This window comes from Halomonas sp. CSM-2 (assembly GCF_002119345.1).
GTDB lineage: Bacteria > Pseudomonadota > Gammaproteobacteria > Pseudomonadales > Halomonadaceae > Vreelandella > Vreelandella janggokensis.
This window is the reverse complement of sequence record NZ_NBYR01000008.1, coordinates 1-57,671: the sequence shown is the minus strand read 5'-3', so window position 1 is coordinate 57,671 and position 57,671 is coordinate 1. Positions and strand designations below refer to the sequence as shown.

Below are 57,671 nucleotides of genomic sequence, written 5' to 3'. Positions count from 1 at the left end.
TCTTTGTAAAACGGCAGTTATTGTGGATACCGATTGTGGGTCTTGCCTTTTGGGCGCTCGATTTCCCTATCATGCGTCGCATTACCCGAGAGCAAATCGCCCGGAATCCCGCCCTGGCAAAGCTGGACCGAGAGGCGACAGAACGCATGTGCGCTCGCGCCCGCCAGTCGCCCATTGCTATCTACAACTTTGTTGAAGGCACTCGCTTTACGCCGCATAAACATGCCTTGCAACAGAGCCCCTACCGCCATCTGCTTCGCCCCAAGGCGGGCGGGGTTGCTCAAGTCCTCAACTTGCTTGGCGACAAGCTCGACGGCATCCTTGACGTCACGTTGAGCTATACCAATCCAAATCCCACTTTTTGGGGCTTTCTCTGTGGACAGGAAGCACCGATCACCCTGAAGGCACGCATCCTTGAAGTGCCTGCATGGATGTTGACCGCTGACTATCACGCCGAATCGCAGCACAAGGAACATTTCCACACATGGATCAATGCACTTTGGCAGGAAAAAGACTGTCAACTGGATGGTCAGATCGATCATGCTTGAGCAAGTGGCTCGGGGCTATCATGGTCGCCAGCATAATGGTGGGCTGCGCCGGCACGCCCTCTACCCCGCAGCGAGTCGCTGCCCCGGCGATGACCCAGATCAGCGGTAGCTGGGTGGCAATCAAACGTGGTGATACGCTGGGCCAGTTAGCCAAACGCGCCAACGTGCCACTCGAAAGGCTACAGCGCTTCAATCCAGGCGTAAAAGCTCGCCACCTGGCCGTTGGCCAACGCGTGCTGATTCCTACGCAGCAGGAACGCGCGCCGGCAAGTGGACCATACCGCTACCAAATCCGCCCGGGCGATACTTTTTCCAGCCTTGCTCGCCATTTCGGCACCACCTCGTCGCGGCTACAAAGTGCCAACGCGGGCAGCTCGGCGACCGAATTGCGCGTTGGACAAATGATCAATATTCCCGTCGGTTCGAGCGCTAGCACCTCGACCGCCAGCTCGACACCGTCAAGCACCAGCAAACCGGCCGCGCAAACGTCCAGCGCAAGCAGTTCATCACTCCCAGCATCGGCCAAACGCTGGCCCTGGCCACTGGACGATTACCGGGTTGTTCGCCGCTATGGCCCTGATAGCCGTGGCACGCTTCAGCCCATGCTGCTGGCCACCCAGGCCAATGCCAGCGTAAAGGCAGTCGCCAAGGGCGAGGTCCGCTTTGCAGGCAGTATGCGACAGCTTGAGAAGGTGGTGATTGTTCACCATGCAGATAACCTGCAAAGCGTCTATGCCCTGTGTGAGCAGTTAACTGTCGAGGAAGGTCAGCAGGTAGCCGTAGGCGACCCGCTTTGCCAGGTAGGCAAAAGCCGGGCCACGGGTCGTCATGATTTGTTGTTTGATTTACGCCAGGGTGGAAAACCGATTGACCCTCGGCAAGTGCTGAAATAAAACCGGCCCCGCGGCTACAGCCAGGGCGGGGGGCGGTTTCACCACCACGCCTAACCACGATAATAGTTGGCAGTGACAAACGGTGTTTTTGTGACGGTCATGGGTAACCGTTTACCGCGCACTTCGGCATAAACGGTCGTGCCCGGTGCTTCAAGGTCGCGGGAAACGTAGCCCATTGCCACTGGCTTACCCACACTGGGCCCGAATCCGCCGGAGGTCACCATCCCCACCTCACTGCCATTCTCAGTTAACAGCGTGGCGCCTTCACGCACCGGCTGGCGCCCCTCGGCCACCAGCCCCACGCGTTTACGGGTATGGTCTTTGGTATCGACCTGGTGAAGGATCAAATCCGCACCGGGAAAGCCGCCAGGGCGATCGCCGCCGTGACGACGCGGCTTGCTGATCGCCCAGATCAAACCGGCTTCTACCGGTGTGGTCATGGTATCCATGTCGTGCCCGTAGAGGCACAGACCTGCCTCCAGACGCAAGGAGTCACGGGCACCGAGGCCGATGGCTTCGACTTCAGGCTCTGACAGCAATCGTTCAGCGAAAGCCTCGGTGGCGTCAGCCGCCACCGATATTTCGAAGCCATCTTCGCCGGTGTAGCCACTGCGGCTGATCCAGACCTCTTGATCGGCCACTTGAAAGCGACCGTGCTGCATAAACACCATCTCGCAGGCTGCCGGGCAAATCCGCTGCATGACCAGATGCGCACTGGGTCCCTGCAGGGCGAGCAACCCCCGGTCCAGCGGTTCTATGGTCAGGCGGTCACCTAAATGTGCCTGCAGATGGGCGATATCCTGTTCCTTGCAGGCAGCATTGACCACCAGATAAAAATGATCTCCCGCATTGACGACCATCAGGTCGTCAAGAATTCCGCCTTCGCTGCTGGTCAGCAGCCCATAGCGCTGGGCACCTTCGGCCAACCCAACCAGATCGGCAGGAATCAGGGTTTCCAATTCCTCGGCGACGTTATCGCCAGACACCACTACCTGCCCCATATGCGAGACATCAAACAAGCCGCACTTCCGGCGTGTATGCTCGTGCTCCTTTTTAACGCCCAACGGATATTGGACAGGCATCTCGTAACCGGCAAAAGGCACCATCTTTGCCCCCAGTCGGCAATGCAGCGCATGCAACGGGGTCTGTTTAAGCTCAGTCATCAATCACTCCTTTACAAACAAGAGCGGGAAGCCACATCAGTGCCTTCCCGACTCTTCATCAGCATTGCAAATGCGCACGAGCGCCTGGCAACGATTAGTTATCGTGGTCTAACGATTCCCCTGGCAAGACATCTTTGCCATCGAAATAGTCTTTGGTCAGTTTAAACACGACGGGCGACAGCAGGGCCAGTGCAATCAGGTTGGGGATCGCCATCATGGCGTTGAAGGTATCCGCCATCAGCCAGATGAACCCAAGCTGCGCCATGGCACCAAGCGGAATCGCTAGAACGAAGAGTACGCGATAAAGCATGATGGAGCGCGTCCCGAACAGGAACTGGAAGCATTTTTCGCCGTAGAACGACCAGCCAAGGATAGTGGTAAAGGCAAACACCGCTAGCGCAACGGCAACAATCTGATTGCCGAACCCGGGTAGCGCCGCATCGAAGGAGAGTGCCGTTAACGACGCCCCCTCCTCGCCATCAATCCATACGGTTGAGGTCAAGATAACCAACGCTGTGATGGTGCACACCACAATGGTATCGATAAAGGTTCCCAGCATGGCAATCAGACCCTGGCGGACCGGGTTCTTGGTTTGTGCCGCCGCGTGGGCAATAGGCGCACTACCCAAGCCTGCTTCGTTGGAGAAAATCCCCCGAGCCACACCAAAGCGAATCGCTGCCATGACCGCCGCGCCTGCAAAACCACCCGCAGCCGCAACCGGGTTGAAGGCATAGTAGAAAATCAAGCTGAAGGCTTCACCGATCTGACCGGCATTAATAATCAGCACGACAATACCCGCGACGATGTAGGCTATCCCCATGACGGGTACCAACTTGCCGGCGACCTTGGCAATCCGCTTGATGCCGCCGAGAATGACCGCACCGGCCAGCACCATGATCACCACCCCGGTTAACCATGTCGGCACGCCGAAGGTGGCATCCATGGCATCCGCGACCGAATTGGACTGCACCGTGTTACCAATACCGAAGGCAGCCACAGCACCGAAGAACGCAAACAACACACCAAGCCACATCCATTTCTTGCCGAGACCGTTCTTGATGTAGAACATCGGTCCGCCGACATGGTAGCCAGTGCTGTCGGTCTCACGAAAACGGACCGCCAGCAGGGCCTCGGCAAATTTTGTGGCCATCCCTACCAGCGCCGTGATCCACATCCAGAACACCGCGCCCGGCCCACCTAACGCAATCGCGGTGGCCACCCCGGCGATATTACCGGTACCAATAGTCGCCGACAGCGACGTCATCAGGGCATTAAAGGGGGAAATTTCGCCATCTTTTTCAGCGCTCTCTCCCTTGGCTTCCCGTCCCTGCCACATTAGCTTGAAGCCGATACCGAGCTTCCTGATGGGCATCAGTTTCAGGCCAAGCTGGAGGTAGATCCCCACACCTAACAACAAGATGAGCATCAACGGGCCCCATACCACCCCGTTAATGGCTCCGAAGAGACTGTTTAATGTTTCCACCTGCTACCTCCTTACCCTTTTCATGATTTGATTTATTCGATGTAGGCCAGATGTAACGCTTGACGACGCGTCGCTTAATTCTGGCCATCAAACGCTCTTGTGTCACGAGCCGATCGCTGGCGGCACCCAACGTAAGATCGCCATGTTTTACACCATAACTTTGGTCACTTGCCGTGGCATTGTCGAGTTAACGCAGTAAATTTCGCTAAATTGACAATTCATGACCACGTAATCGTCATCGACGTTTTAGATAGGTAGGGATGTCGCTATAAAGCAGCAGCATGGAAACTTGTTTCCTATTGGAAACACGTTACCATGCTTCGCTAAACGCTCGCCGTGAACAGCGCCCATCGCCAAGGTGACCAACAAGCGCTAACATGGCGGCTCCACATCCGTTTCGTATAGGGAATCACCATGAGCAATCTTCCTGCCAACCTTCGTTACGCTGAGAGCCACGAGTGGGTGCTTGACCATCAAGATGGCACGGTCACCATTGGCATTACCGACCATGCTCAAGCCGCGCTTGGCGATGTCGTGTTTGTCGAACTGCCCGATGTCGGCACCACGCTGACCAAAGGCGATGAGTTCGGTGTGATTGAATCGGTCAAAGCCGCTTCTGACCTTTATTCGCCCGTTGATGGCGAGGTTATCGACGTCAATGAAGCGCTGGAAGACGCCCCTGAAACGGTCAACGATGCCCCCTATGAAGGCGGCTGGATCATGAAGGTGCGGTTAAGCGATGACAACCTTGATGAGTTGATGGATGCAGACGCCTATCAAGCGACGTTAAGCGACGACTGATCAATAACGCCTGCCCAGCATTGGCAGGCGCAGCCCCAACCCCTGCCCGGTTTTCTCATCACGTTCGGAATTCTCTCCATGCCTTTTGAAACTCGCCGATTAGCCGAACTGGCTGACCACGATGCTTTTATCAAACGTCACAATGGCCCTGACGCCGACGACGTCTCCACCATGCTAAAAGCGCTCGACATGCAGCGCATGGAAGATCTGATCGAGCAAACTGTCCCCGGCGATATTCGCCTTGGCCGCGAACTGTCGCTCGACGACCCCAGAAGCGAAGCTGAAGCCCTCGATTACCTGAGCCAGTTGGCGCGTCAAAACCGGGTCGCCAAAAGCTATATTGGCCAGGGTTACTATGGGACACACATGCCTGCGGTGATTCAGCGCAATGTCCTGGAAAACCCGGGCTGGTACACGGCATATACGCCTTACCAGCCGGAAATCTCTCAGGGGCGCCTGGAGGGGCTGCTGAACTTCCAGCAGGTGGTCATGGATTTAACCGGCATGGAGCTTGCCAACGCCTCCCTGCTGGATGAGGCGACAGCGGCGGCTGAAGCCATGGCGCTGTGCAAGCGGGCCAACAAGAAAAACAAGTCCAATGCCTTTTTTGTCGCTGACGATGTGTTTGCCCAAACCCTGGACGTGGTGAAAACCCGCGCCGATTTTTTTGGGTTTGAACTCATCGTGGGACCGGCAGCGTCGGTTGCCGAGCATGACGTTTTTGGGGCCTTGTTCCAGTACCCCACGGCCAGCGGCGAAATCAGTGACCTGGCATCGTTGGTCAGCACCGCCGCTGAACGCTCGATCATGACCTGTGTCGCCACTGACCTGTTGAGCCTGGTTCTGCTTAAAGAGCCGGGCGCGCTGGGTGTCGATATTGTGGTGGGTAACTCTCAGCGCTTTGGGGTGCCCATGGGCTTCGGTGGGCCTCATGCCGCCTTTTTTGCCACATCAGACAAGCTCAAGCGATCCATTCCCGGACGGATTATTGGTGTGTCCAAAGACAGCCGCGGCCACACGGCGTTACGCATGGCGATGCAAACCCGTGAGCAGCACATTCGCCGTGAGAAAGCCACGTCGAACATCTGTACTGCCCAGGCGCTACTGGCCAATATTGCCGGTTTTTACGCTACTTACCACGGTGCCGACGGGCTACGCAAAATTGCCGGACGCGTGCATCGTTTGACGACCCTGCTCGCCCACGGCCTTCAGCAGACAGGTATCCGCCTCGCGCATGACACCTGGTTCGATACGCTGCGCCTGACCCAGGTGGATGCAGGCAAAATCCATGGCCGCGCGATGACCCAAGACATCAACCTGCATTATTTCGCCAACGGCGATGTGGGTATCAGCCTGGATGAAACCACCACGGCCCACGACGTGGCCATCCTGTTTGACGTACTGCTCGGTGATGAGCACGGACTCTCTGTCGCCGCTCTTGACGAGCAGATTGTCACTGACCGTGTTTCCGGCATTCCCAGTGCTTACCAGCGCGAAAGCGATTTTCTGACCCACCCCACCTTTAAGCGCTATCGCAGCGAAACCGAGATGCTGCGCTATCTGAAGCGGCTGGAAAATAAAGATTTATCGCTTGCCCATGCAATGATTCCCCTCGGCTCGTGCACCATGAAACTCAACGCCACCAGCGAGATGATCCCCGTTTCCTGGCCGGCGTTCGCCCATATCCACCCCTTCGCACCCCGCGAGCAGGCGGCTGGCTACCACCAGATGATCGACGAACTGGCCGATTTCCTGGTTGAGGTGACGGGTTATGAGCATATTTCCATGCAGCCCAACTCAGGTGCCCAAGGCGAATACGCCGGGCTGGCAGCCATCAGGCGTTACCAGAATGCCCAGGGCGAGGGCCACCGCAATGTCTGTCTGATCCCAAGCTCGGCCCACGGTACCAATCCGGCATCTGCAGCCATGGTGCAAATGAAAGTGGTGGTCGTCGAGTGCGACGCTAACGGCAACATTGACCTGGACGACCTGCGTACCAAGGCAGAACAGCACCGGGATCAGCTTTCCGCCATCATGCTCACTTATCCGTCGACCCACGGCGTATTTGAAACCAGCGTGCGCGAGGCTTGCCAGATCGTTCACGACAACGGTGGCCAAGTGTATATCGACGGCGCCAACATGAACGCTCAGGTGGGGTTAACCCGTCCCGGGGATTTTGGCGGCGACGTTTCACACCTGAATCTGCATAAAACGTTCTGCATCCCCCACGGCGGCGGCGGTCCAGGCATGGGGCCCATTGGTGTCAAAGCCCACTTGGCTCCCTACGTCTCCAACCACGTGGTCACGCCCATCAACGGCGTCAATCCAGAGTGTGGCGCGGTATCCGCCGCGGCGTTTGGCAGTGCCTCCATCCTGCCGATTTCCTGGGCGTACATTAAAATGATGGGTGCGCGGGGTCTACGTGAAGCAACTGAGCTGGCCATCCTCAATGCCAACTATATCGCCAAGCGGCTTGAAGCGGCTTTTCCGATTCTCTATCGCGGCCAGAACGGTACGGTGGCTCATGAATGCATCATCGACATTCGCCCACTCAAGACGGCCTCGGGCATCAGCGAAGAAGATATCGCCAAACGCCTGATGGATTACGGCTTCCACGCGCCTACCATGTCGTTCCCCGTGCCAGGCACACTGATGATCGAGCCAACCGAGTCGGAATCGCTGTATGAAATAGACCGCTTCTGCGATGCGATGATTGCCATTCGTGGGGAGATCACGCGAGTCGAGCAAGGCGAGTGGCCGCAGGACAACAACCCGCTGGTCAACGCGCCGCACACCCAGGAAGATATCATCGACGCTGAGTGGCAACGTCCTTACGATCGCGAACTGGGGGCCTTCCCTACCGCCGCCGTCAAGGCGTCGAAATATTGGCCGGCGGTGAATCGCGTGGATAACGTCTTTGGCGACCGTCAGCTGATTTGCTCCTGCCCGAGTATCGACGAATACCGCGACGCGTAACGGCCAGGTCGATCAGCCAAGCGCCTTGAGGACGACGCCGGCAAAGGCGGCCTCAAGGCGTTATTTCCTGCATCCGTTCCTGATGAAAGCCATTGAGCAGCTTTTCATAACGCTTGGGCAACACGGAATCTCGCCGACGCAGCAAATACAACACTTCATTGACCGTGTTGGGCAGGTTAAGTGCCTTTACCTGCCGCTGCCATGGGGACGTCTCCAGCACCAGACGCGACACCACGGTAAAACCCAGCCCCCGGGCGACGGCGTCAAGTACCATGCTGACTTCATTGGTAAAGCCCTGGTGGCGAAAATGCGTCATCGAACGGTAATCATCGGGATAGTTGGCCCGCAACAGGGCGTTGGCGTGGTTGATGCCATCATAGTAGTTGAGAAAGCCAATCCCCATCAGGTCCGAAAGCGTTCCTTCGACGAAGTCCGCTGGCACGACCAGACACAGGGGTTCCTGGTGCCATACGTAACATTCCAGATCGGGATGATTGACCGCTTCAGTGACGATCCCGATGTCGTACCGCCCTTCCAGTAAGTCATTGACGATTTCGTGATTGAACGCAAAGCTGTAGCTGACCGTTAGATTGGGATGCCGTTGCTGCTGTCCCAGAATGTAAGGATAAAACATCAGGCCAACACTGCCCGGAGAGGCAATACGACATTCACCGCTGTCCAGTAAATCGTCGTCCAGCGCATGACGAAACTGCTCATGCTCAGCAAACAGTTTTAACGCATAGTCGTAAGCGCGACGCCCCGACTCGGTCAATGTAAAACCCCGTCCGCGCCGTTCCAGCAAGGTCTTATTTAAATAACGCTCCAACTTGCGAATGTGCTGGCTCACCCCTGGCTGCGTCATATCCAGTCGCTGCGCGGTGCGCGTAAAGCTGCCGGTTTCCACTAAGGTGATGTAGGTTCGAAAATATTGCGCATTAAACATGTTGAGCATCATCGGGTTAGCAATGGCGTATATCATATCATACTGCTTACCAGGCACTTGCGGTGTACCCGCTCAGGTAGCGTGATAGTATGAGAAGAGACCTCACACCGTCAGGAACCGCACCACTAATGACCCAAAACGCTCAATCGCGCGACACCATTTCCAGCATTATCTCGCCGGAAGGCAGCCTTGAAGTCCTCTCGCAACACGAAGTCAATCGCCTTCATCGCACATCCAAGAGCGGCCTGCATGATTTACTAAGGCGCTGCGCGCTGGCCGTACTTAACTGCGGCAGTCCCACCGACGACAGCCTGGCGATTCTGGAAGCCTATAGAGACTTTGACATCGAGGTGCTTCAGCAGGATCGCGGCATTCGTTTGAAACTGACCCATGCGCCCGCCGAAGCCTTTGTGGATGGCCGCATGATTCGCGGTATTCGGGAACACCTCTCTTCGATCATCCGCGACATTGTGTACATCTACAATGAAATCCAGCGTCATGATCGCTTTGACCTGACCACCGCAGAAGGCACCACCAACGCGGTGTTTCATATCCTGCGAAAGGCAGGCACGCTCAAACCTGGCCGTGACCCCAGCCTGGTGGTGTGCTGGGGCGGTCACTCCATTTCACGGGAAGAGTACGAATATACCAAGGACGTCGGCTACCACCTGGGCCTACGCGATCTGGACATTTGCACAGGCTGTGGCCCTGGTGCCATGAAAGGCCCGATGAAAGGCGCCAACGTCGCCCACGCCAAGCAGCGTCGTCGTGATGGCCGCTATCTGGGGATTTCGGAACCAGGCATCATCGCCGCCGAAGCGCCCAACCCCATTGTCAATGAACTCGTTGTCATGCCCGATATCGAAAAGCGCCTTGAAGCGTTTGTCCGCCTGGGGCACGGCATCATTGTCTTCCCCGGCGGCGTGGGCACCGCAGAAGAAATCCTCTATCTGTTGGGGATTCTGTTGCATCCCTCAAATCAGGATATGCCATTTCCGCTGATATTGACCGGCCCAGCCGACTCGGCTGCCTACTTCGAGAAGATCGATGAATTTCTGGTCTATACCCTGGGCGAGGACATCCGGCGATTTTATACCATCATTACCGGTGACCCTGTCGCGGTAGCTCGGCTCATGCGCGAGAGTGTCGATGAGATTACTGAATTCAGGCGTACTCACCAGGATGCGTTCTACTATAACTGGCGCCTGACGGTTGCGCGTGACTTCCAGGCGCCTTTTGACCCCACTCACGATGCCATGCGGGCCCTGGCACTTCACCGCCAGCAGCCAACCCATGAGCTGGCCGCCAATCTTCGCCGGGCGTTCTCGGGTATCGTCGCCGGCAACGTCAAAGAGCAAGGCATTCGTGCGATTGAGGCCCACGGCCCCTATGTGCTCAATGCCGAGCCTGAGCTAATGCGGCGCCTGGATGAGCTGCTGAGCTCATTTGTGGCACAGGGCCGCATGAAACTCGATGGGCAGGCCTACGTCCCCTGTTATGTGCTGACGTGATCATGCGGGCAAAAAGGCACTGAACGACTACACTGGACGTGTTTAACGCGTCATCAAGGAGAGCAAACTACCATGGACATGATCAACCAGTTAAGTGACGGCAAAACCAAGGCGTTTGCCAAGCATTGTTTTGAACGACACTCCAGGGATGAGCTTGAGGATGCCGCCAAAGGCAGCCCTGACCAGGCGGAAATGAAGCATTGGGGGATTACCCCGGGCCAGTGGGAAGAAGCCGTGACCGCTGCCCTCGCCGATCACCAGGCACCCAGCTAATCCCTTTGGACCTAGACTGCCGACACATACAAAAACGCCGACTGGGAATAACGTCCCTCGGCGTTTTTGTCGTCAGATACTCTGAAAGGAGTTGTGTTGGATTAACGACTTAATCACTTCCAATGAAATAGGTCGTCTTGCATTGCCCCTGACAGATGTCATTGAGAGAATGGAAATACCCGTATGACATTCAAGCCAAACGCGACAGTGGGGTGGCCATATGAAGACTTTGTCCAACATGGGGTTTGCCTTCTTTGGCGCAGCCCTGGTGGCTATCAGCTACGGGCTTGCGCGCTTCGCGTTTGGCTTGTTCGTCCCTTCCATCAGCAATGAACTTGACCTGTCAGCGTATATTGTCGGCATCATCGGCGCATTACCCTTTGTCAGTTTCGTGCTAGCCACCATGGTGGCGCCACTTGCCGCCAACCGTCTCGGCGCGCGCAATCTGGCAGTGCTCTCAGGGTGTTTTGGCGTTGCGGGTCTGGCACTGATCAGCCGGTCTTCAGACGCTCTATCCCTAGGTATTGGTGTGTTTACCTGCGGCGTCTGTACGGGGTTGATGATGCCGGCGCTGACCTCCGCCATGCAGGTATTGGTCAGCCGTTCGATGCACGGCCGAGTCAGCTCCATCATGAACGCGGGTACCAGTATCGGTATCATCGTGGCGGTACCTACCGTCGTGTTCCTGGCAGATGCCTGGCGTTTTACTTATACATCATTTGCCGTACTGGCAGGTATCGGGGTTGTGGCAGCCTGGTTTTTTATCCCCTCGGTCTCACGGGTCATTCCCGCCAATGCAGCGCCTCCTCCCCCGGTGACTCGACAGCAGTGGTCGCGCCTTGTCCGGCTTTCGCTGTTTGCTTTCGCGATGGGTTTTGTATCTGCACCTTACTGGATCTTCGCTCCGGATCTGGTAGTCAGGCTTGGTGAACTCCCCCCGCCTTTACCGGCTGGCTATGGTTCGCCGCCGGGATTGCCGGCCTGGGAGGTGCCGTGGTGAGCGATGTAGCCGACCGCAATAACCCGCCCATTACCCAGGCGTTAATGCTGATGATGCTGGCGGCAAGCCTTGTACTGCTCGCCGCCAGCCCCGACCAGTTAGCCCTGACGATGTTTTCCGCATTGGTGTTTGGTCTCGCTTACATGAGCCTGACAGGTTTATACCTGATGACCGGCATCCGCCTGTTGCCGGGACGCCCATCGATGGGCCCGGTATTACCCTTTATGGCCTGCGCCTTGGGTCAGGCAGCTGGCTCCCCGATGGTCGGTATGCTGGTCGGCAAATTCGGCTATGCCGACGCTTTTTCCGTATTCTGCGTGATCGGCATTCTGGTGGCGGTACTCTCGCCCCTCTATCCGGGCCACATCGACTACCTGACTGACGATGACGAACAGCCCCAGGAAGTCGAACCAGAAGAGACTGGCCTCCAAGCGGCGTATGATCACCAATTTCTTGACGAGGATGGCAACCCCCTGGAACCGGTCGGGGACGATGAAGAAGCAGAAACAGAAGAAACGACGAAGTGACGCAGTCAGTGATCGCTATTGCAGTGCGCAATCCCGGGTTTCAAGCGCCCGGGGCATTTACGCTTGCGGCCTCTTCTCGAGATGGCAAGCGCCGGGCTTGCTCATAGCACGTACCAGGCGATCAATATGCCCCCAGACGGTAACCCTCGTCGGTCAACCGCCTGGCTAACTCCGCAATATGCGCAGGACCCACCTCACAGCAGCCACCGATCACCGTAGCGCCCAGCCTAACCCATTCGAGCGCATGTTCGGCATAGCCGGCAGGATCAAGATCACTACGCGACATTAGCGCGTCTACGGTCCCGCCGGGTTGGAGTGGTGCCACGGATGTAAAGCCGTTGGCATACCCTCCAAAGGGCACATCGAGGGTTGCAAGTTCATACATGGCGGTTGTAACGGCTTCAGGTACTGAACAATTGACCACTATTCTCTCCGCGCCAATGGACGCGACCTCATTGGCCGCCTCGGACAGCCGTTCGCCAGAGCGCAAGCGGGTGCCATCGCGATCGTCCACAGTGAATGCCACCCATACCGGGCGCTCAGCCTCCACCGCCGCGATTGTCGCTGCTCGCGCCTCACGTATCAGCGACATGGTTTCACAGAGAAATAGGTCGACCCCCTCTGTTTGCTGCTTCACCAGACGCCGGTAATCACGCTGGCAAACGCCATCGTCGGGTACGCTATCAGCGTGATAACTGGCCACCAATGGCGGCAGGCAACCTGCGACACGAACCTCACGCCCGCTCTCTTCTCGCGCCTGCCGGGCGGCATTTAGTGCCGCTGTATACAAAGGCTCGAACATGGCAGCGCTGCCATCGCGTTCCAGACGTATCGGGGTGGCACTGTAATTATTAAGCTTGATGACTTGCGCTCCAGCCGCGATAAAATCACGATGTGCATCAACGACCAAATGGGGTTCGTCAAGCATGACCTGAGCAGACCACAGCGGGGACGCTGGCTGGCTGCTGCGTTTCCTGAGTTCTTGCCCCATTCCACCGTCCAGCAGCACTATGTTTCTGCTTTCAGTATTCATCAGTTTTCCCTTAATAAAAAATCGATCACAGTCTTCGTATCCCGCCGCTATGTGACTCATACCAATATAAAAGTTCTCATGGCGCAAGACTTCGATGGGTAGAGGTATCAATGACTCAGTATGACTAGACGTCCCTGATACAGACGGAGTATGTTCTACACATCATTAGAATTAAGAGCCTCAGGCATGTTAGCTTTCATTCGACGGATACTCATAACGGTTGCTTTTACGGTCACCGCCTTTGCAGCACCCGCCCAAGCAGCCGAAGTGACACCAAGCGCTCTTTCACCATCAACAGATGACACACCGGTTATTACACTGCATAGCGATGAGGAACGCCGCTCAATCAGTCGTGCGCAGATTGAGCAATCATCTCTCCATGAAGTATCACTGCAACACTTTGAAGGACCAGAAGGGAGCTTTGCGGGCGTCTGGCTCGATGACTTCCTCAATGCTGAAGGCATCGATAATGCGGCGACATTACGTTTCATTGCTCATGATGATTACACGACCTTCCTTACGCCTGAAGACCGCGATGCCAAACGCTATCTCCTCGCCACAAGGCTGGACGGCAAGACACTGACCAGAGATGAGTTTGGCCCGACGATGTTGATCATTCCGGCGGACGCTGATGCCGTTGAGACAGGCACGGTGAGTATGACCTCATGGGTATGGTCAATTAAAGACATCTACGTGCAATAATGAATCTGCGCTTTAATCGGCCACTGGGCTGGCAACTCGGCCTTGGGTTTACGCTACTAGCGGGCATTTGCGCAATCGCCGCAGGGATTTATCTGTACCAGGTACGCCAGCAACTTGGATCGAACTACACAGCGCTCGTGGCCGATGTCATTCGCCCGCAGTTGCATACTGTCCTGCTACGCTCCACGTTGAACGAGTTTCGCGAGGATCCACAAGATAGCGAGCTGATAGAGCGCTTCGACAACCTTCTTTGGCGCATCCCGCAACATATTGAAGGTATAAGCTTCGGGCTCAGCAAAAACCGCTTCGCACCAGCCGAGTATAGATCCTCTTTAAACCGCTTACGCCGCGTAGAAGAGAAGATTCCCCACCTACGTCAGACGCTGGGTGAAATAGCCGCTGGCGCGCCTCCCGATGACTTGATTCAACAAGGCATCGCCATTGAAAACGATTTGGCTCAAGCCTATAGCAGGCTGAGTCACCTCTTACATTCTGAGGCCGCCAAGCAACGCATTGTGATGGACCGTCTGGCGATAGGCATTGCCGTGCTGATCCTTGTTATTCTTCTCCTCGTGGGCGGCCTCATGCTGCTCTTGATGCGCCTGCATCATCAGCACAAAAAAGTGCTCCGACTAAGCCTGATGGATGAGCTCACCGGACTAGGCAACCGCCGTTACGTGCTCAATTTCGCCGAACGCTTATTCGAACAGAGACAACGCAGTGGCCTCCCCCTGAGCATGGCTGTTCTTGATCTTGACCATTTCAAGCGCGTGAACGACGATTTTGGCCACCCCGCGGGCGATCAAGTCCTTAAAGTCTTTGCCGACTCGCTACTCGACGAGGTCCGCAAGGCAGATATTGTGGCGCGCCTGGGCGGGGAAGAGTTCTGTGTGCTTATGCCAGAAACCGACGCTGAAGGGGCGCTGGAGGTCGTCGAACGGATACGCCATCGAGTGGCAACCCTGTCCCATCAAGAACTTGGCGTACCCGTTGGCCTCACGGTTAGCCTGGGGCTAGCCACAGCCGTCAATCATGATGCATCTTTCGATCAGCTTTACTCCCGTGCTGACCGAGCCCTCTATCAAGCCAAGACCCTGGGACGCAATCGTGTTGTCGTCGACTGACGTCATGCGTCAGACTTGCCTGCTCGGTATAGCATGAACAAAGGTTCGTCCCAAGAGCTGCCACTCCATCATTGATACAACAAGATCGGCAGGCAACGCGATTACGGGTTTGAATAACGATGGATCTGAACCTAGATAGCCTAGCGAAAAGGGATAGCCAGGTTTTATCGCATTGCGACAACACCGTATGGAGGCTGTGTTTCAGCGTCACGCTCGTTTCAATTATCTGGATGTGGTGGACAGAGCGAGGCGTCAAGGTGCTCACCGCAGATCGCAGCAAACCGTAGATTAAATATTGCCCCCTGGCTATTCGATAGGCATCTTGAACCGCTTGCATCTATGCATTACGACTATTCATTTGCTTTAACACGGTGCATTTTGTAATCATTCGCGCTCATTTGGTGCATGCGGGCGTGGAATGAAGACTTATTTAAGCAAGATGCGCGGAGGGACTGTCCAGCGTTCTTTTGTGGGCTGGAAAGACGCTTTCTGGTCGTGGCTCGGTGCCTTCAGCGGTATGGCGTTGATTTGCTGGTTAAGCGCAGGATGGCTCTCAAAAGAACTACTCATTGTAGGGTCTTTTGGTGCCACCTCAGTACTCATCTATGCAGCACCTGAAAGCCCCTTTGCACAGCCAAGCCACGTACTCGTTGGCAGCATGCTGTCTGCGTTAGTGGGCGTTGTTTGTTACCAAGGGCTTGGCACGTCTCCTATTGCCATGGCACTGGCCGTGTCGCTATCGATTTTTGTCATGCAGCTTACCCATACGGTTCACCCACCGGGTGCCGCCGCGGCTTTAACAGCTGTTGCGGGTGGCGAAAACGTCCATCAGTTAGGCTGGTTATATCCGATTTTCCCTATTGGGGCTGGTTGCATCATTATGCTTTCAGTCGCCATTACGGTTAACAACCTTGCCCGCCACCGTCGCTATCCCCACTATTGGTAGACAGCCTTTTCTCAGGATCGGATTGCCAGCACCTGTTCGGCGATATCGTGACACTCAGCTGAGAAGCCCTGTTCGCTGCCATGCGAGAAACCGGCCATTGAAAAGCCCGGCGCCATATGGCGCCAGGCTCATTTGTCCGTCTTTTCCATACTCAGGGGATGATTTTTTCGGCGCGCAGGCGATCGAAGAGGTCAAAAAAGGCACCGCGTGTCTCGCGGAAGTGGTCAAAACCGAAGTCGCGGGCCTTGGTGGTGTCATTGACGCACTCCTGATCACGGCCCAGATCAGCGTCGGTGTGCCACCAAGACGCTAGTTTGTCGACGTCCGGCTCCACCAAGTCGTGCTTTTTGGCAATCTCGCGCCAGGTCGATTCCGCGTCAGCCATCTGCTCGTCTAACGGCTGGGGAGTCTCGGGGCAGTTCGCCACGTCAAGACCAAAGTACTCGCCGATCTCTCGCCACATGCGACGCCAGCGGAAGACGTCGCCATTAACTGTATTGAAGGCCTGATTCGCTGCACCTGGCGTGGTCACCGCCCACTCCATTTGGCGTGCCAGAACAAGGGCATCGGTCATGTCCGTTAGCGCGTTCCATTGGATCTGCGAGCCTGGGAACACGAACGGTCTGCCGGTCGCCTTACAGATTGAGGCGTAGACGGCAATCGTTGTCCCCATGTTCATTGCGTTGCCACGGGCATAACCAATCACCGTGTGCGGGCGGTGCACGTTCCAGGCGAAGCCGTGACGCTCGGCGGCCTCGAACAGTACATCTTCCAACGCGTAATAGAAATTGTCACCCGGTACTCGTGGCTCGGATTCGCGGAACGGGGTCTCGATTCGACCGCTACCATAGGCCTCGAATGAGCCTAGGTACTGTTTGGTGCCCGTCACCAGCGAGGCGTGTTGCAGGTTATCACTGTCGAGCGCCTCGAACAGGTTACGCATCATCGCACTGTTGGCCTCAACGTTGGCTTTTTCGTTGTCGCGACGAATCCAAGTGCAGTAGAAGACGTGAGTAATCGGTAGCCCAGCAAGCGCCTGCTCGGTGGCGGGTTCGTCCAACAGATCGGCGGCGATGGGAATCACACCGCTCTGCTGGGTGGCGCGACGCGACAGACCATACACGGTCCAACCACTGGCCACCAGGTAAGAAGCCAGATTACCACCGGTGATACCCGTGGCACCTACCACAAGCGCAGTACCTTTACGCATGATTGATGTCCTTCTTGAGAGTTATAAAAGTTCTGACACCAAGCCAGACTAGTGAAAGCAGTCTGTAAGACAGAGATAATTGCTACAATCGAAAATATCGCAAATCTTTATTGCAGGAAACGCAACTTGATGAACCTGAATGCGCTGGACCTAAACGCCTTGCGAGTGTTCGAACGCGTTGCCGCTACCGGCAGCTTCACCGCCGCCGCGAATCACTTCCACAGAGCAGTGTCGTCAGTCTCCCGGCAGATTCGGGGACTGGAAGAATCAGTGGGGCAACCTCTGCTCTACCGGCATACCCGTGCCGTCACACTGACAGAAGCAGGTCAACGCTATTATGCAGAAGTGCGTGACATTCTTGAGCGCCTCGACATGGCGACCGAAGCACTCAACCAGCCAGAAGCAGAACCCAGAGGCGTGCTTCGTATCAATGCACCGGTGGCCTTCGGCCAGCGCCAGATCGTGCCGTTGCTTCACCGCTTTCAAGACCGCTTTCCGGGCATCAAGGCGGAACTGCAGTTGGACGATCGTGTTGTCGATCCGGTACGCGAAGGGCATGACATCACGTTTCGAGTTGGTGATCTGTCCGACTCATCAATGGTCGCGCGGAAGGTGGCACCGATGAACTACGTCTTGGCTGCATCACCCGACTACCTGGCAACACAGGGAACGCCGGAAACACCCGAGGCACTCGCTGAATACGACTGCCTGCTCTATCAGGGCGAACTGGGTCGCCAGCGGTGGTATTTCCAGCAAAACAAGGCGGCGCCCGAAGTGGCCTACGAACTTGACGGTAGCCTCGCCAGCAATGATGCCGAGACGCTGGTAAGGGCGGCGCTAATGGGTCAAGGGCTCGTCATGTTTCCCACCTGGCTGATAGCCGAAGAGCTTGCCAAGGGGGCTCTGGTGCCACTGCTTGAGGGATGGCGCGGCGAGGTCATGCCCGGTCGCCGCGAACTTTACGTACTGACACCTGAGCGCCGAATCAAAACGCTCAAGGTGCGTACCTTTATGGATTACCTGTTCGAGGTGGTATCGCCACTTCCCCCTTGGGATCGTTGGCAGGAAGGGATTTACCGTTAAGTTTATTAAACGGCTGCATAAACTTCATAAGCGCCACCTCATCTTCCCCAAGAATCGGCTGCTTTGCCAGGTCAGGGCTGTCGCCAACTACCTGTTTAATTATCGCGAGTGTTGAGGAGCGAAAATTCACTCACTCAGCAGAAAAGGAAGGCACGGTAAACCAAAGAACAAGTGTTCTTTAGCTGGGCCACCATACCTTCAGGGCATGAAGCTCCCGCCCGAGAAGTGTTCGGCGTCGTGTATAACAAGTGGCAAGCCGTTGTCGCCTCTTACTTTCCTGGTACCAAAGACAAAAAAACGGCCACTCGCTGTATTAGCGAAGTGGCCGTTTTTGGTATTAACTTTTGGTCGGAGCGACAGGATTCGAACCTGCGACCTTTGCAACCCCATTGCAACGCGCTACCAAGCTGCGCCACGCTCCGATTCACCGAGGCGTTAATTTCTTGCCTCAAGACGGTGCGTATACTAGCGGTTTAGCCGGCAAATGAAAAGCTCTTTTTGCGCTTTCTTTTCAAGTGTTTGTCTACCATACGGATTCATCGTTTCAGCCTATGCGTCACTATCGGCATCGCGTAACAGTCTGGCCATCGCAGAGTGAACGGCGGGTGTCGTCACCAGCAAATGCTGGGAATATAAATCTACAGGTACGTCAGCTGGCACATCGTAAAGATGCCCCACACTGGCACCCGCCTCGCGCGCGACAACCCAGCCGGCGACGAAATCCCAGGGCGAGACGCTCTCGTAGTAAGCATCCAACCGCCCACAGGCAACATCGCAAATATCCAGAGCGGCGGCGCCGTTGCGTCGTATATCGCGGCAGTTACTCAATACGGCAGCCAGGCGAGGCAACAGAGCTTCCCGAGCCTCGCGCTGATAGGGAAACCCCGTTGCCACAAGACTGCGCGCCAGTTCGCTTGCGTCGCTTGGCTGGATGGGCTGGTCATTGCAGAAAGCCCCAGCTCCCTCGGCGGCGGTGAAGGTTTCTTCCAGAAACGGTGCGTGGACAACACCGATCTTTGCCACACCGTTCTCCATCCAACCGATCGAGACCGCCACATGGCGAAGCCCCTGGGCAAAATTGACGGTGCCGTCAATCGGGTCGACAACCCATAGTTGTGGGGCACTTTCGTTGAATGCCTGATCGGGAGAGAGTTCTTCGCTTAAACGGGTCTCGCCAGGAAAATGTGATGCCAGTTGATCACTAATAAAGCGATCAACCGCCACGTCGGCATCCGTCACCAGTTCATCACCGGCCTTGTAATGCCGACCAAAAGATTGCTCCTGGCGTGCCTGACGAATCATTTGCCCCGCCTGTTCGGCAATCGAGCGGGCAATGTCCAAACGCTCTTTGAGGGTATAGGCAGGCATAGCGACTCCGTTAATAGACAAGCCCCTAGCGTAGTGCATCCACCAGGATATCGACAACTACGCGCGTGGCCGCATCGATCAACACCACATCAGACCCCACACGCTGCCACTCATAACCGGGATAACGAGGCAGTTCGTTGGCGATCGGCCCGTCAAACCGCTTGGCGATGCCTGGCGGAAGCGGCTTTCCACGTGCCAGATTGCGCTCTATACCCGGTGGAAGCGGCTCCGCTCTGGGCGCGCCGTATTCACGCAGCAGGCGCTGCAACAACCGCTCCTCAATACGTGGCCAGTCACCACGATAATTCCGTTCGGTGCGATCATCGTAAGACCGATTCTCACGCTTTGGAGTCTGCCCCTGATGATGCTGCTTATCGCGAGCGCCGTGAGCCGGGGCATGGTCGGGCTGGGCTATGGCGGCACTGCTTAGCATAAGTGCTATGAGTGCGCTTGGAACCACGATTTTGAAAAGATTCACTGTAAGCTCCACATCTAGGTTTAGAGCTTACAGTGTAGTTAGCCAATGCGCAGATATTGAGTAAATAACAAGCATATTACAGACATTTAAAATGCTGAAAACGCCATTACAACTGATATCTCCCTTGGGGGCTAAAGTTCTTTCTGATCACGGCAGGAACCCGGCAAATATTTTTCGTCAAGCGCATTACCTGCGCCAGTAGTCGTTCGGCAAGACCACTGAATAGAACCACCTGTCGCTTCTGATTCCATCACCACCCATTTACCCGCAATGGCGCTATTGGCATTATCGCTCATTTCCATGACAACACGAGCCGCATAGTTCTCTTCGCCAGGCCAAATGCCGATGTAAGCCACATAGCTGTCGTCGCTGCTTTCTCCGCCATTACCGCTTCTATCCTCATCTTCAGGCAGACCAGCTTCCTCATTGCTATCAGGGAAGCGGCCTCTCACTGCATAAAACTCACTCATGGTCGTTTTATAGGCAGACGCCAGATTAAAAGCCTCGGACACCTGAGCGCGGGCGGTATAGTTCTGGTACTGCGGAATGGCGATGGAGGCCAATACCCCGATGATGGCGACCACGATCATCAGTTCGATCAGCGTAAAGCCTTGCTGGGTTCCCTTCATTTTTATCCCTCTAAGAACACTCGATCGTCACTATCTAGATGGGGGCCAAAAGGCCCCCATTAATTAACTTACTTAAAAATCAATCTGCACGACAGCCAGCGGGTAGCCAGTTTTCCTGAGTATCTCCACCATCACCTTGCCAAGAACATATCCAGCCATTACCGGGGTTAGCAGCTCCATCGTCACCATCATCAGCGATAGGTGTAATCTCCATCACCGCACCATCAAGAGCACTATCATTCTCAAACGTCACTTCTATGTCGGGGTTATTATAATCAACACTAGCGACATAGCGTCCTGAAATCTCTAAATCGTCATCGTCTTCATCGAGACTTAGTTCCGCTCTGTTAGGCATCTGGCCCCGCAGAGAATACTGCTCAGCTATATCAGCGCGCACCCCGGCCGTTACCGAAAGTCCCTCGCTGGCCTGAGCGCGGGCGGTGTAGTTTTGATACTGCGGCACGGCAATGGACGCCAGTACGCCGATAATGGCCACCACAATCATCAGCTCAATAAGCGTGAAACCACCCTGCTTCTTGTTACGAATTGCCGGTTGTGCAGAATGCTGCATGGAGACGTCTCCTTGGGGAATGCTACCCAGCGGCGCCGCAGGGTATCGCGATAGGGGAAATTTAAAATGACACTAACTGACAGTCTGTGCTTTATCAATATATCGCACCAACGCTTGAGTATGAGTTATATCGGCAGTGGGATGCCTGGCTTGAGCTTTTCGACTTAACGAGACGCTACTGCCTTGTGGTGCCAAGTATGGTAAAAGTAACCCGCAGCGCACTTCACCAACGAGTCACGCATGAGCGAACCCTATTTCGAGTCCACTTTAAGCCATGCCGCCGCCCGGGGCGGACTGCGTGGTATCGCCCAACGCCTGGTCAAGCACGGGTTGCTGACCGAGGCTCAGGCGGCTACCGCTGAAGCGACAGCGTTCGACTTGGATATCTCACTGCTCCAGCATGTCGTTGACAGCGGCCTGGTTGATCCCAGGCAATCAGCCATTGCCGCTGGCTGGGAGTATGGGTTGCCGGTGATTGATCTCAACGCCGTACGGTTATCGTCACTGCCACCAGCGGCTGAGTACCCTGTTAAAGTCCTTCAGAACTTGACGGTGCTGCCATTGGCACGCCACGGTCACCGGCTCACTGTTGCCGTCCCTTTCCCGGCGACGCTTACCCAACTGGATGAGTTGCAATTTGCCACCGGGCTGAGCGTTGAAGGCGTACTCGCGCCTGTTGATCAGTTGAGCACGGCGTTAAACCAGTATCTCACCCAGAATGAGCGCAGCATGCTGGAGGAGCTTGACGACATCGACGATGCCGTCAGTTCCTTGAATGTCGTCCAGGGAGCCGCCGGTGAAGACGCTCCCCTTGAGGAAGCACCGCAGAATAGCGACGACGCACCGATCGTCAAATTCGTCAATAAACTGTTGCTGGATGCGGTTCGCCGGGGCGCCTCGGATATCCATTTTGAGCCCTATGAAACCCAGTACCGGGTTCGCTTCCGGATTGATGGCATGCTGATCGAGGTGGCACGGCCGCCTTTCGCCATGCGTAACCGAATCGCCGCGCGCTTGAAGATCATGGCCCGGCTGGATATCTCCGAGCGCCGCCTACCCCAGGACGGTGCGATCAAACTCAAGCTTTCACGCACTCGCTCCCTCGACTTCAGGGTCAATTCACTGCCGACTGTGTATGGCGAGAAGCTCGTACTGAGGATCCTTGACCCCACCGCCACGCAATTGGGCATCGAGCAGTTAGGCTTCACCGATGACCAGCGCGGTTACTACGAGCGGGCGCTGGCGCAGCCGCAAGGCATGATTCTGGTGACCGGCCCCACGGGCAGCGGTAAAACCGTATCGCTGTATACCGGGATCAATATCCTTAACCAGATAGAGCGTAATATCTGCACTGCCGAAGACCCAGTGGAAATCAAGGTTCCCGGCGTTAACCAGGTCAACGTACTGCCAAAAATCGGCCTGGATTTCGCCAGCGCGTTAAGGGCATTCCTGCGCCAGGATCCTGACGTGGTCATGGTCGGCGAAATTCGCGACCTGGAAACCGCCGAGATCTCCATCAAGGCGGCCCAGACCGGCCACCTTGTGCTGTCAACGGTACATACCAACTCGGCGGCCGAAACCCTCACTCGCCTGTCCAATATGGGGGTGTCTTCCTTCAATATTGCCAGCGCGGTCAGTTTGATCATTGCTCAGCGCCTGGCGCGCAAGCTTTGCCCTCACTGCAAGGAACCGGCTGACATTCCCCACGAAACACTGAGACGCGAAGGGTTCAGCCAACAGGAGATTCAGCAAGCTACCCTATTTCGCCCGGTCGGCTGCAAGCAGTGTACCCATGGCTACAAGGGGCGTGTGGGTGTCTACGAAGTCGTGCCGATAACCGATGCGATGCGCCAGTTGGTCATGCGCGATGCCAACTCACTGGATATTGACCAGTTGGCCCGCCGTGAGGGGTATCCGAGTCTGCATCAAAGTGGTCTTTTAAAGGTGATGCAAGGGATCACGAGCCTTGAGGAAGTTAACCGTATCAGCAAGGAGTAAACCATGGCCAAGTCGCCTCGGGCTCGTCGTCAGCCGGGTATTCAGCTTTACCGCTGGAAGTGGGAAGGCACTGGGCCCCAGAACCGCACGCTTAGCGGTGAAATAATTGGTCGCAGCAAGGCAGACGTCGCCAGCGAGCTCGCCAATCAGCAAATCAACGTAAAGCGGTTACGCAAGAAAGGCGGCCTCAGCGGTCGTGGTCGTATCAGTCCGCACGATATTATGGTGTTTGCCCGCCAGATGGCGACCATGATTCGGGCAGGCATTCCGCTACTTCAGGCGTTTCAGGTGGTCGCCGAGAGCCTCAAAAAACCGGCAATGGTAGCGCTGGTCCAGCAAATGATGAGCGATGTATCCGCTGGTTCCAGCTTCTCCGATGCACTGCGCCGCCACCCCAGGCATTTTGACCGCCTGTTCGTGAACCTTGTTGAAGCAGGCGAGCAGTCCGGGGCACTTGACCAGATGCTTGACCGCATTGCCACTTACAAGGAGAAAGTCGAGTCGCTTAAAAGCCGCGTCAAGAAGGCCATGTGGTACCCCTCCGCGGTCCTCCTGATCGGTGTCGGCGTCACCCTTCTTCTGCTGATCAAGGTGGTGCCCGAATTTGACAGCATGTTTGACAGCTTTGGCGCAGAACTCCCCGCCTTGACGCAGATGACGGTCAACCTATCGAGCCTGGCCCAGCGTTACTGGCTATATGCATTGGGGGGCGTCGTCGCGGGGATCTTGCTGCTCAAACAGGCGATTAACCGCTCTCCCCGCGTTGCTTACCGCGCGCACAGTGTCCTGTTACGCCTGCCCGTCGTCGGTGACATCCTGCATAAATCGGCAGTGGCACGATTTGCCCGGACCCTGGCGACCACCTTTGCGTCTGGCGTGCCGTTGGTTGAAGGATTGGACACGGCGTCCGGGGCCACCGGCAATAGAGTCTATGAACGCGCCGTCACCCGGACGCGCCATGACGTGGCCACCGGTCAGCAGTTACACTTCGCCATGCGCATGACCAATCAGTTTCCGCCCCTGGCAGTGCAGATGGTCAGCATCGGTGAAGAAGCAGGCTCGCTGGATGCCATGCTCAACCGCGTCGCGGACTACTACGAAGAAGAAGTCGACAATAAGGTAGATGCCTTAACCTCGCTGATGGAACCGCTCATTATCGTGGTCTTGGGCCTGCTGGTCGGCGGTGTTGTGGTGTCGATGTACTTACCCATCTTTAACTTAGGCTCGGCCCTGTAAGGCGCCGTGCAAAGGTATTTCATGCAGTACTTGTCGATCACTTTCTGGCCACTGGTCTTTTTATTGGGGTTATGCCTGGGCAGCTTTCTCAATGTGGTCATTACCCGTCTGCCCGTTATGCTGATGCGGCATTGGCGTCAGGAAGCACGTGCCCAGCTCGCGCTTGATGAAGAACCATCGCCGCGCTTCAACCTTGCCCAACCACGCTCTATGTGCCCGCGCTGCGAGTCTTCTATCGCCTGGCACGATAACCTGCCGCTGATCGGCTGGTTCAAGCGGCGCGGGCGATGCGCGCACTGCAATGCCCGGATCAGCGTGCAATACCCGCTCATAGAGCTTGCGGGTGGCATCCTGGCTATCAGTGTTACCCTACTTTATGGCATCAGTTGGCAGGCGCTATGGCTTTATGGGGCCTGCTTGACGCTGCTTGCTCTGGCCGTCATTGACTGGCGTGTACAGCTACTGCCCGATATCTTGACACTGCCGTTGCTGTGGGCCGGTTTGATCTATCAATGGCTTTTTCAACCCGCTTTCCTCGCCGATGCCGTTATCGGTGCGGTGGTGGGGTATATGAGCCTATGGAGTTTTTACTGGCTATTCAAGCTGACTACCGGCAAGGAAGGGATGGGCTTTGGTGACTTCAAGCTACTCGCTGCATTGGGTGCCTGGCTGGGTTGGCTATCGCTTCCACTGGTCGTGCTGTTCTCTGCGGGTTTAGGCGCCATTCTCGGCCTGGCCTATCAAGCATCATCACCCCAGGCGCGGGGCACCCCCATGCCGTTCGGGCCTTTTTTAGCACTTGCCGGATGGATAATGCTGCTCGCTGGCAACGACATATTAGTAATGTACCTCAATATCGTCAGTTAACCCTGACAGTCTGAATGACATACCATAGGTAGACACACCATGATTATTGGCCTTACGGGAGGCATCGGCTCAGGCAAGTCAACGGTCGCCCGCACCTTTGGCGGACGCGGTATCGGGTGGGTCGACGCCGATGACGTGGCGCGGGAAGTCGTGGCCCCCGGCGAGCCCGCACTTGATGCTATCCGTCAGCATTTTGGGCCCAGGGTGATAAATCAGGATGGGGCACTCGACCGAGCTGCTCTGCGCGAGATTATTTTTGAAGCCCCTGAACAACGTCGCTGGCTTGAGCAGCTCACCCATCCGCTCATCCGCGAGCGGATTATTGCCCAGTTGGACAACATCCAGTCGGGGCCTTCCCCCTATGCGCTGTTGGTATCGCCTTTACTGTTCGAATCGGGCCAAGCGGCGTTGGTCAATCGCACCCTGGTGATCGATATTCCCACCGACATGCAGCTATCCCGAACGCTTGAGCGCGACGGTGTCAGTGAAGCAAATGTGCGTGCTATTCTGGACGCACAGATGTCGCGCGAGGAACGTTGTGCCCGTGCCGATGACATCATCGACAACAGTCGTGATATGGCGCACATGCAGCGCCAGGTCGCCCGACTTGATCAATACTATCGCGAGCAATTATCGTCGTGACCCGTTGACGGCCCTTGAGGCGGTCTCTTTCACTGATCACGTTTTACACCTGCGGATATTTTATGTCTCAACCTGCTAACGACAGCCCATTTGAAGTCGCTTGCCCTCAATGTTCAAGAACCGTTGCATGGAGTAGCGAAAGCCCTTTCCGGCCATTTTGCAGCAAACGCTGCCAACAGCTCGACCTGGGGGCCTGGGCGGAAGAATCCCACCGAATAGCCGGTGAAAACGCCATGGACGAAGCCGATATCGACGCTATGCTAGCGCAGGCTGATCGCGATGCACCGCTTTCCTAAATGACCGTATCCGACTACCCTGCCTACCATCTTATGCAGCACCTTGAACGGTGCTTTGATGATCTGATGGCAGCATTGGACGTACTTGCAACGCAATACGCAACTCAGTGCCCGCCTACCTGGATGCTGTCTCCCATGGCCGATTCCTCACCAGACGGGTTCAGAACGGGACTCTTTGATGTCTGGCATCAGACGGGGCAGGATGGTCGGGAAACACGCAATTACCTGGGTATCGTTGTCGCCAACGAGGCGCTTATCGACGCTGCTCGCAATGTAAATGCAGCGAAAGACGCATTCCATGCCGGTTTGCAAAAGATTAAAAGCACCACCCCTAAAGCGTTAAGTGACACTAAAGCACAACTGACCACTCGCCACCCGGATGTTAATCAGGTCTTGCGTAAAGAGGGGTTAGCGCGGCTACATTTAAAACAATGCTGGCGTCAATTGCCTATCGCCGATGCGGAAGTCGCAAAAGTGCGCTTTGCCTGGTATCAAAGCGGACGCTCGATTAAACGCATCACCGTAAGAGACGCCGAACAAAAGCTACTTCGACTGGATACTGACGCGCCGCATATAAAAATACAATTGCGTCGTCTTGCAGGCTTACCCAGCGAAGAACCACTTGCCCAGGTTCAAACCCAGGCACCGCTGATGCGGGCCAATCTCTTTTTTAGCCACCCATTAGCGGATGGCCACACGCGACGGGCGTTAAACGTTTCCATGCCCCTTTTTGTACCCAATGAGCGCCTGGGAATGCCTGATATCAAGGCACCGCCAACTCACCCCCAGCCGCAACGGACTCGGGCGACTCGAAGCGATGAAAAACTGGAATCCGAGGTTTTCTTACCCAGCCTGCGAGTTTATCGCTACCGTTAAGCTTATTTTAACATCAGGTTTAAAAAAACGGGGTTAATCAAGCAGGCACCTGCTCCTCCGTCCAACGTCCCGAAGCCAGCAGCGCCTCGATCAACTCGCGCAGCTCATGAGATGCCATGTGGTATTCCGCCAGCAATGCTTCGAATTGCTGCTGAAACGCTTCCTCTCGTAATAGAGCCTGCTTTTCGGCGTCTTCCTCTTCAAGCGCCTCCAAGGAGCGCACTGGCGGCCCAGTCGGGATATCCGTTGCGCTGCCTGGGTCTTCTAGCTGACGTAGCGCTTGCGCAAAGGCATCATCCAATTCACGAAATTTACGAAGCTTGTCGCGCTCGTCCATCGGTTTCTGAGCTTTTTGATATTTCATTGATATGTCATTCACACCCTTTCGATTGAGAGATACGCCTGCCTATAAGGCCATTTTCCCCAAAAACTGTGCCCAAACGCGTAAAAAGCCAAAGCAAACTTGCCTTCGAGAGCTGTTCCTAGCATAAAGAGAGCATCATTATGTATCGGTGCATAAAGTAAAGAATACTTACGTATCACTGCACATTTTGCGACCACTGACATATTACGCTGCAATGTAAGTACTGGGCTGCAATATAAACGTTGGGCTAAAAAACCGCCGCCACGTTGCACTGACGTGGCGGTTCATCCGTGACACCAAGGCACCGGGAGGGTGCACATACCGCCAGATACACTACCTGGCGGTAAGACTCATGCATGGGAGGCCAGATAATGTTCAATGCTATGACACGAGCTGAAATCTGGCTGCAAGACACACTTGAAAAGCCATTGAGTATTGACGACCTTGCGCAACATCTAGGGTATTCAGCTTCACAAGTACGACGCCAATTCCGTCATTACTTTCACACAACGCCGAGTGCCTATCGAGAAAAGCGTCGGTTAGAGCGTGCGGCGGTTTTACTCGCCCTCACTCCCCGTAATATAGCGCAAATTGCACTGCATTGCGGTTACCAAAACCATTCGTCTTTTTCGCGAGCTTTTCTGCGACATTTTCGACTATCCCCGCGACATTACCGTCAGGCTATGGGCCATGTAATGCATCAGCAAATACCGCCTTACGGCTACACGACTCGAATCAAGCAAACACCGGCTCGGCAGGCTGTTCTCATGCGACTCTATAAATCACCGGAGCAGCTTCAAGGCCTCGGGGACAGCACTTACCATAGCCACCAGTTGGAAAGCCTGCAAGCAAGGCTGGCAGACTCAACCCCAGCCGTTTCGCTGCCTGATCTACTCAGCGAAAAGATTGATGCTCTAAGCGATCAAGCTGCGCATCCGGTGCGTACCGATATCGGGCTTTATCTTGAAACACTTCACAACATGAAAAGCATCCCACTGCCTGCGCCCTACCGCCGGATTAATATCGCGGCACGCTACTATGCGAGCACCTGCTTCGAGGAATTTTCACAACTTTCACACGCGCTGACCAGCATGCTGCTGGAACTCTTGCATAAACAAAAGGGCTATTACATCAGCGGCGAGGCGCCCATGGTACTGTGGAAACCCGATTATTTGGAATTGAGGGTACCGCTGAATCAATAAGCAAATACATTTTGGGGAACCAATAAAGTCGGCATTCCCATTGGAAATGCCGACTTGGCGATACGATACTTAGTCTTCCATCCGGACAAGCCAGGACTCAACGGTCTCATCGCCGTGTTCGTCTTTCCAGCTACGCAATCCCTTGTGGTTACCTCCACGCGTTTCGATAACCTCACCTGTATGAGGGTTTTTATATATCTTTAAACGACGCTTACGGCGGCCTGCATTACTACTGGCGGGCTTTGAGCCACGCTGGTCAGCGGCAGGATCAAGCAATGCGACCACGTCGGCTGGACGCTTACCAAACTCGTTCATGAGTGCTTCAAGCTTTGATTTGAACTCTAGTTCACTCTTGAGGCGCTGATCACCCTCTAGTCGCTGAAGGTCTTCTTGAAGCTGCTTCAGCTGCTGTTCTTTTTGGATGTATTCGTTAAGTAGTGACATGGGGAATCCTTTAACATCAGGTCAAACCAGATAAGATACCGAACGGACATTGTCAGTATCCATTAGTTCAGAATGCGCATTCATTATTGCTGTAAAAAGACCAACTGACAACAGTCTAGATGATTTTTAGTCAATTACGAAAGATATTTTAAAGATTGGCTTAGCAATGAATAACTTTTTATTAGGGCGGTCTCAATGACCAAGTGCAACACCTAACCTATCAGGTAGGGTATTGCCATGACTCACTGTTATCGCCATCTTTCTGCTGAAGATCGAGCTGCCATCATGCTGATGCAGGCTCACCACTCGATTCGCGCTATCGCCCGTCAGTTAGGACGTGCACCCAGTACTATTTCACGAGAACTGGTGCGCCATACTGTCAAGCCTGACGGGGCGTATGACGCCAGCCTCGCTGGACATAGAGCCCGACTGACCCGCTGTCGGCCTCGCCGTTGCCCAAAGTTACCTCTCGATGGTGAGCTTTTTGAGCTGGTGGTCTACCTGCTGCGCAAGTACTGGTCACCAGAGCAAATAGCCCGCACACTGAAGCGTATGTTTCCTGATAACACTGACCGCCACGCCTCGCACGAAGCCATCTACAATGCGCTCTACCTCATGCCGCGCGGCTCGCTCAAGAAGGAGCTGATTGCCTGTTTGCGCCAGGGTAACGGTAAACGACGCCCTCGCAGCCGTGGCAAGGATAGGCGGCAACAGATTCCTGATCTGGTGAGCATCCACCTGCGGCCACCTGAGATTGAAGACCGCCTGATGCCTGGCCACTGGGAGGGGGATCTCATCATTGGCGCTAACAATCGTTCTGCCGTTGGTACATTGGTGGAGCGCACGACGCGTTTAGTGATCCTGGCGAAAGTGGATGGCACCACGGCTACAGCGGCGGCTGTTGGCTTCAGCGACAAGCTCAATGAGGTGCCGCGCGCTCTACGCCTGTCCATGACCTATGACCAGGGCAAAGAGATGGTGAAGCATGCCGAGATCACTCAGAAGACGGGGACAGCGATCTACTTTGCCGACCCGCATAGCCCATGGCAGCGGGGTTCCAATGAGAACACCAACGGGCTGTTGAGACAGTACCTGCCGAAGGGCACGGACCTGTCGGTCTTCAGCCAGGAAGAGCTCGACGAGATCGCCGACTCACTCAATACACGGCCGCGCAAGACACTGGACTGGCGCACGCCGCTGGAAGTCTACGCCGAGGTACTCAAGAAATCCGTCGCCGGACCGAGCGCGCTTCAATAGTGTTGCACTTGGAACTTGAGGCCGCCGGCATTGTAGAGCCTCATACCTTCATCTTTAGCAGCTTGCGCTTCTTCGTCCAATGCCCAGGCGGAAGATGACGTCAGCGTAGTTAACGTTAATCCTACCATCGTAGCTAGCGTAGTTAGTCGCATAGTTAACACCATAATGTCTTCACCCTTCTTCACGTTGTTCATGCTCGATTAATAGAGCGCTTGCTATTTAATTTAATCTTGTGGGTGAATCCAGTATGAAATAATTCGGTCTTCCTTATAATCATAACTCAATTTCATTTCATAGGTTCTGTGATATTTATCGAATGACCAAACCCATACCTTGTTAGAATACTCACATGTCAATTTTGGTCTAGATCGATAAGTTTCTTTACATTCCTCTAAATGCATTTTCTTCCAGTTAATGCGAAGGTTTTTGGCCATCCAGTCAAGTTGTATTACTTCATCTTCGATCCACTCTCTTGGGTCAGTGATAGTTCGGCTATTTTCCGAATAGGATGGCCATGCACCATCAAAACCCATTTGGTAAGACTGACCATTTTCATCGAATTTGTTTTGTTCCAAATATGTCTGACGATATACCTCTCTATTGTGAGATGAAAGCAAGTACAATGTCGCTTGCTCGTGATCCTGATCCTTAACAGCTTCTATGAAACTGACCATAGTGGGGGGCGGGGGCGGACCTTTCGGTTGCATGTATAAAAATATTGATACCAAAAACACCGTTAATATGGAAAAAATGATGGCTTTGACTTTCATGTTTTAAAGAGCTCGCTTGTTAAGCGCCAACCGGAAGTGGTTAGCGCAAGATGCTTTACGGTGTTATGATGAATAAAGTTCAATTCTAAATCGACGTAATTCAGTGTCTACAAGCCTTTTTCTTGCTTCCTCATTATCACAGCTTACTGTACTGCATACATTCTCATTTAAATTATACTGAGAAATTTTGTCATGAGCTTCTAATGAGATGCTTTTGGCGGCTTCGATATCGTCTTCTTGATAATATGCTTTAGCAATCTCAAGCTGGACGATTGCTTTGCTGAGAGAGTTAAGGAGATCAGGAAGGATTGCCTTTGCTTCTTCAGTGTTCCCTTGTCTAGCCAGAGAAATTCCATGACTTTCCAAACGATGATTTCGAATTTCTGGTGTAGAAATAGCACTAATTATAATAAGTTTTACTTGGTTTTCAGAGAGCTCTTCAGATGCTCTATCCTCTAGGGAAAGCGCCTCTGAAAGTATATCTTCGGCAGATTGACCAGACGAAAAAGTAGGATTTTCGAGAATCTCTTTCCCTTTCTTCGTAGCCGCATACCGCGTACGAATTCTTTCAAGCTTGTACCTCGCTTGGCTATAAACAGCAAGTTTGTCGCTGATAGAAGCGTCATTTTCCAGCGCGTCTATTTCCGTTATATCATCCATTAAAGACTCATAAAGACGGCTTGCTTCACGCTCTTCCTTTGAGCATCCTGCCAAAAGTAAAACAAGAAATAACGTGGTAATAAACTTTATCGAAGCTTTCATTTATTTCACATCCTTGATGCTGTTAATATTTAGAGGGTTTTAATTAACAATGGACACCTCAACATGTCCTTGCACAGATTCTGTTTATGTATACTTGCATGCTTTCAAGACTTCTATTGCTGCTGAGGATTCAGAGGAAGGTTAAAAACCCGCCTCTGCAATTGGTCGAAGCGATACTTCAGCAGAACACAAATAACCCCTTCATCACCGATCTCTGCTGCGATCTCAAGTGGGGGTTGCATTTTTTCCCACTGATGGATGCCCCACAGTCGCATGCCTTCCGCTTTGGCGGCTTGTGCCTCTTCATTCAGCGCTAAGGCAAAAGGCGACAACACCGCCGATAGTTTCAGTCCTCCCAGTATGGTCAGTAGGTTTGGTCGTTTTGGTGACAAAATCAGTAGCCAAATTTCTCAGGGAAATAGGACAGCGGCGGCTCAAAATTTAACCATTCCTCTTTCATACGCTCGCCTTCTTCGCGCTGTTCGGGAGTGATGCTGTCCCGATAGACTCGTAACGCTCGCTCTGAAGACGTGCCGGGCACTTCTTCGTTCCTAGCCAGCATAATGGCCCAACCTTTAGCAGGATCCTTTTGTGTTTGACACATTTCACGCCCTTTTGCTTCAGGCTCGATATAACAGGATGCTTGCCATTGCCTGCCATTAATATGTCCTGCTTCTGAAGCCTTGCTCATCCACTCCCAAGCTTCTTCGTGACGACCTAGATGGCTCAAAACTACCGCAAGATCATTCATAGAAGGGGCATAACCACCCTCTGCTGCCTTTCGAAACCATACCTCAGCGGCTTCCAAACGCTCGGTATCGTTGGTGTAACCTTCTTCGTCGTTGCGGGCTATTTCACCCAGCAAATGCATGGACTCCACATGGCCCGCATCGGCGGCACGCCGTAGCCACTTCATTGCCTCATCTTCATCGGGCTCTTTAACGTAGTAATAAATATCGTAAAGCGCAGCCATGGCGTCGGGATCACCCGCTTCGGCTTTGGGCAGGGTGAGTTCCAACGCCGCCTGGGGCCAGTCATCGCCGTTTTCGGGGCAGACATCCCCCAGCTCGCAAGCACCACCGTCAAACAGGCGCAGCATGGCGTGGGGGTCACCGTGTTGTGCGGCTTGGTAATACCAGTCCAACGCGGCTTGTGAAAGGCCACGACTGAGTAGCCGATTAGCTTCACCTAGGTAATACATCGCCTCGACATCACCGCTCTCTGCTGCGATCTCAAGTGGGGTTTGCATTTTTTCCCACTGATGGATGCCCCACAGGCGCATGCCTTCCTCTTTGGCGGCCTGCGCCTCTTCATTCATCGCCAAGGCGGAAGGCAGCATAAACGCTGTGAGCGTTAAACTTGCTAGCATTGCCAGGATGGTTGATCGTTTTGGTAACAACATCAGGGGCCAAATTTCTCAGGAAAATAGGAAAGCGGCGGCTCACGATTTAGCCACTCGTCCATCATTTCTTCGCCCTTTTCGCGTTGTTCTGGCGTGACACTATCGCGATAAACTCGTAGTGATCGTTCCGAAGAAGTGCCGGGGACTTCTTCATGGATAGCAAGAAAAATCGCCCAGCCTTTTGCTGGTTCTGGATCGGTGGCAGAATTACATAGGGTCAATTCTTCCCAGTCAGGCTCAATATTACAGGCGGCCAACCAAGTTCGTCCGTAAATATGCCCCGCATCGGAAGCTTTGTTTACCCATTTCCATGACTCTTCGGGCTGGTCTAGATGGTTTAATACAGATGAGAGATTATGCATGGCAGGCGCATAGCCCGCCTCCGCGGCTTTGCGAAACCACACCTCTGCGGCTTCCAAACGTTCAGCATCGCTGGCATAACCCTCTTCGTCGTTGCGGGCTATCTCACCCAGCAAATGCATGGACTCCACATGGCCCGCCTCAGCGGCACGCCGTAGCCACTTCATTGCCTCATCTTCATCGGGCTCTTTAACGTAGTAATAAATATCGTAAAGCGCGGCCATGGCTTCGGCATCGCCGGCCTCAGCTTTAGGTAGCATCAGCTCTAATGCCGCCTGGGGCCAGTCATCGCCGTTTTCCGGGCATACATCCCCCAGTTCGCAGGCCCCACCATCAAACAGTCGCAACATAGCGTGGGGGTCACCGTGTTGGGCGGCTTGGTGGTACCAGTCCAGAGCGGCTTGTGAAAGGCCCCGACTAAGTAACCTATTTGCCTCGCCCAAGTAATACATCGCCTCGACATCACCGCTCTCTGCTGCGATTTCAAGTGGGGGTTGCATCTTTTCCCACTGGTGAATGCCCCACAGTCGCATGCCTTCCTCTTTGGCGGCCTGAGCTTCGTCTTCCAGCGCCCAGGCGGAAGGTAGCATGAGCGCCGTAAGCGTTAGCCCTGCTAGCGTTGCCAGGATGGTTGATCGCATAATGTCATTCCTTTGTAGGCTGTCTTGTTAACCCGCACAGATCTCAGTGCCGAGGCCTGCGACGTAGCGGCGGTAATCTCTCTTTGAACCTGGTACATCAGGATTATCTGTCCCTGAAATCTGATCCATAAACTTATCCAGATCACTCTTATGGTTTTGGTAAGCGGAATCTGGGTAGTCATGCGGTGGCTTGCCGTTGGCGGTCATTCTTACTACCGCTTTGGTAAACAGATACTGGGAAGGGGTAGGGGTTTCGCGGCTAAAGCGGCAGAGGGGGCCGTAAACGTTCATGGTGACGCCCTCCACAATCCAGCCCAAGCAGTTAGCTATGGCAATTTGCTGAAAATCCAGCGCTTCCTGAGCATTAAAGTGTTGGCTGTTGCCAGCACTTCTTCCTCTACCAGGCTCTTCTATTTCAAACGCCCTTGGCTTGCTGACGAGCAGATACATTAGTGCGCCTAACCCTTCGGGTGTTAATTGCTGTACCCAGTTACGCATCTGATCTCGGCGAGGGTCGTTAGTAATGACATACGCAATCGGCCCCGCATTCTGCCCACCAGTCAGGGCGCTGTAGAGTCGCTCAATACCCGCCTGCCCACGGGCTGCCAGCAGGCCTACGTTCAGCAGGGTGGTGGTGGCGAGATAGCCTAGCCGGCCCATGCTTTGGTAGGCGTCGTCATCAATCCAATCAGGTTGGACATAGTCGTTATCCACCATGGCGCGGTGGAGCATCACTAGCCACAAATCCAGGCTGTCGATATCCAGTTCGACGGAAAAACTGCCCCCAGCTCCCGTGCCGATGACGACGCGTGCGGCCATGCGCAGCACGAACTTGCCGTTCTGCATGCCCAGCGCGAGGCCAAGCCTTCCCCCTAAGCCTTCAGCCACTTCCATCGCCAGGGTGGCAGTGCCAAGGTTGCGCCACCCCGTCAGTGACTGACTGGCGCGCTGCATGTTCATCTTGGAAAGCCCCGCACGGGTGGGGAGAATGCGCGCCAGGTTCGCGGGTGGTTCCCAGCTTAATGCACAGCGGGTTTCGATACCCAGCCGAGCACCGGCAAAGGCCTCGATGGTGGCACCCTCGGCTTCCCGCTTGGCCCAATCAACACCGCTCACGCTGAGACCTTCCTCGCCAAGGGAGATGCCCGTCTCGGCCGCCAGTGCCAGGCTGGCACCCGCAAACCCTTTGGCAACGGCGTCCACGACTAAGACATAGCGGCCTAATGCGCGCTGTTCATCAACCTCGGAAAGGGTAGCGACTACCTGCTGAGCCTGCTCTTCTCGCGGCAGGACTAGTCGCCCCAGTGGCAGCTCCCCCCGTGCCAGGCTAAAGGTGCCCTTGGCCTCCCAGCGATAAGTGGCCTGGGCAGCGGTCCTGCTGGAGTTGCTCTCATCGAGCTGCCAACGACCCTTGGAGGGGCGCTTGATAGCCAGTTCATCGCGCTGTGTGGTCTTAAGGCTGTTACTTCCGCCACTGCTCATTGCAAGTTCGGTGTCCAAGAACGTTAGTGTGGGCTGTTGGGCGACGACCTCCCAGGGCGTATCGCGGTCGCTTTCACTACGCTGCTCGTTGAGATCAAACCTGGCCATGCCGACCAGCCGCATCATTTGGGCCTGAGCGCTGGCGTCGAACAGGCGCAGCCGTTCACGGCTCGGGCCGGTGAACAGAATTTTCTGTAGCGCAGCCCCCCATGTTTTCTTACGATCATCATCAAGGGAGTCAATTTCGTGCCCTTGCTCCTCAAGGTAGGCGAAGAAGCTTTCAGGCTGGAAAAACCCCAATGGCTCTTCATGCCAGTCGGCACGATGTTCTATCGGCTCGCAGCCACGCCCTTGCAGCCATTGGGAGAGAGCGCTTTCTGGCGCCTCCCATAACGTTGCAGGCAATACACCGTCCGCGTTCATGGCGTTATCCAGACGCTGCCGTTCGGTTGGAGTGATGGCGGACATCAACTGACAAAGGCTGAGGTGGCTAAGTGACTGGTCTGCCTGAGGGGAGCTGAACTCTCGTAGCGGGAAATCGCGGCGTACCAGCAGTTCGACTTTGCGCTTCTGGTAGCCCATGGCATGGCGGTCGTCTTCTATATCGGTATGCCAGATAAGGACGCGACCGGGCTCCATCTTGCTGACGGCGTCATCGGCCTGCTTGAACAGGTCGCTCAACGTCTCCTGGAGGTGCTCATAATGTTGCCGTTCTTGTTCGAACAAGAAGATAGGCAGCTTGGCATTGCCAGCGGTACCGCTTTCCCATTCACTCAGTTTTTCCTCGACCGCCTGGTGTAACTCGACGCTTTGTTTGAGCGCTTGGCAGTATGTGTCGAAGGCACTGACACCCTCGTCCAGCGACGCAGTTTCGGCGTTGGCTGCCGATAGCGCTAGTTCGGGGGTGGCGATACCCAGCGACGCAAGGGTGAGGATACTCTCGAGATAGTCGCTATACTTGCTTTCCTGCTGCTGTGAGAGCTGCTGGACATGGCCCACAAAGTTACATTGCTGCGCTGCCTCGTCAGGCGGCATGGATTCGCATAATCCAATGAAGGTTTGATATTCGGCGAGCACCTCTTGCAGCGAGAAGGGAGTGGCTTCGCCTTCGCTTCCAGGGTTGAAGTGGTACTCGCGCTGAGCCAAGGCCCGGCACGAACGGTAGGTTTCCAGCGCCTGCTCGATTTCTGTTTCCCAGGGGCCATAGTAGTTTTCACCCTCGATGCTATAGCCCGCTTCCTGCGCGCGACTTAGGCCCGCTTGATAAAGGTCACGAAGTTCGTCTTCCAGGCGCACAGCGTCAGGGTCCCTGACATGGCGCGCCAAGTGATCCAATAACGCGGGCGTCGTAAATTGCCATAGCAAAGAGCGCTGGTGCGCAATGCGATCTTCAAGGCTTTCTTGGTCAACAGCGGTCATCTCAATTAACTGCTCGAAACACGCTTGGTAACGCGCCCTTTCGCTGTCGTCGAGGAAGTTTTCGGCACGGGTCGGCAGTAGGCACTCCATCAAGCCTGCCTCTTCGTTGAGTACCCGAAGTCGCTCGGTGGCATCCTCTTCTTGTGTCCACGCCTTAAGCTGTTCTGCGGCTTCCAGCAAGATGTCTGAGACCTCTTCCGTCAGCAACCAGAACGTATGTGTTCCCGGCAGGTAAAGAATATCGGCCCAGCATTGCTCTTGGCAGACATGCGCTGCGTTTTCCCCGGCGCTCTCGCCATCAGATGCCGGTGGTTCAAAGATGTTGACCACCATCGGGTCAAGGTGGCGCTCTGCGGTTTGCTCAGTATTCATAACAGGCGTTCCAACTGCTGTACTTTTTGGCGTGAAGGCAGGGGCGTGTTCAGAATGTCGTCTATCTGAACATCCAGCCTTTCGCCTTCGTCCGTCATAATGGGCAATAGCCGCTTTAAATGATCCGAGCGGCTGATGCCTGCCTGCATCGCTGTTTTCATCCGTGCCAACCAAGCATTGGGTAAAGAAGCTGGCGGCGTCTTCGTCATTCGGCTCAACCACCACGCCGGTTGGCTTTCGTTCAACGCGGCTTCCATATCAGCAGTAAGCTGCCAGCGTTCCGGTGCAGGGGACGTTGGTGCATCGGCCTGCCAAATAGACCACTGACCCTGGGGCGTGGGGGTGGCTACTTGGCCTAGCGGGTTTAACCAGTGTGAGTAGATACTGGCTGGCGCGCTGGCGAGCAGGGCTGTCCATACGGCGGGCTGYTGAAGGTTGATCAGTGATTTTCCGCCGTGCGGGTCATCCATCACAAACAGTKCCCGCAAGTGGTCAGCAATGCTTTGCAGGGTTTGATCTGCCGGTGGCTGGCAKACCCATCCCAAGCGTTGCTGGCAGAGCTTTTCTGCGTAATGCCAAGCTTCACTGSCGACTTCAACATCAAGTAGCCAGGGGCTGGCCTCCAGCAGAGGGGAAAGCGACGTRCCCGCAAATAGCGTGGCAAAATCGCGTTTGCCGGGAAGTGATAGCAGTGGCCTGCCCTGTTCAGGCGAGTGACGCTGGTCCAGTACCACAAAGCCRCGCTGGCCTGTCACCATCCCCGCAAGGTTGTCCGCCGGRTAACAGCGTTCGGCAAGTTGGTTTAACCAGCYAGACATGGGCAATCYTCGCGCGARCACTGGGTGTCATTGATCTTGCCGCAGAGCGGCATGATAGCCGCTTCGCTTAGCTGGTAATCCTTCAGCTTGGGGAGCGAAGTGGGCGGTATCGCTTCATGCGTTTCCGCCACCGCATGCCCAGGCAGCAGCGGCCCTTCCACCGCCTGACCGCTGCCACTGCCGGGGCTGCCGCCTGCGTTGACGCGCACCTTGGGGCCCACCACGGTGACGCCGCTGCCGTCCAGCTTGAGGAAGCTGCCGCCAGCGTTCAGGGTGAGTTCGTTACCGGCTTCGAGCACCACTTTATGGCCTGCCTTGATGTGCAGCTCCCGGCCGCTTTCACTCAGCCAGGCCTGGCCTGTATTGATATGGCTCTGTTGGTATCTGTTGTTGGCGTTCTCCAAAAGTACTGCATAAACTACTGTATATGCGGTTCCCTGGAGTACGCTATGAAACGTCCAGATATCAAAGCGCTCGAACAGACGCTAACCCGCCTTCCTGTTGATCTTAAAAAACACCTTTCCGATCAACTTCTTGAGCAAATTAACTCCCAGTCAGATGCGCTGCTCGAGACCGCCAATCCTCGCCATGCGTGTCCCCATTGCGGCAATGAGCGTCCTGCTAAATGGGGGCGTGCCAGTGGCTTGCAGCGGTATCGGTGCCGAAACCCGGCATGTCGCAAAACATTCAATGCGCTCACAGGCACACCCCTTGCTAAGCTGCACTACCGTGACAAATGGTTCCACTACCTGCGCTGCATGCGGGATAGCCTGACGTTACGTGTCTGTGCCAAGCGTGTGGGGATCGATTTAAAAACAGCCTTCCGATGGCGTCACCGCTTTCTACATGAGAGCACCCACGCCAACGATAATGCCTTATCGGGCATCATTGAGGTAGATGAGACCTTCTTCGTTGAGTCATGTAAGGGCAAGCGAAAAATCACGCACCGCCAGCCTCGGAAACGCGGCAGCCAAGGTAATAAAAAGAAAAAAGCCGATAAAATTCCGGTTGTTATCGTGCGTGACCGCAATGGCCATGTCAGTGACTTGGTAGACCCGAGGCTCCAAAAGTCCACTGTCCATGCTTTTCTGGCACCGATCATCGATCGCGATTCGATTTTATGTTCGGACGGGCACAGCTGGTACAAGTCTTTCTCTGCGGAACATGGCATTGCCCACCATCGACTGATCACACTCGATAACCAGCGAGTCATTGGCAAGGAATACCATATTCAGAATGTTAACAGTTATATCAGCCGACTGAAGGGCTGGATGAAGCGTTTTAAGGGGGTGGGGACAGCGTATTTACCCAATTATTTGGCATGGCGACGATTGTTTGAAACAGCGAAGCCAGCCGAGGAAGCGTGGCTACTGGCGGTGATTGGCGCTGACCAACAACAGATACCAACATAGCCATTGATATGCAGGGTGCCGTCCACGCTGAGGTGCTGCTGGCCTTCGGTATGCTCGAAACGATTGCCGTGTACCGTGTGGTGATCGTCGTTGTCGATCTCGCTGATGCGGTCGTTATTGACCTTCAAGAAGCTGTCGTTGCGGGTCTCTTCAATACGGTCGTTAAGCGTCAGCAGCTCCAGGTCTTTCTGGGCGTGGAGCCAGATTTGCTCTTCGCCCGCTTCGTCTTCAAAGCGCAGTTCGTTGAAGCCCTCGGCCTTGTGGCTTTGGGTGCGCAGTACTGTGCGGGTCTTGTGTTCGGGCAGCGTGTACGGCGCGGTATTCACCGCGTGGTAGGTACGCCCGGTGACCAAGGGCTGGTCGGGGTCGCCTTCCAGGAAGGAGACAATCACCTCATGGCCGATGCGGGGAATGGCGATGCTGCCGTAGCCGCCGCCTGCCCAGCCCTGGGCAACCCGCACCCAGCAGCTGGCCGTTTCATCAGGTTCAGCGTAGCGGTCCCAGGGAAACTGGACCTTGACCCGGCCATGCTCGTCGCAGTGGATCTTCTCCCCTTCCGGGCCGACCACAAAGGCGACCTGAGGGCCATCGACGCGGGGTTTGGGGTTGGGCGTGGCGCGCCAGGGGGCATCGCCGGGGATCAGCGTGACCTGATTGTGGTAGCGGGTCATACCGGCTCTGTCTGATTGGGTGATACCGTCTTCTTCCAGCGCCTGGGGCTGTTCGCCGTGGTGAAGAACACTGATGGCCTGCCAGTCGCGGTTGAGGCTGTCGGTGTCGTGGTCAGTCAGCGTGAAGCGCAGGCCGGGGGCCAGTTCGGGCAGGTCGCTTTCGGCACTGGCGGTGATCGCCTCACGGCGCAGCTGTTCCAGGCGAATACGGGTAAACGGCTCGCCGGAAGCGTCCTGCTTGTAGCGGCCGGGGTAGTCGTAGTGCTCGTAATCCACCTGCTGGCCGTGCTGCTCGACGTCGCGGCCCAGATGGTCGTGCAGCTGCGCGTAGGCCGGGTTCTTGAAGCTGTAATTCTTGAGCGTGGCGGACGAACTCGCCACCCGGGCGGTATGGCTGAGTTTGCGCACATGCCGTGTAGGCGCGGTGCCGCCGGCGCGGCTGTGGTAGGTACGCTCGCCGAGGCTTGCCAGCACCTGTGGGTCGTCGGCGAAGATCAGCCGATGACTATCCTCATCAAATTCATGGAAATAGAAAAGCCCCTCTTCCGAGGCCAGGCGCTCGATAAAGGCGAGATCCGTCTCGCGGTACTGCACGCAGTACTCGCGCTCGGGAAGCTCGCGGGTGACCGCAAAGGCCACGTCGCGGATGCCGCGCTCGTCGCAGAGGGTATTGATGATGGTGAGCGGGTCGACCTTCTGAAAGATGCGCGAGTTCTGGCGCAGCGAGAGCCGCCAGAGCGCCGGGCGCAGTACCAGGGAGTAGAAGGTACGTCGGTGGCCGCGGTCGCCGCGGCCAAATTCAGCGACAATCCCATGCACCCGGCGCAGCGGTTTGCCGTCCTGCCAGATGGTCAGGGTGGCTTCGCGATCCAGGAGGTCGGCGGCGTCCAGGCTGCCATCGCGGCTGGCCAGGTTGAGCGCCAGTTCGAAAGGCTGGGAGAGCGCCTCACGGTGGGTGAAGTCGATCACCGCGATATCGTTAATGCCGGGTAGCGTTAGGGTGAATTGCAGGCCTGTCTCCGCCCCCATACTTTCAGACATCATGCCACTCCCTGGATCGCTATCTGCTAATGAGAAACGATCAGGGTAGCGAGACTTGCGGGCGGAACAACCCCTTTACGGCACGAAGAGCTAATGTCTTACAAAGCTTTAAGAAATATCTTACAAAATTGCGGGCTAGTTGATGAATAGTCAAAACCGCAAGTGGAAGTCACCATCGCGCATTTGTTGAAGCAGTGAGGGGGGGGTTGGCGCGTTATCCGTTGGGCGATCAGGCAGGATCAAGGCGCCTTGGGTGATCGCTGGTAGATGGGCTGATCGCTCGACAAAGTTGAGTTCCCACAGGGGCTGGAGATTACGCGGCGTGGCTGCGCAACAACGGCCAGGCGCCTTGTTTGGATGCTTCTAAAATCACAACTTCAACAATGGTGCCATCTTCTGCGTAACTAATATGCGTATTCCAATCTTGCGACACCTCTTTCGAGATTGGCTTGTCGGAGAGATGCACGACTAAAATGTCATCCGTTTCGTCATAGGTGGTTCGCATGTTTAACCCTCCCACTGAAAATGGTGCATAACGGTTTTAACTATGAGCTTATCTTCTAGCACAACGGCAGCGCATACCAAGTTGTCATTCCGTGACGAGAACATTTTAGCTATCCAGAAACGGCTATCATCTTTATACCGAATCTGCCCTGTTTCGAGTAGCGCTCTCAATTGTTCTTCACTAATAGCGCGCTGCGTCATACGCTCTCGTGCATATCGAGTTACATGAACATCCATGTCGAATCGATGACAATGCATCCAACAGCCCCCACAAGAATACTCCTTTAGGCTAGCACGAAAGTACCGCCGTGCATTATACCTACAGGCAACCTGATCGCCCGACAAGTCGGGCGATCAGGATCGGTCAAGCCACTTCGTTTAATTACTTATACACGGGGAACTTGTTGCATACCGCGGCGGCTTTATCCAGCACCTCGGCTTCGATGGCGGCGGTGTCGTCGCCGCTGGCGAGGACGTCGAGGATGTCGCAGATCCAGCCTGCCAGGTCGCTGCACTCTTTTTCACCAAAGCCGCGGGTCGTTACGGCGGGGGTGCCGATGCGCAGGCCGGAGGTGACGAACGGGCTTTGCGGGTCATTGGGCACGGCGTTCTTGTTGACGGTGATGTGCGCGCGGCCGAGGGCGGCGTCGGCGTCTTTACCGGTCACGCCCTGCTTGATCAGCGACAGCAGGAAGAGGTGATCTTCGGTGCCGCCGGAGACGATGTCGTAACCGCGTTCGATAAACACACCCGCCATCGCCTGGGCGTTCTTGACCACCTGTTGCTGGTAGGTCTTGAACTCGGGCGCCATGGCTTCCTTGAAGCAGATCGCCTTGGCGGCGATGACGTGCATCAGCGGGCCGCCCTGGCCGCCGGGGAAGACAGCGGATTGCAGCTTTTTCTCGATATCCGCGTTATTTTCGGCGGAGAGAATCACGCCGCTACGCGGGCCACGCAGGGTTTTGTGCGTGGTGGAAGTGACCACGTGGGCGTGGGGCAGCGGGCTTGGGTAAACGCCTGCGGCGACCAGGCCGGAGACGTGGGCCATATCCACCAGTAGGTAAGCGCCTACTTCGTCGGCGATCTCGCGGAACTTGGCCCAGTCAACAATTTGCGAGTAGGCAGAGAAGCCCGCAATGATCATTTTGGGCTTGTGTTCCCGAGCAAGCTCGGCGACCTGGTCGTAGTCGATCAACCCTTGTTCGTTGAGGCCGTACTGAATGGCGTTGTAGTGCTTGCCGGAGAAGTTGGGCTTGGCGCCGTGGGTCAGGTGGCCACCGGCATCCAGGCTCATGCCCAGAATGGTGTCATTGGGCTTGACCAGCGCCTGGAAGACGGCGCTGTTGGCCTGGGAGCCGGAGTGCGGCTGCACATTGACGTAGGTCGCGCCGAACAGATCCTTGGCGTAATCGATGGCGAGGTTTTCGGCGATGTCGACGAATTCGCAGCCGCCGTAGTAGCGCTTGCCGGGGTAGCCTTCGGCGTATTTGTTGGTCAGCTGGCTGCCCTGGGCTTCCAGTACGCGGGGGCTGGCGTAGTTTTCGGAAGCGATTAGCTCGATGTGGGCTTCCTGGCGGGCCACTTCTTTCTGCATGGCGTCAAAAAGCACATCATCGAATCCGGCAATTGTCATATCGCGGCTGAACATCGGCAGGAAACCTCGTACGAAGGGTCGTCATGAAAGAGTAGTCGCCCATGATACCTCAGCCGAGCGCGACTTTCATCGCATCCGCGTCAGGATGCAGATGAATCGCGCTCATGTACGGGTACTGCTTAATGTTGCTCGTAGACGGCCTGATCGCCCGACTAGGTCGGACTCCTTGGGGGCTGGGTGCTAGGCCTCCCCTAATAACCCTAAACTCGCCGCGGGGGCTTGTTTACGCAGGCTGCGGGAGAGGCTGTGGCCGATAATGCCGATAAGCAGCGCGCCGCCGATGGGGAGCGCAAGCCATAACTCGGGGTGCGGCCGGGGTGGCAAGTCCAGCAGGTAGAGATACAGCACGGCGGTGGCCAGTTCGGCCAGGGCCGCGCCGAGCAGCCCGCTGGCAAACCCGAGCAGGGCGAACTCGGCACCCTGAACCCGCGAGATCATCGTCTCCCCTGCCCCGAAGACGCGCAGCAGGCCGCTCTCGTGGGCGCGCACCGGTCGGCTGGCGGTCAGCGCGGCGTAGAGCACACTCACTCCAGCCAGCAGCACGAGGATCAGCACCAGTTCCACCGCGCGGGTGACCTGGGTGAGCACATCGCGCACCTGCCCCAGAATGGCCTCGACATTAAGCAGCGAGACGCCGGGGAAGTCCCTCACCAGTTGATTGATCAGGCTTTGCTCTTCTTCCGGCAAGTAAAACGCCGTGATATAGCTGTGGCCGAACGATTCCAGCACATCCGGCGGGAAGATCACGAAGAAGTTGGGCCGGAAGGTGTCCCAGTTGAGGCTGCGCAGGCTGGTGATCTCGGTGGTGATTTCATCGCTGCCCACGGCGAAGGTGAGCCGGTCGCCAAGCGTCAGCCCGAGGCGTTCGGCCAGGCCGTCTTCCACGGAAATGGGCACCGGCGCGGCTTGGGCGGTGGCGTCTACCTCACTCATCCAGCCTTGCTGCTCGTCAGCGCCCTCTTCACTTGCAAACCATTCCCCGGCGACGATCTCGTTGCCTTCCGGCACTTCGGCCTGCCAGGTGAGGTTGAGCTCCCGGCGCAGGGAGTTGTCGCCGCGGGCGTCAGGGCGCACGGCTTCACGCGGGTCCTGGTCGTTGATCGAGATTACCCGGCCACGCACCATGGGGTAGAGTTCGCTTTGCGCTTCGGCCCGCGGGCTGATCGCGTCCTCGAAGTCGTCGCGCTCTGTGGGCTGAATGTTGATTGCGAAGTAGTTGGGCGTGTCGTCGGGCAGTTGGTTCTGCCAGGTATTGAGCAGGTCGCCACGTACCAGGACAATCATCGCCATGGCGAAGAAGGTCACCGAGAACGCCATCAGCTGGCCGAGCCCGGCCTGCCGACGCCGCGCTAACTGACGGCCCCCCAGACGCAGCGCCTGGGTCCAGGGGCCTTTGCCAGAAAGCGCCTGCACGCCGCGCAATACGCCATTCAGCAGCAGCATGCTGATGCCCCACAGCACGCCGAGCAGGGCCGCGCCGCCGACCAGCAGGGCCATGGCCAGTGGCAGACTGCCGGAATACAGCCATAGCAGGCCGCCAAACACCAGGCTGGCCACGCTGACTACCAGCCATGCGGCGGGTGGCAGCGGGTCCAGCTCGCGGCGCAGCACCTTGAGGGCGCTGACGCGCTTGATGCGCAGTAGCGTGGGTCCGGCAAAGCCGATCAGTACCGCAAAAGCCGTTAGCACTCCCAGACCGAGGGGCATGATACCGGGGGGCGGTAGCGTCATGGGCAGGAAGCTGGCCAGCAGCCATAGCAACAGCGCCTGCCCGGCCAGTCCCAACACGGCGCCCAGCAGCGAGGCGACCAGGGCCAGGCCCAGCAGTTGAATCGAGAAGATGACGACCAACTGATGCTGACTGGCCCCGAAACAACGCAGCAGCGCGGCGGTGTCCAGATGACGTTCCACATAACGGCGGGTGGACATGGCCACCGCCACGCCTGCCAATAGCACGGCGGCAAGCCCGGCCAGGCCCAGGTAGCTCTCGGCACGTTCCAGGGCATTGCCTAACTGTGGCTGGTCGACGCGCACGTCGCTGACTTCAACACCCTCCCGGCGCAGTTCGTCGAGCAGCCCTTGCACGGCATCCAGCGCCTGGGGTGGCCCGGCGGCGAGGATTTCAAACTCGACCCGGGAACCTTCCTGGACCAGCCCGGTGGCCTCCAGGTCGGCGGTGTTGAGCATCAGCCGGGGGTTGAAGCTGCCGAAGCCGCCGGACTGGTCGGCCTCGCGCTCGATAATCCCGCTGATGGTCAGTTCTGTCTGCCCGACCTGAACGCTGTCGCCAATCTCGATGTCGATCAGTTGGGCGAGGCGTGGATCGGCCCAGGCTTCACCTGCTGACGGACCAGAGGCCACTTGCTCGGTGCCATTACCCAGATCCACCCGCGAGCTGCCGTAATGCGGGTAGATATCGTCCACGGCTTTGAGGCTGGCGGGCTGGAAGCGGTCGTCGCGGCTGATCATCGAGACCAAGTCGACCTGGTCGCTCAGGGTAAAGCCGGCATCTTCCAGTTGGGCGCGCAGCTCTTCGCTGAACGGGTCGCGCTGTTCCAACACCACATCGCCGCCCAGCATCTGGCTGGCCTGGCGCTCCAGGCCGCGGTCCAGGCGGTCGAGGAAAAACGCGATCATGGTGGAGGCGGCCACGGCGAGCATGAGTGCCACAAACAGCGCGCGCACATCGGCGGCACGCAGGTCGCGCTTCAGGCTACGCAGGGCCAGCCGAGCGTTGAGGTTGCTCATGTCTTGGCCTCATGGTTTTTGGAGGCATCGCTTTTAGAGACATGGCTTTCGAGCGTGTCGCTGGCAAGAGTGTGGGGATCGAAGGCGTCAAGGTGGCCGTCGATCAGCCGCAGGCAGCGATCGCAACGGCGAGCCAGGGCGTGATCGTGGGTGACCAGGATCAGGGTGGTACCCGCCTGGTGGTTGAGTTCGAAGAGCAGGTCGATGATTTGCGCGCCGGTGTCCGGGTCCAGGTTGCCGGTGGGTTCGTCGGCGAAGACCAGTTCCGGGTCGCTGACAAACGCCCGGGCGATGGCCACGCGCTGCTGCTCGCCGCCGGAAAGCTGTTTGGGCAGATGGCCCTGACGCTCACCCAGCCCGACGCGGGTCAGCCACTGGGCGGCGGTGTCGGTTTCTCCGGCACGGGGCGAGAGTTCCAGCGGCAGCAGCACGTTTTCCAGCGCGCTTAGCGTGGGCAGTAGCTGAAAATTCTGGAACACAAAGCCGACGCGGCCTGCGCGCAGCGAGGCACGGCCGTCTTCATCCAGGCGGCTGAGCGGATGGCCGAACAGATGGAGCTCGCCGTCTGTCGGGGTATCCAGCCCAGCCAGCAGGCCCAGCAAGGTAGATTTGCCCGCCCCGCTCTTGCCCAGAATGGCCACGCTTTCTCCGGCTGCCACGCTCAACGAAAGGTCGTGTAAGATGGTCAGCGTGCGTTCGCCACTGGTGACACTTTTGGTCAAGCGTTCGGCATGAAGCACGCGTTGGCTATCCGCCTTGGCGGTCGGCTCAGGGGAATCAGCAGAGGAGTAAGACATGAAGCGTGGCATCCTTGTAGCTTGGCAAAAAGCAGCATGGCGAGAACATTACCGCATACTAACCCTGTGGCTGGGGGTTCTGATAGCCACCCTGGTCGCCGGGCCAGTCAACGCTGAGTCGGTCGACTCGGACGCAGGCTCCGCCCCCACCCTGTTGGTCATGGGCGATAGCCTGAGCGCGGCGTATAACATTGAGCGCGATGAAAGCTGGGTGGCCTTGCTTGAAGAGCGGCTGCCGGAAGCGGCAACCGTGGTCAACGCAAGCATCAGCGGTGAAACCACTTCAGGTGGTGTGCAGCGTTTCGATGACCTATTAGGACAGCACGAGCCGGATATTGTTCTGCTGGAACTGGGCGGCAACGATGGGCTGCGCGGCCTTCCGCCGCAGCAGATGCAGTCCAACCTGGCGACGATGATCGAGGCCAGCCAGGCCGCAGATGCCGAGGTCCTGCTGCTGGGCATCGATATTCCGCCCAACTACGGCGCTGCCTACCGGGAGGCGTTTACCACCGTTTATCATGACCTCGCCGACACCTACGGCGTTACGCTGGTGCCGTTTTTGCTGGAAGGCATAGCCACCGACGATGCCTTGATGCAGGACGACGGCATTCACCCCACCGCCGAGGCCCAGCCGATTATTCTGGAAACCGTTTGGGATAAGCTGGAAGGTATCATGGCGCCGAGGGTGAGTGCTGGTAGATGACTTGATTGCCCGACGAAGTCGGGCTCCTACAATGGCTGGGTGCATACCTTGTTTTTTCGTGGCGCGATTAAGTTGCAACGTCTTTTGTCGATATAAATTGTGAAGCTTTAACACGGCACCATGAGGATACCCCCATTAGCTTGAACATCTTCAAAACAGGTTTCTATCTCGCGCCGCCATGGATGGTCAGGTAACGTGATGGTATCGCGGCGGCAAGTGCTCTCGGGGCTGGGCGCGGGGTTGCTGTGCCTGATGATTGGCGCGCCGTCCACGGCTTCGGCGTTCAACCCGGCGCGGATCCGCCAGAAGATGCAGCAGGCGCATGGGGCTTCGGGCGTGACGCTGATCGATGAGTGGCTGGCCATGATCCAGCGGCTGCGCGGCGCAAGGCTTGGCGACCAGATGCGCGAGGTGAATGACTTCTTCAACCGCAAGGTGCGCTGGCGGGATGACATTTCCATCTGGGGCCAGGAAGATTACTGGGCGACGCCGCTGGAAATGCTGGGCAAGCGCGAAGGTGACTGCGAGGATTATTCGATTGCCAAGTACATCACGCTCAAGGAACTGGGTGTGCCTGGCAACAAGCTGCGCATGATTTATGTTCGGGCACGGATTGGCCGTTCCCAGCAAAGCCAGGCGCACATGGTGCTTGGGTACTATCAAACACCGGCGTCCGAGCCGTTGGTACTGGATAACATCATCCCTTCCATTCGACCGGCCTCGGAACGCGACGACCTGACCCCTGTATTCAGTTTCAACAGCAGCGGCTTGTGGGCCGGGGGGTCGCAGGAGTCACGGGCTGACCCACTCGCGCGGCTTTCACGCTGGCAAAGCGTGGTTAACCGCATGCGCGATCAAGGATTTATATAAGAGGATAGGATATGTCTCTCATCAAGCAGCTTTGGCTGACGGTCATCCTGATACTGCTGTTGGCGTTCGTGGGCAGTCTGGCGGTGAGCGTGACCTCCACGCAGGATTACGTTGAGCAGGAAGTACAAATCAAGAATGCCGACAATGCCAACGCGCTGGCACTTTCCATGACCCAGATGGAAAAAGATGACGTCAGCATCGAGCTGCTGCTATCCGCGCAGTTTGATACCGGGCATTACCGTTTGATTGAACTGCGCTCGCCGCAGGGTGACATCATGCAGCGCCGCGAAGCCGAGCCGTTGGACGACGGTGTGCCCAGCTGGTTTGTTGACCTGGTGCGCCTGGATGTTTCCCCTGGCCAGGCAGTGGTGCAGGACGGCTGGAGCCAGTACGGCACCCTGTCCCTCGCGAGCCAGCACGACTACGCCTACCGTTCGCTGTGGCAAAGCACCCTGAAAATGACTGCCTGGTTTGCTCTGGTCGGTGCTATCAGCCTGTTGCTGGCCTGGTGGATTGTGCGCACCATCCGTCGGCCGCTGCTGGAAGTGGTCAGCCAGGCACGCAGCATCAGTGCGCGCCGCTTTACCACCTCTTCAGAGCCGCGCACGCTGGAGCTGCGCGAAGTGGTACAGGCGATGAACACGCTCTCCGGGGCGGTGCATACCATGCTGAGCGAAGAAACCGGCAAGCTCGACCAGTTGCGCCGGCGCTTGCAGGAGGATGCCACCACGGGTGCCTCCAACCGCACGACGCTGCTGGAGCATTTGCAGCGCAACCTGGAAAGTGACTCCCAGCGTGCCAGCGGCGTGTTGATTATGGTGCGCGTGGACGACCTGCCCGAGGTCAACGAGCGCCTGGGCCGTCAGGCCACCGATGCGGCATTGCGGGCGCTGGTGAGCCATCTGGCGCAGTTGGCCAATGAACTGGGCGGCGGTGAAGTCGGCCGCTTGAACGGCAGTGACTTCCTGGTGGTGGTCCATGGCTCCCAGGATATCGAGCACGTCAGTGAAAGCCTCAAGCATCAGCTGACGCTGCTACGCGATACCGTGGGCGCGCCGCTCCGGCTACCCGCCGCGCTGAGTGAGTACACTCACGGCGATACGCCTTCTCAACGGCTTGCAGCGCTTGACGGCGCCCTCGCCGATGCCGAGGGCCGTGGTGACATGGCGCTGGTGGTGGCTTCTGGCGAGGCGCGCTTGCCGCTGTATACGACCCATGAAGCATGGCGGTCAGCGTTGATCCAGTCGATGGACGCTGGCGTTGCGCTGGCTCGCTTCCCGGTGGTCAATGCCCATCAGGAAGTGGTGCATTACGAGGCGCCCTCGCGCCTTGAGTTAGCAGGCGAGTGGCGGAGTGCGGGCTTGTTCATGCCCTGGGTGGCCCGTCTGCAGCTGGAAGACAAGCTGGACCTGGCCGTTGCCGAGCGTGCCCTGGCCATTATCGAGACCGACCAGCTACCGCTGGGTATCAACCTTTCCGGCCGCGCGGTGAGCGACATGGCGTTTATCAAGGCGCTACGCCAACGGCTTGAACACGCCCCCGAGGCGGCCCGCAAGCTGTGGATCGAGCTACCCGAAAGTACCGCGCTGCATGACCTGGCAAGCTTCCGGTTATTGTGCCGCGAGTTGCAGCACACCGGTGTGCGGATTGGTCTGGAACACGTGGGTAGCGAATTTACCCGCCTGGCCGACCTTCACGACCTGGGGCTTGCGTTCCTCAAGTTCGATGCCAGCCTGGTCAGCGGCGTCGATGAGGCGTTTGACCAGCAGACCATTCTGCGCGGCATGGCCACCCTGGCCCACTCGCTGGGCATTCTGGCCATCGCCGAAGGCGTTAAACGTCCCGAAGAAGCCGAGACCCTGTTTGACCTGGGGCTTGATGCGGTTACCGGGCCTGGTGTGAAAGCGCCGTAAGCTCGAAGATGACAGCTTGAATTGAAATCAGCGGCATGGAAGCCGCTGATTAATGTCGTGAGCGACGGTTAGATCACGTCGCTGTCATCGTCGCTGATCAGCCCTACGTCGTTGACGCGTTTGCGCAGCGACTGCCTGTCCAGAAGCTTGTCCTGGGCTTTTTCAGGCAGGTCCGTGAAGCGGATGATCCCCCGATCCATCAACAGGGTGATCACGTCTTCCAGTACCCGCACAAACTCCATATCCGACTGCCTGAGCAGCGCAGCCTCATGGGTTTCGGCGTTGATAAAACGCTGTAGCTCCGTCGACTCCGGTGAGACGTATTCCTTGCAGTGCTCGCTTACCGTACGGCTTACCTGGCTGATCTCGCCCTGGCTGTCGCGGTTGACGTACATTTATAGACTCCTTGTTTTTCGCTGCCCGCCAGCATAAACAATCCACGCAGGCACTGCAGTAACAATAAAAAGCCCCCGCCGAGCAACACACTCGGCGGGGGCAGTCTCAGCGGCTCAGCGCATTCGGGTTATTGGTCAATTTTCAGCTGACCATCTTCAACCAGCTTGGCAATCAAATCCTCTGAAAGCCCGCTATTAACGCCAAAGTCGTTAAAGGACTTCCCTTCAAGGGTAATCTTCTGATCGGCGGCACTTGTACTGCCGTTCAGATTGCCTTCAGAGCTGATACTAAGCACTACATTGTCACCATCTTCCTCGGCAAAGATGTACTCGTTGATGTTGCCGCTATCCTCACCCTGCAGAAGATCGGAGAGGTCGAGCTTGTCATTACCATTACCAAAGTCGGTAACGGTATCTTCGGCCGGTTGACCGTCGACACCTTCGTCGCCGAAATTCCACCGGAAAACATCGTCACCATCACCGCCTGTCAGTGTATCGTCACCCGCACCACCGACGAGGACGTCAAGGCCATCGCTGCCTTCCAGTGTTTCGCCCACCTCTGTACCGAAGATAACGTTGAAGTCATCACTGTCGATCTGAATCGACAGAGTGGCAGTCGCGCTCTGACCAGTATCAGAGTTCGTCACCTGATATTCGAATTGCTCAACCCCTCCCAGGTGATCCGTGCTCGCCTCCGGCTGGTAGTCATAGGTGCCATCAGGACTTATCGTCAGCTTGCCAAAGCGCCCAGCGATCTCCGTATCGGCTGCGTCTACTAACACATTATTGCCATCCGGATCTGCGCCCAGCATTGTGAGCTCTATGTCGCCACTTCCAAGGAAGACAGACGAATCATCGAACAGGTTGTCTTTCGCGCCATGAGTTTCCAATCCATCCGTGGTCTGCACAAACGTCAAGTCGTATACGCTGGCGTATTTACCTTCACTAAACCACCCACTAGACACGTTTACATCTGCTTCAAACCTATATTCACCCGTTGGCAAGTCAGAAATATTTACTGAAGAGAGTCCTGCTTTATCGGAGGCTCCAACATCATAGATTTCCCACTCGCCTCCATTCAAGCGGGACAGCTCCCAGTTGAAGGATGACCCACTAGAAGAGTCACTAAGATGGGTTGTAAAGCTAAAACTCCCACTACTTTCATCGGCAACAGTAAAGATTTCTTGCAAAGATTTACTGTCGCTGGCTGACCACATAAGCGTCCAATTGATATTTGCCGAAATTCCCTCAAAGTTCTTGGTCGATTCTTCACTAGTGCTATTTACTGATACTTGGTCCACCAGATCCACTAGTTCGATGGGCGGTGCAACACCCGTCAAATTAAGCGTGATATCGCGGCTCACCTGATCGCCGTCACCGTCCTTGAGCGTATAGCTGAAGCTCTCGGTAAGATTGCCCTCTGATTTGAGCTCCTGCCGACCTTCTTGATTCAGCACATAGTCGTAAGAAAACTCGCCGTTGCCATCGTCGGTCAGCGTCAGGGTGCCGAACGCACCCTCGATCATGGCCTGGCCAGCGTCCAGACCAGCGCTGTTGCCATTGGCATGTTCGACAACAATGGGATCGATCTCTGCCGGACCATCGGCGCCCCAATCAGCGCTGATAGTGCCTTCGGCCGTCGCGGGCTCGCCAACATACTGTACAGATGCAAACAGATCGAACGAAGTGGATTCCGTCTCGGTAGTGCGAACCGTCTTAACGAGATTGTCCTCATCATCCTTGAAGCCATCAATACTGAACTGATATCCGGCCGCTGCCAACTTGTCTAGGGCACCCTGGTCGACCGAAAACTCCTTGATGGTGATGAAGTCATCATTATCGCGATGGGTAGCGCGATTCTTGTCATTCGACGTTTCATCGTGAACCAGCACGACCTCGACGGGTATCGAGAACATCTCGCCATTGAGCATCGTATCGACTTTGAGCGACAAGGTAACCTCGTCGATGGCGTTCCCTGTAGAAATCGGATTGTTTACATGGGTGAAAGTACCCAGTGACAGAGGATCCCCGGAGACAATACTGCTCTCGGCATCAAACTCGTTTGCATATTCGAATTTGTAGCCTGAGGCATCATCGAAGTCGCTTCCACCCCAAACAATCCCGATGCCATTCGACACCAGATAATTGGCCACTGAAGAATTGCCACCTGAGGCGTTCACCCAGTTGCCACCAATATCATCGATACCGAACTCATCAATCACGACATCAAGAGGCGGTGTCTCTGATTCGCTCTCCGGTACATCGTCCTGAACGACCAGCTCCAGCGTTCCGCTATCCGACTCGCCATTAAAGTCTACAATGCCCAGGTCAATATTGAACTCTTCATTGTTCCTGCCCTGGACATCGTCGTGATTCACGTTGTCATTCAGGGCAAGTTCGTAGCTCAAGGTGCCGCCGGTGTCTGTCCCCTGGAAACCGGTCAAGCTTAACGTTCCGATACCATCGATCTGAATCGATACCGGGCTATTGCCAAGATCTTGCAGTGCTGCAAAATCGAGAGTCTCTCCTCCAACCGTCAGAGAGGCAATCCCCCCTTCGGCACTCAGTTGGATGCTACCTTCCTGGGTCGTATCGCCCTGGCCTTCACGCGTACCGCCAGACAGCCAAGTTTCATTAATGAGCACTTCACCACCGGTGATCGAAGGCGCAGCGGGTTCTTCGGGTTCGGGCAGCTCGATTGACGAGGACTCTGGATCGAAGCCGATGGTGAATCCAGAATCCGTCGTGTCACCGTCGCCATCGACGGCATCTAGCTCAACTGGCAGTTGATAATCGATGCTTGAATCCTGATATCGACCACCGAAATCGTTGACGCGATACTGATCGTTGGGCTGGCCGTGGCCGATGAATTGCACCTCATCGAAGCCGCCTTCTATACCTGTAATATTGTTGCCGGTTCCGCTACCGACCTCCTCGCCGTCAAGATAAACCTTCCACTCAGCCGTTTGCGGGTTGCCAACACCTCGGCTGGCTGTAAAGCTCAGCTCGGTGAGAACATGGTCGAAATTGGCCACCAGAACGTCACCATTGCCAATCAAGTTATTGGGTGAACCGCCAATTCCGGTATTCGACCAGTTAACGTTTCCGCCATCTTGCATGGTAAATACGGCATTGAGATCGGCACCATCCAATTCAAGAGCAAGGCCTGTACCACCGCCATTGGAGGTGACGCCAGCGTTTTCAAAGCCGACTGTGACCGGGTCCAGTGCTTCGATCACGTTGATTTCATAGCTTCCGTTGGTGACATCGAAATCGATAGTGAAAACCGGGTTGCTGCTGCTATCGCCCTGTTTGAAGGCAATCAACTGCTGGCTATCCTGATCGAACTCGTATTGCAGCTTGCTGCCACCCGACGTCAGGAAGGCCGACTGCGTTGCACCACCTTCCTCGTACTGGACCTGGATGTAACCATCTTCATCTTGCTTGAGCGTCGCACCTGACATTTGGGCACCTTCAAAATCGGCACCAATTTCGAGGTTCAGGTCACCGGTCGCTTCGCTGCCTACATCGGTACTGAGAGAGGCGTCTTCGATGCCTTCTTCATCAAATTCCGGTATGTCGTCAACGATTTGGACCGAAAGTATGTCAGTTGCTTGATCGCCGTCGGTATCTGTCAGGTTGACATCGAAGTTTTCGAATACACTGTTCTCACCATTACTCTCCGGACCATGCGTTACGGTATTGTCTTCTAGAGTGTACTCGTAACTAATTTCACCAGTAGCTTCGTTATACCCAGTGATTGACAGTGTATTTCCCAGCTCACTCTCGAAACTTACCGGTGTAAACGTACCGTTAGTAATTACTGCCTGACCACCGACAGTTAGACTACCCACACCATCTGGAGCGTTGATATAGAAGGTGCCAGTTGCTGTGGTGCTATCCGAACCGTCCGAACCAGGTGACTTGTTACCACCACGACCTGCCGGCAGATCATCCTCATCGATAACAACATCGCCACCATCGGCTTTCGGTGTCAGGCCGGTAATTTCTACAGGGTGATCAACAAACTCAAGCGTGACGGTAGCAGCATTGCTAATTTCACCATCCGGATCGATTAACGTGTATTCAAAGACATCTCCACCATTAGCATTTTCGTTTGGTGTGTAGGTGTAACTACCATCAAGATTGATACTCAATGTGCCGTTGTTGAGGTTGATTACAGTGTCATCGCTCTCAACCAGCGTTGATTGGCCATTGAATATAACTGAATGGATCGACAGATTAAGCACTGGCGTATCGTTATCATAATCACGACCGCTTTGTGCCCCACCGTTATCATCGTCATCTGTGATGATATTACCTTCTGTCACACCATCGACTTCATAGGTGTTACCTACCGCAACAGGTGTCAGTGGTGTTAACTCACCTTGCACTGCTTCTGCATCACCATTAAGAGTCAATGTGGCGGAAGCACTGTCCCCGTCTCCATCAACGATGGTGTAGTCAAACTGATCCTGGTAGCTGTTATCAGCCTGGTCAAAGCTTTCATATTCGCTGATATTGACAAAGAAGTCCGAGTCATCGGCGTTGGCACTGCCATCATTGCCGTAAGGCACAGCTTCAAAGACCAGGGTGCTGAAAGCACCTATGTCACTGATGGTGAATGAACCTTTATTATTGCCGCTGCCGTTAAAGTCAGCGTCTGTATTGTTTGCATAAGGCTCTGAAGCACCATTATCGCTGACAATTCCACTATCTAACCGGTTGCCGTCAGCGTCAAACGCATGCCAACGCATAGCTTCACCGCCTCTCTCGTCTTGATATAGATTCGAGAACTGGACGGTTGCTGATAAAACACTGCCATCAAATTTGAAGGCAAGTGCTTCACTTAAACTGCCTGAGTAGTTGATTTGGCTTGGTACTGAGGTGTTAGCGCCAGAAGTACCACCAACACCAAATCCTGCTCCACCCGAGGTAACAGAACCTGTGCCGGTATCATTGAATTTGCCATCAGCATCCAGGAATGATTCGCCCAAATTGAAAGCGGTCATGTTGCTGTCGGTTTTTTCCCAACCTTCAACATTCTTTGTATTTTGTGGCAGTTTGTCGGGATCAACCGCGTATGTATAGCTACCATCGGCATTCAGCGTCAGCGTTCCAAACTCACCATCAATCTCAGCTGACCCATCAGTTGGCACGGAGACTGTTGTTTCACCGAAGCTGACTGAGGTGACCTGTCCGCCATCGGCACCCACGTCATCAGCACTAGCCTCATTCAGCGTACCTTCTGCAGTGATAACGTTACCTTCGGCAGTCCCTTCGGCAACAGTATCAACGTCATCCATCGCGATAGGCATGTCGTCAACGATGCTGATGCTGTCGCCAAGGTCGGCGCTCAGGGTCTCGCTGGTGGTGTCGCCATCACCGTCGGTGACGGTAACCGTGGCCTCTACCCCCACCAGGCCGGTCGGCAGGCTCAGGCTGTCGGCGCCTTGCTCGGCGTGGTCGAGGGCCGCGGACTGGGTCACGGTGACGTTGCCGTCGCTATCCACTTCGAGGCGCAGGACTTCACCAGCCGTGGTGCTGCCGGTGATCACGCCGTCCGCYAGGCTGAAGGTGATCGGCTCGCCGTTGCTTTCCAGGCCGTGGTCGATGTCRCCCAGGGTCAGGGCGTAACCGCTGATCGCGGTGCTGCCTTCACCGTCGGCGCCGTATTGGGCGGTGACGGCGGCGTCGAACGCCGCGGCCACACTGCCGGTGGCGGTGGCGGTGCCACCGTCGATTGTCTGGCTGTCTTGGGTTTCGAGGCTGACCTCGCTCAGGTCAACCGTGCCGTCGACGATGCTGGGCATGTCGTCAACGATGCTGATGCTGTCGCCAAGGTCGGCGCTCAGGGTCTCGCTGGTGGTGTCGCCATCACCGTCGGTGACGGTAACCGTGGCCTCTACCCCCACCAGGCCGGTCGGCAGGCTCAGGCTGTCGGCGCCTTGCTCGGCGTGGTCGAGGGCCGCGGACTGGGTCACGGTGACGTTGCCGTCGCTATCCACTTCGAGGCGCAGGACTTCACCAGCCGTGGTGCTGCCGGTGATCACGCCGTCCGCYAGGCTGAAGGTGATCGGCTCGCCGTTGCTTTCCAGGCCGTGGTCGATGTCRCCCAGGGTCAGGGCGTAACCGCTGATCGCGGTGCTGCCTTCACCGTCGGCGCCGTATTGGGCGGTGACGGCGGCGTCGAACGCCGCGGCCACACTGCCGGTGGCGGTGCCACCGTCGATTGTCTGGCTGTCTTGGGTTTCGAGGCTGACCTCGCTCAGGTCAACCGTGCCGTCGACGATGCTGGGCATGTCGTCAACGATGCTGATGCTGTCGCCAAGGTCGGCGCTCAGGGTCTCGCTGGTGGTGTCGCCATCRCCGTCGGTGACGGTAACCGTGGCCTCTACCCCCACCAGGCCGGTCGGCAGRCTCAGGCTGTCGGCGCCTTGCTCGGCGTGGTCGAGGGCCGCGGACTGGGTCACGGTGACCTTCTCCAATTGAT

Annotated in this window: 51 protein-coding genes and 1 tRNA gene (1 of these 52 running past the window's edge); 24 read left to right on the top strand and 28 right to left on the bottom strand. The window is 56.1% G+C overall.

Annotated features, from left to right (window positions below):
- On the top strand, positions 1 to 548 hold the 3' portion of the coding sequence (locus B7L15_RS08225; RefSeq protein WP_085918510.1) for an acyltransferase. Its footprint begins 334 nt before the window's first position; 548 of the gene's 882 nt are visible here — the last part of the coding sequence; its start codon lies off the left edge, out of view; it ends in the stop codon at positions 546 to 548.
- A gap of 89 nt (positions 549 to 637) precedes the next feature.
- The gene (locus tag B7L15_RS08220; protein WP_254902900.1) at positions 638 to 1,441 is read left to right on the top strand and encodes a LysM peptidoglycan-binding domain-containing protein; all 804 of its coding nucleotides are present in this window, start codon (positions 638 to 640) and stop codon (positions 1,439 to 1,441) included.
- A 50-nt stretch (positions 1,442 to 1,491) separates the two neighbouring features.
- On the opposite strand, the gene gcvT is transcribed toward B7L15_RS08220, so the two are convergent.
- Positions 1,492 to 2,604 carry a glycine cleavage system aminomethyltransferase GcvT gene (gene gcvT, locus B7L15_RS08215; RefSeq protein WP_085918508.1) on the bottom strand — a complete coding sequence of 371 codons (1,113 nt, stop codon included), beginning with the start codon at positions 2,602 to 2,604 and terminating at the stop codon, positions 1,492 to 1,494.
- 94 nt (positions 2,605 to 2,698) lie between these two features.
- Entirely contained in the window at positions 2,699 to 4,087 is a 1,389-nt protein-coding gene (locus B7L15_RS08210) for an alanine/glycine:cation symporter family protein (protein ID WP_085918507.1), read from the bottom strand.
- A 414-nt stretch (positions 4,088 to 4,501) separates the two neighbouring features.
- Between B7L15_RS08210 and gcvH the strand changes: the two genes are divergently transcribed.
- Entirely contained in the window at positions 4,502 to 4,888 is a 387-nt protein-coding gene (gcvH, locus tag B7L15_RS08205; protein ID WP_085918506.1) for a glycine cleavage system protein GcvH, read from the top strand.
- Positions 4,889 to 4,966: 78 nt separating this feature from the next.
- On the top strand, positions 4,967 to 7,864 hold the full coding sequence (gene gcvP, locus B7L15_RS08200) for an aminomethyl-transferring glycine dehydrogenase (protein ID WP_085918505.1): 2,898 nt from the start codon (positions 4,967 to 4,969) through the stop codon (positions 7,862 to 7,864).
- Positions 7,865 to 7,916: 52 nt separating this feature from the next.
- Here gcvP and B7L15_RS08195 read toward each other — a convergent pair whose 3' ends face one another.
- Positions 7,917 to 8,807, bottom strand: coding sequence for a LysR family transcriptional regulator (locus tag B7L15_RS08195; RefSeq protein WP_085918654.1), 891 nt, complete (start codon positions 8,805 to 8,807; stop codon positions 7,917 to 7,919).
- Between the two features lie 128 nt (positions 8,808 to 8,935).
- Between B7L15_RS08195 and ppnN the strand changes: the two genes are divergently transcribed.
- The 4 genes from ppnN to B7L15_RS20070 all read left to right on the top strand — a co-directional run bounded on the left by ppnN (position 8,936) and on the right by B7L15_RS20070 (position 12,118).
- On the top strand, positions 8,936 to 10,318 hold the full coding sequence (gene ppnN / locus B7L15_RS08190) for a nucleotide 5'-monophosphate nucleosidase PpnN (RefSeq protein WP_085918504.1): 1,383 nt from the start codon (positions 8,936 to 8,938) through the stop codon (positions 10,316 to 10,318).
- 72 nt (positions 10,319 to 10,390) lie between these two features.
- The gene (locus B7L15_RS08185; protein WP_085918503.1) at positions 10,391 to 10,591 is read left to right on the top strand and encodes a hypothetical protein; all 201 of its coding nucleotides are present in this window, start codon (positions 10,391 to 10,393) and stop codon (positions 10,589 to 10,591) included.
- Between the two features lie 220 nt (positions 10,592 to 10,811).
- Positions 10,812 to 11,591 (top strand): MFS transporter, encoded by a 780-nt coding sequence (locus B7L15_RS20075; protein WP_441316951.1) that lies wholly within the window; start codon positions 10,812 to 10,814, stop codon positions 11,589 to 11,591.
- On the top strand, positions 11,588 to 12,118 hold the full coding sequence (locus B7L15_RS20070; protein ID WP_441316950.1) for a hypothetical protein: 531 nt from the start codon (positions 11,588 to 11,590) through the stop codon (positions 12,116 to 12,118). Before B7L15_RS20075 ends, B7L15_RS20070 begins: the two co-directional genes overlap by 4 nt.
- A gap of 121 nt (positions 12,119 to 12,239) precedes the next feature.
- Here the strand turns inward: B7L15_RS20070 and B7L15_RS08175 are convergent, their stop codons facing one another.
- On the bottom strand, positions 12,240 to 13,151 hold the full coding sequence (locus B7L15_RS08175) for a homocysteine S-methyltransferase family protein (protein ID WP_085918502.1): 912 nt from the start codon (positions 13,149 to 13,151) through the stop codon (positions 12,240 to 12,242).
- A 186-nt stretch (positions 13,152 to 13,337) separates the two neighbouring features.
- Between B7L15_RS08175 and B7L15_RS08170 the strand changes: the two genes are divergently transcribed.
- From B7L15_RS08170 to B7L15_RS08160, 3 genes are all read left to right on the top strand, one after another.
- Complete coding sequence (locus B7L15_RS08170) at positions 13,338 to 13,853, top strand: hypothetical protein (RefSeq protein WP_085918501.1); 516 nt, start codon at positions 13,338 to 13,340, stop codon at positions 13,851 to 13,853.
- Positions 13,853 to 14,977 (top strand): GGDEF domain-containing protein, encoded by a 1,125-nt coding sequence (locus B7L15_RS08165; protein ID WP_085918500.1) that lies wholly within the window; start codon positions 13,853 to 13,855, stop codon positions 14,975 to 14,977. The genes B7L15_RS08170 and B7L15_RS08165 overlap by 1 nt, the downstream gene beginning before the upstream one ends.
- A gap of 418 nt (positions 14,978 to 15,395) precedes the next feature.
- The gene (locus B7L15_RS08160; RefSeq protein WP_085918499.1) at positions 15,396 to 15,923 is read left to right on the top strand and encodes an HPP family protein; all 528 of its coding nucleotides are present in this window, start codon (positions 15,396 to 15,398) and stop codon (positions 15,921 to 15,923) included.
- Positions 15,924 to 16,074: 151 nt separating this feature from the next.
- On the opposite strand, the gene B7L15_RS08155 is transcribed toward B7L15_RS08160, so the two are convergent.
- Positions 16,075 to 17,133 (bottom strand): SDR family oxidoreductase, encoded by a 1,059-nt coding sequence (locus tag B7L15_RS08155; RefSeq protein ID WP_085918498.1) that lies wholly within the window; start codon positions 17,131 to 17,133, stop codon positions 16,075 to 16,077.
- Between the two features lie 144 nt (positions 17,134 to 17,277).
- On the opposite strand from B7L15_RS08155, the gene B7L15_RS08150 reads away from it, so the two are divergent.
- Entirely contained in the window at positions 17,278 to 18,216 is a 939-nt protein-coding gene (locus B7L15_RS08150; protein ID WP_085918653.1) for a LysR family transcriptional regulator, read from the top strand.
- A 345-nt stretch (positions 18,217 to 18,561) separates the two neighbouring features.
- Here the strand turns inward: B7L15_RS08150 and B7L15_RS08145 are convergent.
- The 5 genes from B7L15_RS08145 to B7L15_RS08125 all read right to left on the bottom strand — a co-directional run bounded on the left by B7L15_RS08145 (position 18,562) and on the right by B7L15_RS08125 (position 21,262).
- Positions 18,562 to 18,638: transfer RNA gene (locus B7L15_RS08145), tRNA-Pro, on the bottom strand.
- 127 nt (positions 18,639 to 18,765) lie between these two features.
- A complete protein-coding gene (locus B7L15_RS08140; protein WP_085918497.1) occupies positions 18,766 to 19,584 on the bottom strand; it encodes an inositol monophosphatase family protein in 819 nt (272 codons plus the stop codon).
- Positions 19,585 to 19,609: 25 nt separating this feature from the next.
- On the bottom strand, positions 19,610 to 20,062 hold the full coding sequence (locus tag B7L15_RS08135) for an anti-virulence regulator CigR family protein (RefSeq protein ID WP_254902887.1): 453 nt from the start codon (positions 20,060 to 20,062) through the stop codon (positions 19,610 to 19,612).
- 131 nt (positions 20,063 to 20,193) lie between these two features.
- Entirely contained in the window at positions 20,194 to 20,691 is a 498-nt protein-coding gene (locus B7L15_RS08130) for a pilin (protein WP_085918496.1), read from the bottom strand.
- Positions 20,692 to 20,770: 79 nt separating this feature from the next.
- Positions 20,771 to 21,262 (bottom strand): pilin, encoded by a 492-nt coding sequence (locus B7L15_RS08125; RefSeq protein WP_085918495.1) that lies wholly within the window; start codon positions 21,260 to 21,262, stop codon positions 20,771 to 20,773.
- A gap of 240 nt (positions 21,263 to 21,502) precedes the next feature.
- Between B7L15_RS08125 and pilB the strand changes: the two genes are divergently transcribed.
- The 6 genes from pilB to B7L15_RS08095 all read left to right on the top strand — a co-directional run bounded on the left by pilB (position 21,503) and on the right by B7L15_RS08095 (position 27,177).
- Positions 21,503 to 23,260, top strand: a complete 1,758-nt coding sequence (gene pilB / locus B7L15_RS08120) for a type IV-A pilus assembly ATPase PilB (RefSeq protein WP_085918494.1) — start codon at positions 21,503 to 21,505, stop codon at positions 23,258 to 23,260.
- A gap of 3 nt (positions 23,261 to 23,263) precedes the next feature.
- Positions 23,264 to 24,496 carry a type II secretion system F family protein gene (locus B7L15_RS08115; protein ID WP_085918493.1) on the top strand — a complete coding sequence of 411 codons (1,233 nt, stop codon included), beginning with the start codon at positions 23,264 to 23,266 and terminating at the stop codon, positions 24,494 to 24,496.
- 21 nt (positions 24,497 to 24,517) lie between these two features.
- The gene (locus B7L15_RS08110; RefSeq protein WP_085918492.1) at positions 24,518 to 25,363 is read left to right on the top strand and encodes a prepilin peptidase; all 846 of its coding nucleotides are present in this window, start codon (positions 24,518 to 24,520) and stop codon (positions 25,361 to 25,363) included.
- A gap of 39 nt (positions 25,364 to 25,402) precedes the next feature.
- On the top strand, positions 25,403 to 26,005 hold the full coding sequence (gene coaE / locus B7L15_RS08105) for a dephospho-CoA kinase (protein WP_085918491.1): 603 nt from the start codon (positions 25,403 to 25,405) through the stop codon (positions 26,003 to 26,005).
- A gap of 62 nt (positions 26,006 to 26,067) precedes the next feature.
- Positions 26,068 to 26,301, top strand: coding sequence for a DNA gyrase inhibitor YacG (yacG, locus tag B7L15_RS08100; RefSeq protein WP_085918490.1), 234 nt, complete (start codon positions 26,068 to 26,070; stop codon positions 26,299 to 26,301).
- Complete coding sequence (locus B7L15_RS08095) at positions 26,302 to 27,177, top strand: DNA replication terminus site-binding protein (RefSeq protein ID WP_085918489.1); 876 nt, start codon at positions 26,302 to 26,304, stop codon at positions 27,175 to 27,177.
- A gap of 37 nt (positions 27,178 to 27,214) precedes the next feature.
- Here B7L15_RS08095 and B7L15_RS08090 read toward each other — a convergent pair whose 3' ends face one another.
- Positions 27,215 to 27,541 (bottom strand): hypothetical protein, encoded by a 327-nt coding sequence (locus tag B7L15_RS08090; protein ID WP_085918488.1) that lies wholly within the window; start codon positions 27,539 to 27,541, stop codon positions 27,215 to 27,217.
- Positions 27,542 to 27,912: 371 nt separating this feature from the next.
- Between B7L15_RS08090 and B7L15_RS08085 the strand changes: the two genes are divergently transcribed.
- Positions 27,913 to 28,743, top strand: coding sequence for a helix-turn-helix domain-containing protein (locus tag B7L15_RS08085; protein WP_085918487.1), 831 nt, complete (start codon positions 27,913 to 27,915; stop codon positions 28,741 to 28,743).
- A 69-nt stretch (positions 28,744 to 28,812) separates the two neighbouring features.
- Here B7L15_RS08085 and B7L15_RS08080 read toward each other — a convergent pair whose 3' ends face one another.
- Positions 28,813 to 29,187: a histone-like nucleoid-structuring protein, MvaT/MvaU family gene (locus tag B7L15_RS08080; RefSeq protein WP_085918486.1), complete on the bottom strand. Its 375-nt coding sequence runs from the start codon at positions 29,185 to 29,187 to the stop codon at positions 28,813 to 28,815.
- A 237-nt stretch (positions 29,188 to 29,424) separates the two neighbouring features.
- Here B7L15_RS08080 and B7L15_RS08075 point away from each other — a divergent pair, with 237 nt between their 5' ends.
- On the top strand, positions 29,425 to 30,444 hold the full coding sequence (locus tag B7L15_RS08075) for an IS30 family transposase (RefSeq protein WP_085918485.1): 1,020 nt from the start codon (positions 29,425 to 29,427) through the stop codon (positions 30,442 to 30,444).
- 224 nt (positions 30,445 to 30,668) lie between these two features.
- Here the strand turns inward: B7L15_RS08075 and B7L15_RS08065 are convergent, their stop codons facing one another.
- From B7L15_RS08065 to B7L15_RS08030, 8 genes are all read right to left on the bottom strand, one after another.
- Positions 30,669 to 31,214 (bottom strand): hypothetical protein, encoded by a 546-nt coding sequence (locus B7L15_RS08065; protein WP_085918483.1) that lies wholly within the window; start codon positions 31,212 to 31,214, stop codon positions 30,669 to 30,671.
- 63 nt (positions 31,215 to 31,277) lie between these two features.
- A complete protein-coding gene (locus B7L15_RS08060; RefSeq protein WP_085918482.1) occupies positions 31,278 to 31,976 on the bottom strand; it encodes a hypothetical protein in 699 nt (232 codons plus the stop codon).
- Positions 31,977 to 32,089: 113 nt separating this feature from the next.
- The gene (locus B7L15_RS08055; protein ID WP_139839360.1) at positions 32,090 to 32,368 is read right to left on the bottom strand and encodes a hypothetical protein; all 279 of its coding nucleotides are present in this window, start codon (positions 32,366 to 32,368) and stop codon (positions 32,090 to 32,092) included.
- A 2-nt stretch (positions 32,369 to 32,370) separates the two neighbouring features.
- Positions 32,371 to 33,345 (bottom strand): tetratricopeptide repeat protein, encoded by a 975-nt coding sequence (locus tag B7L15_RS08050; protein ID WP_217807999.1) that lies wholly within the window; start codon positions 33,343 to 33,345, stop codon positions 32,371 to 32,373.
- Positions 33,346 to 33,377: 32 nt separating this feature from the next.
- Positions 33,378 to 34,379, bottom strand: a complete 1,002-nt coding sequence (locus B7L15_RS08045; RefSeq protein WP_217807997.1) for a tetratricopeptide repeat protein — start codon at positions 34,377 to 34,379, stop codon at positions 33,378 to 33,380.
- 27 nt (positions 34,380 to 34,406) lie between these two features.
- The gene (locus tag B7L15_RS08040; protein WP_085918480.1) at positions 34,407 to 37,652 is read right to left on the bottom strand and encodes a hypothetical protein; all 3,246 of its coding nucleotides are present in this window, start codon (positions 37,650 to 37,652) and stop codon (positions 34,407 to 34,409) included.
- On the bottom strand, positions 37,649 to 38,470 hold the full coding sequence (locus tag B7L15_RS08035; protein WP_085918479.1) for a DUF4123 domain-containing protein: 822 nt from the start codon (positions 38,468 to 38,470) through the stop codon (positions 37,649 to 37,651). Before B7L15_RS08035 ends, B7L15_RS08040 begins: the two co-directional genes overlap by 4 nt.
- On the bottom strand, positions 38,455 to 38,874 hold the full coding sequence (locus tag B7L15_RS08030) for a hypothetical protein (protein ID WP_441316949.1): 420 nt from the start codon (positions 38,872 to 38,874) through the stop codon (positions 38,455 to 38,457). The genes B7L15_RS08035 and B7L15_RS08030 overlap by 16 nt, the downstream gene beginning before the upstream one ends.
- Before the next feature lie 45 nt (positions 38,875 to 38,919).
- Here B7L15_RS08030 and B7L15_RS08025 point away from each other — a divergent pair, with 45 nt between their 5' ends.
- Entirely contained in the window at positions 38,920 to 39,882 is a 963-nt protein-coding gene (locus tag B7L15_RS08025; RefSeq protein ID WP_139839359.1) for an IS1595 family transposase, read from the top strand.
- Here the strand turns inward: B7L15_RS08025 and B7L15_RS08020 are convergent.
- The 6 genes from B7L15_RS08020 to B7L15_RS07995 all read right to left on the bottom strand — a co-directional run bounded on the left by B7L15_RS08020 (position 39,783) and on the right by B7L15_RS07995 (position 47,297).
- On the bottom strand, positions 39,783 to 41,582 hold the full coding sequence (locus tag B7L15_RS08020) for a type VI secretion system Vgr family protein (protein WP_254902897.1): 1,800 nt from the start codon (positions 41,580 to 41,582) through the stop codon (positions 39,783 to 39,785). The genes B7L15_RS08025 and B7L15_RS08020 overlap by 100 nt on opposite strands.
- 325 nt (positions 41,583 to 41,907) lie before the next feature.
- A complete protein-coding gene (locus tag B7L15_RS08015) occupies positions 41,908 to 42,099 on the bottom strand; it encodes a DUF2283 domain-containing protein (protein WP_085918476.1) in 192 nt (63 codons plus the stop codon).
- 2 nt (positions 42,100 to 42,101) lie between these two features.
- Positions 42,102 to 42,335: a DUF4258 domain-containing protein gene (locus B7L15_RS08010; protein ID WP_441316948.1), complete on the bottom strand. Its 234-nt coding sequence runs from the start codon at positions 42,333 to 42,335 to the stop codon at positions 42,102 to 42,104.
- A gap of 145 nt (positions 42,336 to 42,480) precedes the next feature.
- Positions 42,481 to 43,746, bottom strand: a complete 1,266-nt coding sequence (gene glyA, locus B7L15_RS08005; protein WP_085918474.1) for a serine hydroxymethyltransferase — start codon at positions 43,744 to 43,746, stop codon at positions 42,481 to 42,483.
- Positions 43,747 to 43,932: 186 nt separating this feature from the next.
- Positions 43,933 to 46,500: an ABC transporter permease gene (locus B7L15_RS08000; protein ID WP_085918473.1), complete on the bottom strand. Its 2,568-nt coding sequence runs from the start codon at positions 46,498 to 46,500 to the stop codon at positions 43,933 to 43,935.
- The gene (locus B7L15_RS07995; RefSeq protein WP_085918472.1) at positions 46,497 to 47,297 is read right to left on the bottom strand and encodes an ABC transporter ATP-binding protein; all 801 of its coding nucleotides are present in this window, start codon (positions 47,295 to 47,297) and stop codon (positions 46,497 to 46,499) included. The genes B7L15_RS08000 and B7L15_RS07995 overlap by 4 nt, the downstream gene beginning before the upstream one ends.
- On the opposite strand from B7L15_RS07995, the gene B7L15_RS07990 reads away from it, so the two are divergent.
- The 3 genes from B7L15_RS07990 to B7L15_RS07980 all read left to right on the top strand — a co-directional run bounded on the left by B7L15_RS07990 (position 47,296) and on the right by B7L15_RS07980 (position 50,783).
- Positions 47,296 to 48,000, top strand: a complete 705-nt coding sequence (locus tag B7L15_RS07990; RefSeq protein WP_085918471.1) for an arylesterase — start codon at positions 47,296 to 47,298, stop codon at positions 47,998 to 48,000. The genes B7L15_RS07995 and B7L15_RS07990 overlap by 2 nt on opposite strands.
- A 198-nt stretch (positions 48,001 to 48,198) precedes the next feature.
- Positions 48,199 to 48,870 (top strand): transglutaminase-like cysteine peptidase, encoded by a 672-nt coding sequence (locus B7L15_RS07985; protein ID WP_085918470.1) that lies wholly within the window; start codon positions 48,199 to 48,201, stop codon positions 48,868 to 48,870.
- 11 nt (positions 48,871 to 48,881) lie between these two features.
- Positions 48,882 to 50,783, top strand: coding sequence for an EAL domain-containing protein (locus tag B7L15_RS07980; protein WP_085918469.1), 1,902 nt, complete (start codon positions 48,882 to 48,884; stop codon positions 50,781 to 50,783).
- Positions 50,784 to 50,851: 68 nt separating this feature from the next.
- Here the strand turns inward: B7L15_RS07980 and B7L15_RS07975 are convergent, their stop codons facing one another.
- Both B7L15_RS07975 and B7L15_RS07970 read right to left on the bottom strand, forming a co-directional pair.
- A complete protein-coding gene (locus B7L15_RS07975) occupies positions 50,852 to 51,178 on the bottom strand; it encodes a tryptophan synthase subunit beta like protein (RefSeq protein WP_085918468.1) in 327 nt (108 codons plus the stop codon).
- Positions 51,179 to 51,306: 128 nt separating this feature from the next.
- Positions 51,307 to 57,480: a DUF5801 repeats-in-toxin domain-containing protein gene (locus B7L15_RS07970; RefSeq protein WP_369596855.1), complete on the bottom strand. Its 6,174-nt coding sequence runs from the start codon at positions 57,478 to 57,480 to the stop codon at positions 51,307 to 51,309.
- Positions 57,481 to 57,671 lie beyond the last annotated feature (191 nt).

What these genes read in the sequence shown, in the direction of transcription:
- B7L15_RS08025 (WP_139839359.1), top strand. Translation starts at nt 38,920, where the DNA reads ATGAAACGTCCAGATATCAAAGCGCTCGAACAGACGCTAACCCGCCTT.
- B7L15_RS08125 (WP_085918495.1), bottom strand. Translation starts at nt 21,262, where the DNA reads ATGCAGCATTCTGCACAACCGGCAATTCGTAACAAGAAGCAGGGTGGT.
- B7L15_RS20075 (WP_441316951.1), top strand. Translation starts at nt 10,812, where the DNA reads ATGAAGACTTTGTCCAACATGGGGTTTGCCTTCTTTGGCGCAGCCCTG.
- glyA (WP_085918474.1), bottom strand. Translation starts at nt 43,746, where the DNA reads ATGTTCAGCCGCGATATGACAATTGCCGGATTCGATGATGTGCTTTTT.
- B7L15_RS08165 (WP_085918500.1), top strand. Translation starts at nt 13,853, where the DNA reads ATGAATCTGCGCTTTAATCGGCCACTGGGCTGGCAACTCGGCCTTGGG.
- B7L15_RS08155 (WP_085918498.1), bottom strand. Translation starts at nt 17,133, where the DNA reads ATGCGTAAAGGTACTGCGCTTGTGGTAGGTGCCACGGGTATCACCGGT.
- B7L15_RS07980 (WP_085918469.1), top strand. Translation starts at nt 48,882, where the DNA reads ATGTCTCTCATCAAGCAGCTTTGGCTGACGGTCATCCTGATACTGCTG.
- B7L15_RS08140 (WP_085918497.1), bottom strand. Translation starts at nt 19,584, where the DNA reads ATGCCTGCCTATACCCTCAAAGAGCGTTTGGACATTGCCCGCTCGATT.
- gcvH (WP_085918506.1), top strand. Translation starts at nt 4,502, where the DNA reads ATGAGCAATCTTCCTGCCAACCTTCGTTACGCTGAGAGCCACGAGTGG.
- B7L15_RS08010 (WP_441316948.1), bottom strand. Translation starts at nt 42,335, where the DNA reads ATGGATGTTCATGTAACTCGATATGCACGAGAGCGTATGACGCAGCGC.
- B7L15_RS08080 (WP_085918486.1), bottom strand. Translation starts at nt 29,187, where the DNA reads ATGTCACTACTTAACGAATACATCCAAAAAGAACAGCAGCTGAAGCAG.
- gcvP (WP_085918505.1), top strand. Translation starts at nt 4,967, where the DNA reads ATGCCTTTTGAAACTCGCCGATTAGCCGAACTGGCTGACCACGATGCT.
- B7L15_RS08170 (WP_085918501.1), top strand. Translation starts at nt 13,338, where the DNA reads ATGTTAGCTTTCATTCGACGGATACTCATAACGGTTGCTTTTACGGTC.
- B7L15_RS08090 (WP_085918488.1), bottom strand. Translation starts at nt 27,541, where the DNA reads ATGAAATATCAAAAAGCTCAGAAACCGATGGACGAGCGCGACAAGCTT.
- B7L15_RS08115 (WP_085918493.1), top strand. Translation starts at nt 23,264, where the DNA reads ATGGCCAAGTCGCCTCGGGCTCGTCGTCAGCCGGGTATTCAGCTTTAC.
- B7L15_RS08060 (WP_085918482.1), bottom strand. Translation starts at nt 31,976, where the DNA reads ATGAAAGCTTCGATAAAGTTTATTACCACGTTATTTCTTGTTTTACTT.
- B7L15_RS08065 (WP_085918483.1), bottom strand. Translation starts at nt 31,214, where the DNA reads ATGAAAGTCAAAGCCATCATTTTTTCCATATTAACGGTGTTTTTGGTA.
- B7L15_RS08045 (WP_217807997.1), bottom strand. Translation starts at nt 34,379, where the DNA reads ATGCGATCAACCATCCTGGCAACGCTAGCAGGGCTAACGCTTACGGCG.
- B7L15_RS08160 (WP_085918499.1), top strand. Translation starts at nt 15,396, where the DNA reads ATGAAGACTTATTTAAGCAAGATGCGCGGAGGGACTGTCCAGCGTTCT.
- ppnN (WP_085918504.1), top strand. Translation starts at nt 8,936, where the DNA reads ATGACCCAAAACGCTCAATCGCGCGACACCATTTCCAGCATTATCTCG.
- coaE (WP_085918491.1), top strand. Translation starts at nt 25,403, where the DNA reads ATGATTATTGGCCTTACGGGAGGCATCGGCTCAGGCAAGTCAACGGTC.
- B7L15_RS08110 (WP_085918492.1), top strand. Translation starts at nt 24,518, where the DNA reads ATGCAGTACTTGTCGATCACTTTCTGGCCACTGGTCTTTTTATTGGGG.
- yacG (WP_085918490.1), top strand. Translation starts at nt 26,068, where the DNA reads ATGTCTCAACCTGCTAACGACAGCCCATTTGAAGTCGCTTGCCCTCAA.
- B7L15_RS08220 (WP_254902900.1), top strand. Translation starts at nt 638, where the DNA reads ATGACCCAGATCAGCGGTAGCTGGGTGGCAATCAAACGTGGTGATACG.
- B7L15_RS07975 (WP_085918468.1), bottom strand. Translation starts at nt 51,178, where the DNA reads ATGTACGTCAACCGCGACAGCCAGGGCGAGATCAGCCAGGTAAGCCGT.
- B7L15_RS08195 (WP_085918654.1), bottom strand. Translation starts at nt 8,807, where the DNA reads ATGTTTAATGCGCAATATTTTCGAACCTACATCACCTTAGTGGAAACC.
- B7L15_RS08040 (WP_085918480.1), bottom strand. Translation starts at nt 37,652, where the DNA reads ATGAATACTGAGCAAACCGCAGAGCGCCACCTTGACCCGATGGTGGTC.
- B7L15_RS08185 (WP_085918503.1), top strand. Translation starts at nt 10,391, where the DNA reads ATGGACATGATCAACCAGTTAAGTGACGGCAAAACCAAGGCGTTTGCC.
- B7L15_RS08130 (WP_085918496.1), bottom strand. Translation starts at nt 20,691, where the DNA reads ATGAAGGGAACCCAGCAAGGCTTTACGCTGATCGAACTGATGATCGTG.
- B7L15_RS08020 (WP_254902897.1), bottom strand. Translation starts at nt 41,582, where the DNA reads ATGGGGGCGGAGACAGGCCTGCAATTCACCCTAACGCTACCCGGCATT.
- B7L15_RS07985 (WP_085918470.1), top strand. Translation starts at nt 48,199, where the DNA reads ATGGTATCGCGGCGGCAAGTGCTCTCGGGGCTGGGCGCGGGGTTGCTG.
- B7L15_RS08050 (WP_217807999.1), bottom strand. Translation starts at nt 33,345, where the DNA reads ATGCTAGCAAGTTTAACGCTCACAGCGTTTATGCTGCCTTCCGCCTTG.
- B7L15_RS07990 (WP_085918471.1), top strand. Translation starts at nt 47,296, where the DNA reads ATGAAGCGTGGCATCCTTGTAGCTTGGCAAAAAGCAGCATGGCGAGAA.
- B7L15_RS08000 (WP_085918473.1), bottom strand. Translation starts at nt 46,500, where the DNA reads ATGAGCAACCTCAACGCTCGGCTGGCCCTGCGTAGCCTGAAGCGCGAC.
- B7L15_RS08085 (WP_085918487.1), top strand. Translation starts at nt 27,913, where the DNA reads ATGTTCAATGCTATGACACGAGCTGAAATCTGGCTGCAAGACACACTT.
- gcvT (WP_085918508.1), bottom strand. Translation starts at nt 2,604, where the DNA reads ATGACTGAGCTTAAACAGACCCCGTTGCATGCGCTGCATTGCCGACTG.
- B7L15_RS07995 (WP_085918472.1), bottom strand. Translation starts at nt 47,297, where the DNA reads ATGTCTTACTCCTCTGCTGATTCCCCTGAGCCGACCGCCAAGGCGGAT.
- pilB (WP_085918494.1), top strand. Translation starts at nt 21,503, where the DNA reads ATGAGCGAACCCTATTTCGAGTCCACTTTAAGCCATGCCGCCGCCCGG.
- B7L15_RS08015 (WP_085918476.1), bottom strand. Translation starts at nt 42,099, where the DNA reads ATGCGAACCACCTATGACGAAACGGATGACATTTTAGTCGTGCATCTC.
- B7L15_RS08095 (WP_085918489.1), top strand. Translation starts at nt 26,302, where the DNA reads ATGACCGTATCCGACTACCCTGCCTACCATCTTATGCAGCACCTTGAA.
- B7L15_RS08175 (WP_085918502.1), bottom strand. Translation starts at nt 13,151, where the DNA reads ATGAATACTGAAAGCAGAAACATAGTGCTGCTGGACGGTGGAATGGGG.
- B7L15_RS08075 (WP_085918485.1), top strand. Translation starts at nt 29,425, where the DNA reads ATGACTCACTGTTATCGCCATCTTTCTGCTGAAGATCGAGCTGCCATC.